General features: G+C 63.6%; 52 protein-coding genes, 1 pseudogene and 1 riboswitch (1 of these 54 running past the window's edge). Of the genes and pseudogenes, 27 read left to right on the top strand and 26 right to left on the bottom strand.

Going from position 1 to position 56,228, the window contains the following annotated elements; translation table 11 throughout:
* Positions 1-269, top strand: partial view of an adenylosuccinate synthase gene (locus NKH22_RS23735; RefSeq protein ID WP_023684197.1) — the final stretch only. It extends 1,030 nt beyond the left edge of the window; only the last 269 of its 1,299 coding nucleotides appear in the window; its start codon lies beyond the left edge, outside the window; its stop codon occupies positions 267-269.
* A gap of 76 nt (positions 270-345) precedes the next feature.
* Positions 346-2,007, top strand: coding sequence for a hypothetical protein (locus NKH22_RS23730; protein ID WP_352514810.1), 1,662 nt, complete (start codon positions 346-348; stop codon positions 2,005-2,007).
* Positions 2,008-2,033: 26 nt separating this feature from the next.
* Here the strand turns inward: NKH22_RS23730 and NKH22_RS23725 are convergent, their stop codons facing one another.
* From NKH22_RS23725 to NKH22_RS23710, 4 genes are read right to left on the bottom strand one after another with little or no spacing between them, the layout of a single operon-like run.
* Positions 2,034-2,333: a CcdB family protein gene (locus NKH22_RS23725; protein WP_352911215.1), complete on the bottom strand. Its 300-nt coding sequence runs from the start codon at positions 2,331-2,333 to the stop codon at positions 2,034-2,036.
* Positions 2,333-2,575, bottom strand: a complete 243-nt coding sequence (locus tag NKH22_RS23720) for a type II toxin-antitoxin system CcdA family antitoxin (RefSeq protein WP_023709715.1) — start codon at positions 2,573-2,575, stop codon at positions 2,333-2,335. The genes NKH22_RS23725 and NKH22_RS23720 overlap by 1 nt, the downstream gene beginning before the upstream one ends.
* Positions 2,576-2,629: 54 nt before the next feature.
* Complete coding sequence (locus NKH22_RS23715; RefSeq protein WP_352911213.1) at positions 2,630-4,450, bottom strand: ABC-F family ATP-binding cassette domain-containing protein; 1,821 nt, start codon at positions 4,448-4,450, stop codon at positions 2,630-2,632.
* 1 nt (position 4,451) lies between these two features.
* Positions 4,452-5,111 (bottom strand): thiamine diphosphokinase, encoded by a 660-nt coding sequence (locus tag NKH22_RS23710; protein WP_023822313.1) that lies wholly within the window; start codon positions 5,109-5,111, stop codon positions 4,452-4,454.
* 162 nt (positions 5,112-5,273) lie between these two features.
* Positions 5,274-5,388, top strand: a riboswitch (TPP riboswitch).
* Between the two features lie 43 nt (positions 5,389-5,431).
* On the opposite strand from NKH22_RS23710, the gene thiB reads away from it, so the two are divergent.
* From thiB to NKH22_RS23690, 4 genes are all read left to right on the top strand, one after another.
* Positions 5,432-6,439, top strand: a complete 1,008-nt coding sequence (thiB, locus tag NKH22_RS23705) for a thiamine ABC transporter substrate binding subunit (protein WP_023822312.1) — start codon at positions 5,432-5,434, stop codon at positions 6,437-6,439.
* Between the two features lie 220 nt (positions 6,440-6,659).
* A complete protein-coding gene (gene thiP / locus NKH22_RS23700; protein ID WP_023822311.1) occupies positions 6,660-8,258 on the top strand; it encodes a thiamine/thiamine pyrophosphate ABC transporter permease in 1,599 nt (532 codons plus the stop codon).
* Complete coding sequence (gene thiQ / locus NKH22_RS23695; protein ID WP_031198630.1) at positions 8,255-9,019, top strand: thiamine ABC transporter ATP-binding protein; 765 nt, start codon at positions 8,255-8,257, stop codon at positions 9,017-9,019. Before thiP ends, thiQ begins: the two co-directional genes overlap by 4 nt.
* 331 nt (positions 9,020-9,350) lie before the next feature.
* On the top strand, positions 9,351-10,757 hold the full coding sequence (locus tag NKH22_RS23690) for a M48 family metalloprotease (protein ID WP_245260137.1): 1,407 nt from the start codon (positions 9,351-9,353) through the stop codon (positions 10,755-10,757).
* Positions 10,758-10,849: 92 nt separating this feature from the next.
* Here the strand turns inward: NKH22_RS23690 and NKH22_RS23685 are convergent, their stop codons facing one another.
* Positions 10,850-11,707, bottom strand: coding sequence for an RNA polymerase factor sigma-32 (locus NKH22_RS23685; RefSeq protein WP_023685806.1), 858 nt, complete (start codon positions 11,705-11,707; stop codon positions 10,850-10,852).
* A gap of 397 nt (positions 11,708-12,104) precedes the next feature.
* Here NKH22_RS23685 and NKH22_RS23680 point away from each other — a divergent pair, with 397 nt between their 5' ends.
* The 3 genes from NKH22_RS23680 (at position 12,105) to NKH22_RS23670 (ending at position 14,460) form a co-directional block, all read left to right on the top strand.
* A complete protein-coding gene (locus tag NKH22_RS23680; RefSeq protein WP_023702802.1) occupies positions 12,105-12,878 on the top strand; it encodes an amino acid ABC transporter substrate-binding protein in 774 nt (257 codons plus the stop codon).
* A 137-nt stretch (positions 12,879-13,015) separates the two neighbouring features.
* Positions 13,016-13,696: an amino acid ABC transporter permease gene (locus tag NKH22_RS23675; protein WP_023693608.1), complete on the top strand. Its 681-nt coding sequence runs from the start codon at positions 13,016-13,018 to the stop codon at positions 13,694-13,696.
* Complete coding sequence (locus NKH22_RS23670) at positions 13,693-14,460, top strand: amino acid ABC transporter ATP-binding protein (RefSeq protein ID WP_023748300.1); 768 nt, start codon at positions 13,693-13,695, stop codon at positions 14,458-14,460. Before NKH22_RS23675 ends, NKH22_RS23670 begins: the two co-directional genes overlap by 4 nt.
* A gap of 191 nt (positions 14,461-14,651) precedes the next feature.
* Here NKH22_RS23670 and NKH22_RS23665 read toward each other — a convergent pair whose 3' ends face one another.
* The 4 genes from NKH22_RS23665 to NKH22_RS23650 all read right to left on the bottom strand — a co-directional run bounded on the left by NKH22_RS23665 (position 14,652) and on the right by NKH22_RS23650 (position 20,276).
* Positions 14,652-15,233, bottom strand: a complete 582-nt coding sequence (locus NKH22_RS23665) for a CarD family transcriptional regulator (protein WP_023673664.1) — start codon at positions 15,231-15,233, stop codon at positions 14,652-14,654.
* Between the two features lie 425 nt (positions 15,234-15,658).
* Entirely contained in the window at positions 15,659-15,997 is a 339-nt protein-coding gene (fdxA, locus tag NKH22_RS23660; RefSeq protein ID WP_013529180.1) for a ferredoxin FdxA, read from the bottom strand.
* A gap of 253 nt (positions 15,998-16,250) precedes the next feature.
* Complete coding sequence (locus NKH22_RS23655) at positions 16,251-16,637, bottom strand: RNA-binding S4 domain-containing protein (RefSeq protein WP_023707255.1); 387 nt, start codon at positions 16,635-16,637, stop codon at positions 16,251-16,253.
* Between the two features lie 75 nt (positions 16,638-16,712).
* On the bottom strand, positions 16,713-20,276 hold the full coding sequence (locus NKH22_RS23650; protein WP_352911308.1) for a helicase-related protein: 3,564 nt from the start codon (positions 20,274-20,276) through the stop codon (positions 16,713-16,715).
* A 565-nt stretch (positions 20,277-20,841) separates the two neighbouring features.
* On the opposite strand from NKH22_RS23650, the gene NKH22_RS23645 reads away from it, so the two are divergent.
* The 3 genes from NKH22_RS23645 (at position 20,842) to NKH22_RS23635 (ending at position 22,905) form a co-directional block, all read left to right on the top strand.
* Complete coding sequence (locus NKH22_RS23645; protein WP_352911207.1) at positions 20,842-21,795, top strand: IS1595 family transposase; 954 nt, start codon at positions 20,842-20,844, stop codon at positions 21,793-21,795.
* Between the two features lie 144 nt (positions 21,796-21,939).
* Positions 21,940-22,554 (top strand): hypothetical protein, encoded by a 615-nt coding sequence (locus NKH22_RS23640; protein ID WP_352911204.1) that lies wholly within the window; start codon positions 21,940-21,942, stop codon positions 22,552-22,554.
* Between the two features lie 177 nt (positions 22,555-22,731).
* Positions 22,732-22,905, top strand: a complete 174-nt coding sequence (locus NKH22_RS23635; RefSeq protein ID WP_352911201.1) for a hypothetical protein — start codon at positions 22,732-22,734, stop codon at positions 22,903-22,905.
* Here the strand turns inward: NKH22_RS23635 and NKH22_RS23630 are convergent.
* Complete coding sequence (locus NKH22_RS23630; RefSeq protein WP_352911198.1) at positions 22,902-23,564, bottom strand: DUF4760 domain-containing protein; 663 nt, start codon at positions 23,562-23,564, stop codon at positions 22,902-22,904. The two genes, NKH22_RS23635 and NKH22_RS23630, sit on opposite strands and share 4 nt — an antisense overlap.
* 700 nt (positions 23,565-24,264) lie before the next feature.
* Positions 24,265-24,846, bottom strand: coding sequence for a TetR/AcrR family transcriptional regulator (locus tag NKH22_RS23625; RefSeq protein ID WP_023693613.1), 582 nt, complete (start codon positions 24,844-24,846; stop codon positions 24,265-24,267).
* A gap of 82 nt (positions 24,847-24,928) precedes the next feature.
* On the opposite strand from NKH22_RS23625, the gene NKH22_RS23620 reads away from it, so the two are divergent.
* Positions 24,929-26,179 carry an FAD-dependent oxidoreductase gene (locus tag NKH22_RS23620; protein WP_352911195.1) on the top strand — a complete coding sequence of 417 codons (1,251 nt, stop codon included), beginning with the start codon at positions 24,929-24,931 and terminating at the stop codon, positions 26,177-26,179.
* Positions 26,180-26,228: 49 nt separating this feature from the next.
* Here NKH22_RS23620 and phbB read toward each other — a convergent pair whose 3' ends face one another.
* The gene (gene phbB / locus NKH22_RS23615; protein WP_023707257.1) at positions 26,229-26,954 is read right to left on the bottom strand and encodes an acetoacetyl-CoA reductase; all 726 of its coding nucleotides are present in this window, start codon (positions 26,952-26,954) and stop codon (positions 26,229-26,231) included.
* A gap of 129 nt (positions 26,955-27,083) precedes the next feature.
* Complete coding sequence (locus tag NKH22_RS23610) at positions 27,084-28,268, bottom strand: acetyl-CoA C-acetyltransferase (protein ID WP_023673832.1); 1,185 nt, start codon at positions 28,266-28,268, stop codon at positions 27,084-27,086.
* A 302-nt stretch (positions 28,269-28,570) separates the two neighbouring features.
* Between NKH22_RS23610 and phaR the strand changes: the two genes are divergently transcribed.
* Positions 28,571-29,185, top strand: coding sequence for a polyhydroxyalkanoate synthesis repressor PhaR (gene phaR, locus NKH22_RS23605; protein ID WP_023685813.1), 615 nt, complete (start codon positions 28,571-28,573; stop codon positions 29,183-29,185).
* A 49-nt stretch (positions 29,186-29,234) separates the two neighbouring features.
* On the opposite strand, the gene NKH22_RS23600 is transcribed toward phaR, so the two are convergent.
* Together NKH22_RS23600 and NKH22_RS23595 are read right to left on the bottom strand one after the other, a co-directional pair.
* Complete coding sequence (locus NKH22_RS23600) at positions 29,235-29,531, bottom strand: GNAT family N-acetyltransferase (RefSeq protein WP_280790676.1); 297 nt, start codon at positions 29,529-29,531, stop codon at positions 29,235-29,237.
* 226 nt (positions 29,532-29,757) lie between these two features.
* Positions 29,758-30,177, bottom strand: coding sequence for a rhodanese-like domain-containing protein (locus tag NKH22_RS23595; protein WP_023707263.1), 420 nt, complete (start codon positions 30,175-30,177; stop codon positions 29,758-29,760).
* Positions 30,178-30,266: 89 nt separating this feature from the next.
* Here NKH22_RS23595 and ftrA point away from each other — a divergent pair, with 89 nt between their 5' ends.
* Positions 30,267-31,259, top strand: coding sequence for a transcriptional regulator FtrA (gene ftrA / locus NKH22_RS23590; protein ID WP_023708560.1), 993 nt, complete (start codon positions 30,267-30,269; stop codon positions 31,257-31,259).
* Here the strand turns inward: ftrA and NKH22_RS23585 are convergent.
* On the bottom strand, positions 31,256-32,395 hold the full coding sequence (locus NKH22_RS23585) for a citrate synthase (protein WP_023708561.1): 1,140 nt from the start codon (positions 32,393-32,395) through the stop codon (positions 31,256-31,258). The genes ftrA and NKH22_RS23585 overlap by 4 nt on opposite strands.
* Positions 32,396-32,488: 93 nt before the next feature.
* Here NKH22_RS23585 and NKH22_RS23580 point away from each other — a divergent pair, with 93 nt between their 5' ends.
* The 9 genes from NKH22_RS23580 to NKH22_RS23540 all read left to right on the top strand — a co-directional run bounded on the left by NKH22_RS23580 (position 32,489) and on the right by NKH22_RS23540 (position 43,708).
* The gene (locus tag NKH22_RS23580; RefSeq protein ID WP_023708562.1) at positions 32,489-33,577 is read left to right on the top strand and encodes a citrate synthase/methylcitrate synthase; all 1,089 of its coding nucleotides are present in this window, start codon (positions 32,489-32,491) and stop codon (positions 33,575-33,577) included.
* A 370-nt stretch (positions 33,578-33,947) separates the two neighbouring features.
* Positions 33,948-35,078 carry a patatin-like phospholipase family protein gene (locus NKH22_RS23575; protein ID WP_023707268.1) on the top strand — a complete coding sequence of 377 codons (1,131 nt, stop codon included), beginning with the start codon at positions 33,948-33,950 and terminating at the stop codon, positions 35,076-35,078.
* An 817-nt stretch (positions 35,079-35,895) separates the two neighbouring features.
* On the top strand, positions 35,896-37,074 hold the full coding sequence (locus NKH22_RS23570) for an efflux RND transporter periplasmic adaptor subunit (protein ID WP_023822307.1): 1,179 nt from the start codon (positions 35,896-35,898) through the stop codon (positions 37,072-37,074).
* Between the two features lie 81 nt (positions 37,075-37,155).
* On the top strand, positions 37,156-40,320 hold the full coding sequence (locus NKH22_RS23565) for an efflux RND transporter permease subunit (RefSeq protein WP_352911189.1): 3,165 nt from the start codon (positions 37,156-37,158) through the stop codon (positions 40,318-40,320).
* A gap of 96 nt (positions 40,321-40,416) precedes the next feature.
* A complete protein-coding gene (locus tag NKH22_RS23560) occupies positions 40,417-40,575 on the top strand; it encodes a DUF3309 family protein (protein WP_023822305.1) in 159 nt (52 codons plus the stop codon).
* A gap of 349 nt (positions 40,576-40,924) precedes the next feature.
* Positions 40,925-41,341 carry a DOPA 4,5-dioxygenase family protein gene (locus tag NKH22_RS23555; protein ID WP_155921658.1) on the top strand — a complete coding sequence of 139 codons (417 nt, stop codon included), beginning with the start codon at positions 40,925-40,927 and terminating at the stop codon, positions 41,339-41,341.
* A 530-nt stretch (positions 41,342-41,871) separates the two neighbouring features.
* Complete coding sequence (locus tag NKH22_RS23550; RefSeq protein WP_023822303.1) at positions 41,872-42,480, top strand: hypothetical protein; 609 nt, start codon at positions 41,872-41,874, stop codon at positions 42,478-42,480.
* Positions 42,477-42,869: a phage holin family protein gene (locus NKH22_RS23545; protein ID WP_023693628.1), complete on the top strand. Its 393-nt coding sequence runs from the start codon at positions 42,477-42,479 to the stop codon at positions 42,867-42,869. The genes NKH22_RS23550 and NKH22_RS23545 overlap by 4 nt, the downstream gene beginning before the upstream one ends.
* Positions 42,866-43,708, top strand: a complete 843-nt coding sequence (locus NKH22_RS23540) for a hypothetical protein (RefSeq protein WP_352911185.1) — start codon at positions 42,866-42,868, stop codon at positions 43,706-43,708. The genes NKH22_RS23545 and NKH22_RS23540 overlap by 4 nt, the downstream gene beginning before the upstream one ends.
* A 276-nt stretch (positions 43,709-43,984) precedes the next feature.
* Here the strand turns inward: NKH22_RS23540 and NKH22_RS23535 are convergent, their stop codons facing one another.
* From NKH22_RS23535 to NKH22_RS23515, 5 genes are all read right to left on the bottom strand, one after another.
* Positions 43,985-44,230, bottom strand: coding sequence for a MoaD/ThiS family protein (locus NKH22_RS23535; RefSeq protein WP_023673128.1), 246 nt, complete (start codon positions 44,228-44,230; stop codon positions 43,985-43,987).
* 23 nt (positions 44,231-44,253) lie between these two features.
* Positions 44,254-46,518 carry a xanthine dehydrogenase family protein molybdopterin-binding subunit gene (locus tag NKH22_RS23530; RefSeq protein ID WP_352911182.1) on the bottom strand — a complete coding sequence of 755 codons (2,265 nt, stop codon included), beginning with the start codon at positions 46,516-46,518 and terminating at the stop codon, positions 44,254-44,256.
* Positions 46,515-46,997: a (2Fe-2S)-binding protein gene (locus NKH22_RS23525; RefSeq protein ID WP_023684040.1), complete on the bottom strand. Its 483-nt coding sequence runs from the start codon at positions 46,995-46,997 to the stop codon at positions 46,515-46,517. The genes NKH22_RS23530 and NKH22_RS23525 overlap by 4 nt, the downstream gene beginning before the upstream one ends.
* Positions 46,997-47,857 (bottom strand): FAD binding domain-containing protein, encoded by an 861-nt coding sequence (locus NKH22_RS23520; protein ID WP_023693632.1) that lies wholly within the window; start codon positions 47,855-47,857, stop codon positions 46,997-46,999. Before NKH22_RS23520 ends, NKH22_RS23525 begins: the two co-directional genes overlap by 1 nt.
* A 178-nt stretch (positions 47,858-48,035) precedes the next feature.
* Positions 48,036-48,992 carry an SDR family oxidoreductase gene (locus tag NKH22_RS23515; RefSeq protein WP_352805345.1) on the bottom strand — a complete coding sequence of 319 codons (957 nt, stop codon included), beginning with the start codon at positions 48,990-48,992 and terminating at the stop codon, positions 48,036-48,038.
* Positions 48,993-49,087: 95 nt separating this feature from the next.
* Between NKH22_RS23515 and NKH22_RS23510 the strand changes: the two genes are divergently transcribed.
* Entirely contained in the window at positions 49,088-49,996 is a 909-nt protein-coding gene (locus tag NKH22_RS23510; protein WP_352911179.1) for a LysR family transcriptional regulator, read from the top strand.
* Here NKH22_RS23510 and NKH22_RS23505 read toward each other — a convergent pair.
* The 3 genes from NKH22_RS23505 to NKH22_RS23495 form a co-directional block, all read right to left on the bottom strand.
* Positions 49,960-51,135 carry an MFS transporter gene (locus NKH22_RS23505; RefSeq protein ID WP_352805339.1) on the bottom strand — a complete coding sequence of 392 codons (1,176 nt, stop codon included), beginning with the start codon at positions 51,133-51,135 and terminating at the stop codon, positions 49,960-49,962. The genes NKH22_RS23510 and NKH22_RS23505 overlap by 37 nt on opposite strands.
* Before the next feature lie 155 nt (positions 51,136-51,290).
* Entirely contained in the window at positions 51,291-51,599 is a 309-nt protein-coding gene (locus NKH22_RS23500; protein ID WP_023690051.1) for a DUF1244 domain-containing protein, read from the bottom strand.
* Between the two features lie 12 nt (positions 51,600-51,611).
* Complete coding sequence (locus tag NKH22_RS23495) at positions 51,612-52,409, bottom strand: N-formylglutamate amidohydrolase (RefSeq protein ID WP_023690052.1); 798 nt, start codon at positions 52,407-52,409, stop codon at positions 51,612-51,614.
* Between the two features lie 246 nt (positions 52,410-52,655).
* Here NKH22_RS23495 and NKH22_RS23490 point away from each other — a divergent pair, with 246 nt between their 5' ends.
* Complete coding sequence (locus tag NKH22_RS23490) at positions 52,656-53,144, top strand: DUF1036 domain-containing protein (RefSeq protein ID WP_023673118.1); 489 nt, start codon at positions 52,656-52,658, stop codon at positions 53,142-53,144.
* Positions 53,141-54,586, top strand: coding sequence for a pyruvate kinase (gene pyk / locus NKH22_RS23485; protein ID WP_023690053.1), 1,446 nt, complete (start codon positions 53,141-53,143; stop codon positions 54,584-54,586). Before NKH22_RS23490 ends, pyk begins: the two co-directional genes overlap by 4 nt.
* Here the strand turns inward: pyk and NKH22_RS23480 are convergent.
* Both NKH22_RS23480 and NKH22_RS23475 read right to left on the bottom strand, forming a co-directional pair.
* Positions 54,544-55,049 (bottom strand): annotated as a pseudogene (locus tag NKH22_RS23480) (hypothetical protein). The gene pyk and the pseudogene NKH22_RS23480 overlap by 43 nt on opposite strands.
* Positions 55,050-55,054: 5 nt before the next feature.
* Positions 55,055-56,119: an alpha/beta fold hydrolase gene (locus tag NKH22_RS23475; protein WP_352911176.1), complete on the bottom strand. Its 1,065-nt coding sequence runs from the start codon at positions 56,117-56,119 to the stop codon at positions 55,055-55,057.
* Between the last annotated feature and the right edge of the window lie 109 nt (positions 56,120-56,228).

The following is a 56,228-nucleotide window of genomic DNA, read 5'->3' as shown; positions in this document are numbered from 1 at the left end:
AGGTCTGCACCGGCTACCGTCTCGATGGCGAAACGATCGACTATCTGCCGGCCAGCCAGGGCGCGCAGGCGCGTGTCGAGCCGGTCTACGAGACGCTCGAAGGCTGGAAAGGCACCACAGCCGGCGCACGCAGCTGGAACGACCTTCCGGCGCAGGCCGTCAAATATGTCCGTTACATCGAGGAGCTGATCGGGGCACCCGTCGCGCTCCTTTCCACCAGCCCGGAACGGGACGACACGATACTTGTGACCGATCCGTTTCAAGACTAGTTTTCTGAAGCCTTTCCGGGCATCGCGGCCGATTTGCGGGGGCCGGCGCGGAAACACAATACAGGTCGACTGAAGCATGGCAGATTTCGTTGCTATTCTGAAAAAGGCGCTCGACAAGCACGGCGACGAAACGCCCGAAAAGCGTACGCGGATCTATGAAAGCGTTCGTACCATGCTGGCGAAGAAGCTTGCGGAGTATTCGCCGCCGCTCGCCGCCGAAGCCATAAGCACGCAGAAGCGATCCCTGGAAGATGCCATCTCGAGCGTCGAGCGCGACTATGCCAGGGCACTGCCGGCATCCGACCCACTGGCGGAGCTGGAGCACATCTTCTCCTCCATCGACCGCAACAAGAACCAGTCCAGTCATGTAAAGCCTTCCGCCACGCCTGCGCCGGCCTGGCAGCCGGCGAAACCCGTGCAGCCGGCGCCGACCACCAGGACAGAGCCGAGCTGGCAGAGGCCCGCTCCGACACCGCCTCCGCCTGTGGCGCGTGCAGAAACCATCGACAAGCAAGCCGCGGAGCTGGACGCCGACGACGATAGCGCCGATGTCTTTGCCAATGACGAGCAGCCGGCGGCGGACACGTTCCAACGCCTGCGCCCCGCCGAGCGCAGGCGCAGCTATGGCGGGTTGATCGCGGCTGTCGTCGCGCTTCTGGTGGTCGCCGGCGGCGGCTATGGCATCTGGCTGAACAAGGATGCCTTTGGCTCGATGCTGGGCCTTGGCGGCGACACCAAGACGGTCTCGACCGAACCGCTGGTAAAGCCGGCGCCGGCCAAGCCCGCGGCCGATGCACCCGCACCGGCTCCTGCCGGCGAGGGAACGAAGTTCACCCAGCGCCTGTCGCCCGAAGGCGGTGAGACCGACCCCGGTCCCGCGGCCGGTCAAAGCGGCATCGGCGAGGGCGAGTCCGTCGCCGCGCTGACCACACCGCCACCCCCGGCTCCAGCACCGCCTGCGGCGGCGCCAGCGCCTGCGACCCCGCCGGCCGGCGACGCCGCAGCCACGGGCGCGCCCACCACGCCGGCGCCCGACGCTTCCGCCACGCCACCGGCAACGCCGCCCGCCGATGGCGCCGCTCCGCCGGCCAATGGGGCAGCACCGGCTGATGCCGCCGCCACGCCGCCCGCGGCCGGCACGCCGCCCGCTGCGCCGGCGGCCGCCGCTCCCGCGCCGACCGTTGCGGTCGGCCAGAAGGCGATCTTCTACGAGGAACGCACCTCGACCGCGCAAGGTTCGGCCGAACCCGGCAGCATCGTCTGGTCGCTGGTGCAGGAATCGCCCGGCGGCGACCTGCCGCCCGAGCCGGCGATCCGCGCCGAGGCGACCATTCCCGGCAAGGACATCCAGCTGCGCATGACCATCCGCCGCAATACCGACCAGACGCTGCCGGCCAGCCACATCATCGAGATGATCTTCCTGACGCCCGAGGGCTTTGACGGCGGTGGCGTCGACAACATCCTGCGCGTCGCCATGAAGAGTTCGGAACAGGATGCCGGCAGCCCGCTGATCGGCATTCCGGCCAAGATCGCCGACGGCTTCTTCCTGGTGGCGCTCAACGACACCAAGGCCGACGAGGACGCCAATATGACCTTGCTTCGAGGCCAGGACTGGATCGACGTGCCGGTGGTCTACAAGACCGGACGCCGGGCGCTGCTGACCATGGAAAAGGGCATTCCGGGCGAGAAGGTGTTCGACGAGGCGCTGAAGGCCTGGCAGGCCAAGACGGCAGGTTGACGGGCGGCAGTAGCGGCTGCCTTCGCTCAGAAGCCCTGGAACAGCATGTCGAGGGCGGCGACGATGTCGTCGTGATGTCTAGAAAGGTTTCCCTCTGGCATCCGCAATTCGGACGCGCTGAAGGCCGACACAAACTGTGTGACCATCACAAGATCTTTGCCGTTTATAGCGAAGGCCGGGTTCAGGCGGCGGCCAGGAAGCGGGGCAATCTCGGGCGGCATCAAAGGAACGACCACCGTCGTGCTCAGCCCTTCAAGCATATCTGACTGCACGTCGAGAAGATAACCGTCACTCTCGGTACTCCGATAGAAATCGTAACGCGCCATCAGAACGGCCGGTGTTTAGCCAATGGCAGTCCGTTCTTTCGGACATATTCGTTGGAGCTTTCGATGGCTTCCCTGTTTTCTTCTTGCCATCGACGCGTTTTCTCCGCCGCAATCGCTTTCGCGATCCCTGCTTCGGCAGCGCGGGAGATGTTGATGCCCAACGCTTTGGCGTCCTTGATCAACTGAGAGTCAATGGACGTGTTGACAGAGGCCCGCTGAGTTTTTGGCGTCGATTGAAGCACGGAGATGCCTCCTTTCATGCGCACAATATACGCGCATAAAGACCGCAGGCAATGCTACCCCTCCATCGCCTCACGCAGCATTTCCAGTTCCAGCCACTCTTCCTCGAGTGCGGCCAGCGTGGCGCGTTCCTTGTCGAGGGCGGCGATGGTCTTTTGGAACGAGGCCGGGTCGCGCTCGTAATAGGCGGGATCGGCGATGTTGTTTTCCAAACGCGAGATCGAGGCCATTACCGCCTCGATCTTCTTGGGCAGCGATTCCAGGGCGAATTTCTGCTTGAACGACAGTTTCTTCGACGGCCCTTTTGGCGCTGCCGGCTCGCTCTTGCCCGGCGCCGGCGCATCGCTGGCTTCGGCCTTGGCGCGCGCCTTGCGGTCGTCGAGCCGGGTGCCGCCGCGCTGCGCCAGCATGTCGGAATAGCCACCGGCATATTCGATCCAGCGGCCGCCTCCGTCCGGGGCGATGATGCTGGTGACGGTGCGGTCGAGGAAGTCGCGGTCGTGGCTGACCAGGATGACCGTGCCGGCAAAGCCGGCGACAAGTTCCTGCAACAGTTCCAGCGTCTCCATGTCGAGATCGTTGGTCGGCTCGTCGAGCACCAGAAGGTTGGCCGGCCGCGCCAGAACACGCGCCAGGAGCAGCCGCGCCCGTTCGCCGCCGGACAGCTCGCGCACCGGGGTGCGCGCCTGTTCCGGCTTGAACAGGAAATCCTTCATGTAGGACACGACATGGCGCTGCTCGCCATTGATGACGAGGTTTTCGCCGCGCCCGTCCGTGAGATACTGCGCCAGGGTCTCGGCCGGATCGACCGCCTCGCGCTTCTGGTCGAGCGTGGCGATTTCCAGATTGGTGCCGAGCCGCACCGAGCCGGCATCGGGCTTCATCTCGCCGGTAAGCATCTTCAACAGCGTCGTCTTGCCGGCGCCGTTCGGCCCGACAAGGCCGACGCGATCGCCGCGCTGAATGCGGGTCGAGAAGCCCTTGACCACGGTCAGGTCGCCAAAACTCTTCTCGATCTTCTTGGCCTCGATCACCAGCTTGCCGGATTCGGCGGCGTCGCTGGCCACCATGGTCGCCGAGCCCTCGGCGTCGCGATGGCCGCGAAAACGCTGGCGCATGGTCTGCAGTTCGCCCAGGCGGCGCATGTTGCGTTTGCGGCGAGCCGTCACGCCATAGCGCAGCCAATGCTCCTCGCGCACGATCTGGCGGCCGAGCTTGTGCTGTTCGCGCTCTTCCTCTTCCAGCACAAGGTCGCGCCATTCCTCGAAATGGCCAAAGCCCTTGTCGAGGCGGCGGGTCTGGCCACGGTCGAGCCAGACGGTGGCGCGCGAGACGCGTTCGAGGAAGCGTCGGTCGTGCGAGATGACGATCAGCGCCGAAGACGTCCGGACGAGCTCCTCTTCCAGCCATTCGATGACCGACAAATCGAGATGGTTGGTCGGCTCGTCAAGCAGCAGAATATCGGGTTCGGGCGCCATGACGCGGGCAATTGCTGCGCGGCGCGCCTCGCCACCGGAGAGATCGTTGGGGTTCTCCGTGCCGGCGAGGCCGAGATGCTCCATCAGATATGTGGCGCGGTAGGGATCGTCGGCAGGCCCAAGCCCGGCCTCGACATAGGCACGCACATTGGCAAAGCCGTCCATGTCGGGCATTTGCGGGAGATAGCGCACCGTTGCCGAAGGCTGGCGGAAGACCTCGCCGTCTTGCGGCTCGATCAGACCGGCGGCAATCTTCAGGAGCGTCGACTTGCCGGAGCCGTTGCGGCCGACGAGCGCGATCTTGTCACCGGCGGACGCCGTCAGTTCGGCGCCATCGAGCAGCGGCGTGCCGCCAAAGGTCAGTCTTATGCCGTCGAGGTTGAGAAGGGGCGGGGCCATGTCAGCTTTCAGGCAAGGGGTAGGGGTGGGCGAGCAGCAGCGCGCGGCCATGGCCGAGCTCAATTTCGAGGCCGCCCCCGGTCTTGTTGGACTTGACCTCGTTCGAGATGGTCAGCGACGAGCCGAACACGACCTCGACATGGTCGAGCGGCCACTTCGCGCCGGACACGGTGAGGCCCGAAAGATCGGAAAAGCCGAGCACCGAAAACAGCGTTCCGTCGGCATAGTCGAAGCCGGCCTTGCCGGGCAGCAAAGGGGCGCCTTCCTGCGCTCCGCTGGTCAACAGCACTTTTGTGCCTGTCTCTGCCAGTTGAAGGCTGAGCGCCAGATGCAGGAAGGCGTGGTCGGCGCGCTTGCCGCCGAAAGCGCCGGCCAGCACCAGGCTGGTGGCGCCGCGTTCCAATGCCGCCGCGATCGCCAGTTCGCCATCGGTCTTGTCCTTTTCGGGAGGAAACACCTCCCGCGGCACGGCGGCGAGATCGGCAGTCAGGTCCGCCGGCACAGAATCGAAATCGCCGACCCACAGCTCCGGCATCAGGCCGATCAGGCGGGCATGACCGATGCCGGCGTCGGCGGCGATGACGCGCGTGCCCGCGACCTGGCGGTCGAGCCGCGGCGTGCGGACGAGATCGCCGCCAAGCAAGATGGTGAATGTGCTCATATCCGCTGGCCCTTACCAGCCCCGCCGACGAAACGGAAGGCCGAGCGGCACCGTCACTCTTTGTTGGAGCATGATCTTTTTCCGGAAACGGATTCCACTTTCCGGGATCATGCTCGGGCAAACTTCCGCTTGCGTGGCACCTTGGCCGGGCCTATGTGTCGAAACGCTCTAACGGGGTGCCGGACGCGATCTTCGCGGACCGGCTGAGAGGCAGTCTCGCCAACCCGCTGAACCTGATCCGGTTTGTACCGGCGGAGGGATTAGACGCTTCGGACAGCCCGACGCCTCAATTCCTTTCAACACGAATGAAGGAGGCGCCGATGCGCATTTTTTTGTCCCGTCTTGTCCCAGCGCTGGGGCTTGCTGTTTCGCTACTGGCAAGCCCTGCGTGCGCGCAGGAAAAACTCACGATCTATACCTATGAGAGTTTCACTGCCGACTGGGGTCCAGGCCCCCAGGTGAAGAAGGAATTCGAGGCCGAGTGCGGCTGCAGCGTCGACTTCGTCTCGGTCGCCGACGGCGTCGCGCTGCTCAACCGCGTCAAGCTCGAAGGTGCCTCGACCAAAGCAGATATCGTGCTTGGCCTCGACACCAACCTCACCGCGGAAGCCAAGGCTTCCGGCCTGTTTGTCCGACATGGCGCGGTGGCTGAAAACAACGTGCCGGGCGGCTGGAGCGACGACACTTTCGTGCCCTATGATTATGGTTATTTCGCCGTCGTCTACGACACCGAAAAGCTGAAGAGCCCGCCGAAGAGCCTGAAGGAACTGGTCGAGGGCGATGCCGCCGACAAGATCGTCATCCAGGATCCGAGGACGTCGACGCCGGGCCTCGGCCTGCTGCTGTGGATCAAGTCGGTCTATGGCGACAAGGCGCCGGAAGCCTGGGCGAAACTCAAGGGCAAAGTGCTGACGGTGACGCCTGGCTGGAGCGAGGCCTATGGCCTGTTCACCAAGGGCGAGGCGCCGATGGTGCTTTCCTATACGACGTCGCCGGCCTACCACATGGTGGCCGAGAACACCGGGCGCTTCCAGGCGGCGTCGTTCGAGGAGGGCGAGTATCTGCAGGTCGAGGTCGCCGGCATCACCACCACGGGCGCGAAGAGCCCGCTGGCGGCGAAGTTCCTGGCCTTCATGACCGGGCCGAAATTCCAGGATGTCATTCCGGAGACCAACTGGATGTTCCCGGCCGGGAAAACCGACAAGCCGCTCAATCCGGCTTTTGATAGGCTGGTCAAGCCGGCGAAGACCTTGCTGTTCAGCCCGGAAGAGGTCGCGGCAAATCGCAAGGCCTGGGTGGATGAATGGCTGGCGGTGATGAGCAAGTAGCTTTGGCTGTATGATCGAAAGATGAGTGCCCTACGGCACCCCCCTCTGTCCTGCCGGACATCTCCCCCACGAGGGGGGAGATTGGCTATCGTCGGCGATTTCGCCAGTCGCCAAGGTTGCAGGAATAAGCGGGGCGCGGAAATAGCTGATCTCCCCCCTTGTGGGGGAGATGTCCGGCAGGACAGAGGGGGGCGCGAAGGAACGCGACGCCCGGTAAAGAGTGCAACGCTCTGACCCCCGCATCACGGCCGGCATTGTCGCGCTTGCGGCAATCGCGCTGCTGATCGGTGGCGCCTTCGCCGGCCTTATCCGCGAAGGCGCGCACGACCTTTCCGGCGCCGCGTCCGCCTTTGACCTCTATCTCCTGCGCGTTGTCCGCTTCACGCTCTGGCAGGCTGCGCTCTCGATGCTGCTTTCCGTCGTACCGGCGCTGTTCGTCGCCCGCGCGCTGTCGCGGCATCCGCGCTTCTTCGGACGCGGCTTCATCCTGCAGCTGTTTACTGTGCCCCTTGCCTTGCCGGCGATTGTCGCAGCGCTGGGCATACTGGCGCTCTATGGCCGCGCCGGTTATTTCGCCGCGATCGGTGGCCAGAGCTGGCCCGACATCTATGGGCTGCCGGGCATCCTCGTCGCCCACGTCTTCTTCAACCTGCCGCTGGCCACCCGGCTGTTCCTCGAAGCGCTGGGCACGGTGCCGGCCGATCAATGGCGGCTGGCGAGCCAGCTCGGCATGGGGGCGAGGCCAGCCTTCCGGCTGATCGAGTGGCCGGTGCTGCGCGCCGCGCTGCCGGGCGTCGCGGGGCTTGTCTTCATGCTTTGCATCACCTCCTTCACCATCGTCCTGATCCTCGGCGGCGGGCCGGCGGCGACGACGCTGGAAGTCGCCATCTATCAGGCACTGCGTTTCGACTTCGATCCGGCGCGGGCGGTGACGCTGACGGTGCTGCAGATCGCGCTGACTTTTGCCGTCATGCTGGCGCTGACGCGGCTCGGCGCCAATGTGACCGGCGACGCCAATTTGCCTGTCGCGCCGCGCCGCTATCACTTGGCCGGCAAAGCAGAAACAGCGTTCAACGCCGTCCTGATCGTGCTCGCCTTGCTGTTCGTCGCCGGACCAATGGCGGCCACCGTCGCGTCCGGCCTCGACGCCGATCTCGGCCGGCTGGCGGGCGAGAGTGCCGTGCGTCAGGCGACCCTGACCAGCGCCGGTCTCGCCCTCTCGGCGGCGCTACTTTCGGTGGCGCTGTCGCTGTCGCTGATCATGGCTCGGCGGGCACTGTCGCTGCGCCGCCGGTCCAGTGCCCGTTCATTGCTCGAACATGCCACCGACACCGGCGCCGGCTTCGTCCTCGTCGTGCCGCCCATTGTCATCGGCGCCGGCTGGTTTCTCCTGCTGCGCACGGTCAGCGATGTCTTTGCCATCGCGCCGGTCATGGTCGTCACCGTCAATGCGGTGATGGCGATGCCCTTTGCCATCCGCGCGATGCGCCCGGCCTATGATGCGGCGAGCGAGCGCCACGAAAAGCTGTGCGCGCAGCTCGGCATTGCGGGCTGGAACCGGCTGCTTCTGGTCGACTGGCCATCGCTCCGGCGGCCGCTGGCCACCGGCTTTGCCTTCGCCATGGCGCTGTCGCTCGGCGATCTCGGCGTCATCGCGCTGTTCGGCAGCGATTCGGTGCAGACCTTGCCCTATCTCCTGCTGGCGCGCATGGGCAGCTATCGCACGGCCGATGCTGCCGGGCTGGCTTTGCTGCTCGGGGCGGTCTGCCTTGCATTGGTGGTCGCGGCAGACTGGCTGGGACGGGGAGAGAGATCGTGACGTCCGCTGTGGAGAAAGGCACGACTGTCCGGCTGGACAAGGTCTCGTTCAGCTATGGCGAAACGTCATTCCTGTTCGATGTCGAATTCCATACATCTAAGATCACCGCCATCATGGGGGCAAGTGGTTCGGGCAAATCGACCTTGCTCAATCTGGTGGCTGGTTTCGAGACGCCGGAGTCCGGTCGCGTGCTGATCGGCGCCGCCGATGTCGGCGCCAAGCCGCCTTCGGCGCGGCCGGTGTCGATGGTATTCCAGGAAAACAATCTGTTTGCTCATCTCTCGGTGGAGAAGAATGTCGGGCTCGGCCGCTCGCCATCGCTCAACCTGACCGACGCCGATCGCGCCGCAATCGCCGAGGCGCTTGACCGCGTCGGCCTGGCCGGCAAGGAAATGCGCCTGCCGCGCGAACTCTCCGGCGGCGAAAGGCAGCGCGTGGCGCTCGCCCGCGTTCTGGTGCGCGACCGGCCGGTGCTGCTGCTCGACGAGCCGTTCGCTTCGCTCGGGCCAGCACTGCGCGACGACATGCTCGACCTGGTGGCCGGCGTTCATGCCGAGCGGGCGATGACGGTGCTGTTCGTCACGCATCAGCCGGAAGACGCTCGCCGTATCGGCGAGCAGATGGTTTTTCTGGACAATGGCAGGGTTGCCGCGACGGGACCTGCCGCCGATTTTTTCGACGGCACTGGCCCTGAAGCGTTTCGGCGCTATATCGGCGCAAGTTCGGGCGGATCACGCGATATTGCCCGGAAGCGGACATAATTTACGACCAAACCGGCTACAGGTGATGTGGCGCTTGCTTGCCATGGTCCAGCTGATGTGGCTAGGTCCGCTTAGTACTGGTCCGGCACGAGCCGTGATTTGCCCCCTACAGCGCCGCATCCGGCCGGATGCGTAAACGCTGTAGGTTTTTTGATGTGTGCAGGATTGCCAACGAAAACCGATTTTTCGCTGGCGCGGACCCCGGTCCAAATCATGCGCCGAGAGCTGAAGGAACGCCGTGCTGCCGACCGGCACTGACACTTTGAAACGCAGACCGCTGGTGCGCTTCCTCGCGCTGGCCGGCCTTGCCGTGGCGCTGGCCAGCTGCCAGATGTTCACGCCTCCCGAAGTGCAGGAATCCGGCTTCCAGCCTTCCGACAAGCCGATCACGGTCGACAATGTCGCCGCCAACAGCAAGCTTGCCGAACTGGCGAAGGCACAGCATCCGCGCATCCTTGCCACCTATGGCGGCGAATATTCCGATCCCAAGCTCGAGCGCATGGTGGCCAAGGTTGTCGGCAGCCTGACCGTGGTGTCGGCCAATCCGACCCAGACCTATCGCATCACCATCCTCAATTCGCCAAACGTCAACGCTTTCGCGCTGCCGGGCGGCTATCTCTACGTCACCCGCGGCCTGCTGGCGCTGGCCAATGATTCGGCCGAACTCGCCGCCGTCATCGCGCATGAGATGGGCCACGTCACCGCCAATCACGGTCTGCAGCGACAGCAGCTCGAGGCCGAGGAAGGCCTGGCGACCAAGGTGGTCTCCGATGTGCTGGGCGACAGCCCGACCGCCAAGCAGGCATTGATCCGCGGCAAGCTGAGGCTGGCGCAGTTCTCGCGCAACCAGGAGCTGGAGGCAGACGCCATCGGCATCAAGTCGATCGGCGAGGCGGGTTACGATCCCTATGCCGCCGGGCGTTTCCTGCAGTCGATGTCGGCCTACACCGATTTCCGCTCGATCAGCGGCGCCACCGACGCCAGCCTCGACTTCCTGGCCACGCACCCCAACACGCCGCAGCGAATTGATCTGGCGCAGCGCCACGCCCGCCAGTTCGGCGCGCCGGGCATCGGCACCCGCGACCGCGATTCCTTCCTGGCCGGGATAGACGGCCTGCTCTATGGCGACACGCCGGAAGAGGGCTATGTGCGCGGCCAGACCTTCCTGCATCCGGGCCTCGGCGTTTCGTTCACGGTGCCCGACGGCTTCATCATCGACAATTCGGCGGCGGCGGTGACGGCGACCGGTCCCGGCGACATGGCGATCCGCTTCGACGGTGTGTCGATCGACAAGGATCGTGCGCTGACCGACTACATCAGAAGCGGCTGGGTGGCCGGTCTCGACGAGACCAGTGTGCGCCAGGAGACGATCGACGGCAACCAGGCGGCGACCGCGCACGCCGGCGCCGATGGCTGGCAGTTCGACATTGCGGTGATCCGCGCCGGCGGTCAGGTCTACCGGCTTTTGACAGCGGCCCCCTCGGCCAGCACGACACTCGATCCGGTGGCACGCTCGGTCAGCGGTTCGTTCCGCGTGCTCAGCCCCGCCGAGAAGGCGGCACTGAAGCCGCTGCATATCCGCGTCGTCACGGTACAGGCCGGGCAGACGATGGGCACACTTTCGGCGCAGATGGTCGGCGTCGACCGCAAGCTCGATCTGTTCCGCGTGCTCAACGCGATGTCGCCGGGCGCCTCGGTTTCGGCCGGCGACAAGGTCAAGATCGTCACGGACAGATAGCGCCGGTCTTCGTCAGAAACCCCAGCCTTCGTAGTGCTTTTTTCTGAGATAACTTTTCTGAGATAACTCGGGGTACCCCGTTCCTGGCAATCTCAGGCCGCCATGAACTCCGGATTCTGCTTCACCAGCGCGAGCTTGAGCTTTTCCATGGCGCGGGCCTCGATCTGCCGGACACGCTCCTTGGAAATGCCGAGCGTCTCGCCAAGCGCCTCAAGCGTCGCACCTTCGTCGCTCAGCCGGCGCTCCTCGATGATCCTGAGTTCGCGGGCATTGAGCGCGCGGAGCGCCGTCTTCAGCCACATCAGGCGCCGTTCGACGTCGATGGTGTCGCCGGCGACCTCGTCAGGCAATGGATCGTCCGAAATCAGGAAGTCCATCCGCTCGGTGGTGCCAGCTTCGTCGGCGAGCGGTGCGTTGAGCGAAGAGTCAGGTGCTGAAAGCCTGGAATCCATCTTCGCGACATCGGCCTCGGAGACGCCTAGGGCTACCGAGACTTCGCGGTAGAGCGTGGCGTTGGAGATCGGCTCGGCGCCATTGGCAAGACGGGCGCGCAGGCGCCGCAGGTTGAAGAACAGCGCCTTTTGCGCCGAAGAGGTGCCGCCGCGAACGATCGACCAGTTGCGCAGGATATAGTCCTGCATCGAAGCGCGGATCCACCATGTCGCATAGGTCGAGAAGCGCACCTCGCGCTCCGGCTCGAAACGCGCGGCTGCTTCCAGCAGCCCGACATGGCCCTCCTGGACCAGATCGCCGAGCGGCAGGCCGTAATGTCGGAATTTCGAAGCCATGGAGATGACCAGCCGCATATGGGCGACGGTGATCTGATGCAGCGCCTGCTGATCCTGGTCTTCCTTCCAGCGCAAGGCGAGAACATGTTCCTCATCGCGCTCGAGGTAGGGGGCTTTCATTGCCGTGCGGACCATGGTCCGTCCTGCCGTGTCTTCGATCATGCCGCGCTCCTGCTCCCGGACATTTTCGGACGGCCTGGCGGCCGTTATCTCTGTTTGACGCAATTCCGAAGGAAACCGCTTTCCCACTTTCCTGGAATTGCTTCGGGCCTAGCGCAGCCAAGGGTTCTTGAAATGGAAACGCGGCGCCCTACAACAAGCCATGAACGTGCCATACCGGGGATTGGTTCCGCCGCCGAGGGCGGTTGTTTTGTGCGGTCCGACAGGGCGCATCGACACCGCAGATCGGGACTATTGGCACCGATCGGAGCTGCTTTGAGAATCTGATTTCTGGATCGCCGTTTTTTTGAAATCTGGTTCCTTATTTTGCTGCGCTGTATCTGTCAGTTTCCGGCTCTCACAAGCGCCGGACACCGGCCAAGGACGGGATCACATAGAAATGAAATGGCTCAATTCGCTCATCGTCGCCGGAACGCTGCAGGTTCTGGCTGTTACATCAGGCCATGCCGGCGCCAATCTTGACCAGATCAAGCAGGCCGGCACCCTCAAGGTCGGCACCGAAGGCACCTATGCACCCTTCACCTATCATGATGCTTCCGGCGCGCTGGTCGGCTTCGATGTCGAGATCGCCAAGGCGATCGGCGACAAGCTCGGCGTCAAGGTCGAGTTCCTCGAAGGCAAATGGGACGGGCTGATCGCCGGCCTCGACGCCAACCGCTACGACGCCGTGATCAACGAGGTCGGCATCACCGACGCGCGCAAGGCCAAGTACGATTTCTCCGATCCTTACATCGCCTCCAAGGCCGTGCTGATCGTGCGCGGCGACAATACCGACATCAAGACCTTCGCCGACCTCAAGGGCAAGAAGTCGGCACAGTCGTTGACATCGAATTTCGGCAAGCTCGCCGAGACCAACGGCGCCGAACTTGTCGGCACCGACGGCTTCGACCAGTCGATCCAGCTGCTGCTCACCGGCCGCGCCGACGCCACCATCAATGACAGCCTGTCTTTCCTCGACTTCAAGAAGCACAAGCCGGACGCCAATGTGAAGATCGCCGCGCAGGAAGAGAACGCCGACTATTCCGGCGTCATCGTGCGCAAGGGTGATCCGGAGCTGGTCGCGGCGATCAACAAGGCGCTGGCCGACATCAAGGCCGACGGCACCTACAAGAAGATCGCCGATACCTATTTCGGCCAGGATGTCTCGCAGTAAAGACCATCTCCCGGCGGTTTGCCGGCAATGACAAATAGCGGCGGGCCGTCTTTGACGGCTCGCCGTTATTCGCATGATATGAGAAGCACACAATCGCACTGCCGTCACCGCGGCGGTCTGTGAGGGAGGAGCCGTTCGTGCCGCACTGGCTACACCTGATGCTGGACTCGTTGCCGACACTGCTGTGGGCGGCGTTGATCTTCACCGTACCGCTGACATTGCTATCGTTCGCACTCGGCCTGTTCGTCGGCCTGGTTGTCGCCCTGGTGCGGCTGTTCGGTCCCAAGCCTCTGGTTGCCGTGGTCCGCTTCTATGTCTGGATCTTTCGCGGCACGCCGCTTCTGGTGCAGCTGTTCCTGATCTTTTACGGCCTGCCTTCCGTCGGCATATTGCTGGACGCTTTTCCGGCGGCGCTGATTGGCTTCACCCTCAACATAGGCGCCTACAGTTCGGAAATTATCCGCGCCGTGATCGGCTCGGTGCCGAAGGGCCAGTGGGAGGCGGCCTATTCGATCGGCATGACCTGGAGCCAGGCGATGCGGCGCACCATCCTGCCGCAAGCCGGCCGCGTCGCCGTGCCGCCGCTGTCCAACACCTTCATCTCGCTGGTCAAGGATACGTCGCTGGCCGCCGCCATCACCGTGCCGGAGATGTTCCAGGCGGCGCAGCGCATCGTCGCCACCACCTATGAACCGCTGATCCTCTATGTCGAGGCGGCGATCCTTTATCTGGCGATGAGCTCGGTGCTTTCGGCCTTGCAGACGCGGCTGGAGGAGCGGCTCAACCGCTATGGCGGCTTCCTGGAGGCGCGCTCATGATCGGCCTCACCGACATCGAAAAGCGCTTCGGCGACAATCTGGTGCTGAAGGGTGTGACGGTCACCATTGCCGAAGGCAGCGTCACCGCGCTCGTCGGCCCCTCCGGCGGCGGCAAGAGCACACTGCTGCGCTGCATCAACCTGTTGGAGATCCCGACTTCGGGCATGGTGCGCATCGGCGACGAGACGCTGGAATTCCGTCCCGGCGTCAAGATCCCCAGCCGAGACATCCAGCGCCTGCGGCTGCAGACCGGCATGGTGTTCCAGAATTTCCAGCTGTTCCCGCATCGCACCGCGATCGAGAACGTCATGGAAGGCCTGGTGACGGTGCTGAAATGGCCGACGGCAAAGGCGCGCGAGCGGGCACTGGCGCTGCTCGAGAAGGTCGGCATGGCGCACAAGGCGGATGATTGGCCGGCAACGCTGTCGGGCGGCCAGCAGCAGCGTGTGGCCATCGCCCGCGCCCTGGCGCCGTCGCCCAAGGTTCTGCTCTGCGACGAGCCGACCTCGGCGCTCGATCCGGAACTGGCGCAGGAAGTGGTCGACGTGCTCGGAAAACTGGCCAGCGAAGGCACCACCATGGTGATGGCCACGCACGACCTTCGCCTTGCCTCCAAGATCGCGCAGGAGGTGGTGTTCCTCGACGCCGGCGTCATCGTCGAGAAGGGGCCGTCCACCGTGGTGTTCAGCAATCCGGAGCGGGAACGGACCAAGCGTTTTATTGCGACGCTGAAGCAGGAGGCGGAGAAGGAAGCCGGCGGCTGAGCCTTCTACCTCCCTCTTGTGGGGAGGTCGGACGGAAGGTCCGGGTCGGGGTCTGGTGCCGTCTCCCATCTTCGCAGCGACCTGCCTGGGCGAGCCACGGGTCTCGCCCGTCCTTGGAACCCCACAAGGGGAGGGTAAAAACAAAAACCCGGCACAAGGCCGGGTTTTCATGAATTCGACGGTGAAAGCGATCAGGCAGCTTCTTCCTGCTCGGCTTCCTCATTGTCGGCTTTGGCGCCGCGCTTCGGGCCCTTATTGAGGTTGACCTCGATCAGGCGCACGGCTTCGGTTTCCGACATGCGGTTGACTGCCGCGATCTCGCGGGCCATGCGGTCGAGTGCCGCCTCATAGAGCTGACGTTCGGAATAGGACTGTTCCGGCTGGTTGTCGGCACGGTAGAGGTCGCGCACGACTTCCGAGATCGAGATCAGGTCGCCCGAATTGATCTTGGCATCATATTCCTGCGCACGGCGCGACCACATGGTGCGCTTGACGCGGGCGCGGCCCTGCACGACCTTCAGCGCGCGCTCGACATAATCCTCTTCCGACAGCTTGCGCATGCCGATGGAGGTCGCCTTGGCGACCGGAACCTTCAGGCGCATCTTGTCCTTCTGGAAGTCGATGACGAACAGTTCCAGCTTGTGGCCCGCAACTTCCTGCTCGTCGATCGAGACGATCTGGCCGACGCCGTGTGCCGGATAGACGATGTACTCGCCGGTCTTGAAACCGTGGCGTGCCGAGGTGGACTTCTTCTGCGGGGTGATCGTTGCCATTACGCCCTGAACTCCTTGTTGTGGCACCGGCGGCCTGCCGGTCCGAACGCATGCGACCGGGGACACCGATCGTTAGCCGCACAACAGATGAACCCATCGGAAAAAGCCGGGACCGGCAAACCGCATACATAGCGACTGCCTGGCCCAGATCGCTCTGGTCCGATTGGGGATTTCACCTTTCAGTGATTTGGGGCGCTTGCGCCATAAATCGACGTTGTGTCACCGGCATGTTTCAAGTGGTGTAGCACAAAAAGTCGGAAGAATCAAGGTTTTGCTGCAAACGCGAAGGTCGAGCGACATCGCCGCCTGTCAAGGCAGTTAATGTATGAGGCACGTTACGCAGCGTTATGACGATCCAATAGGCCGCACTTTTTTGCTTTGCGCATCACCCTTTCCGAATCGATTCCGATTTCAGCGTCATGTGCTCAGTCGCCTTCGCCGGGCTCGGCGGAGAAATATTTCTCGAACTTGCCGGCTTCGCCGTCGAAGCTCTTGGCATCTGCCGGAGGCTCCTTCTTGGCGGTGATGTTGGGCCATTTCTCGGCGTATTCGGTGTTGACCTGCAGCCATTTGTCGAGGCCCGGCTCGGTGTCGGGCTTGATTGCATCGGCCGGGCATTCCGGTTCGCAGACGCCGCAGTCGATGCACTCGTCGGGATGTATGACAAGCATGTTCTCGCCCTCGTAGAAGCAGTCGACCGGACAGACCTCGATGCAGTCCATGTACTTGCATTTGATGCAGTTGTCGGTCACGACATAGGTCATTGGTCGGCTCCGGGACGTCCCGTTCTTGCTAGAGCGACGTGCGTCCAATTGGACGCACAAAGTACGCTCTGACACTTTGAATCTGCGCATCGTGCCTTCCGAAAAATCGATTTCCGATTTTCGGGCCGATGCGGCGGGTTTTTTGGTGAGGTAACGCCTTTGCCTGCCGCTTGCAAGGGCAGCCATTGCCGGCGGGGCCCGCGTGTCCGGAATGAAATTCCAGACCGCCGGCATGGCGCAGACGGCCAAGGCTTCAGTCTTCGCCGAACAGCCGGTCGGTTTGCCTGCGCTCTTTCTTGGTCGGCCGGCCGCTGCCGGCGTCGCGCAGCGCCGGAATGGCATCGGCAACAGCCTCGCCTTTCGGCGCCGGCGGCGGGGACATGTCCTCGTAGAGCGTGCGCGCTTCCTCGGCCGGACCGCGCCGCACGCCGGTGCCAAGCACCTTCCAAATGAAAATGCGGCGCTCGTGCGTAATGGTCAAAACGTCGCCAGGCTTGACCAGATCGGAGGCCTGCGCTGCTTTGTCGCTGTTGATGCGGACGCGTCCGGCGACAACCAGCTTGGCCGCCAGCGAGCGCGATTTTATCGCGCGCGAAAAGAACAGCCACTTGTCGACGCGCTGACGACCTTCAGCAACCATCGCAGCGAGTTATCTCTTGTTGGAGCATGATCTTGTCCGAAAACCGGTTCCACTTTTCGGGATCATGCTCAGAGCCTACTTCTTCAGCTGGTCGCGCAAGGCGGCGAGCTTGGCGAAGGGCGAGTCCGGATCGAAGCGCGCCGGGCGTTCCTCGCGTGGCTTGACCTGGAAAGCCGGCTTGGCGCCTTGCGGTCCGCCTTTGCCTTCCGGCCTGCCGCCTTTCCAGTCAGGCCGGCCCTCGCGCGGACGCTCGCCTTGCGGCTTGCCGTCGCGGCGCTGTTCGCCCTCGGCCTGCGGCTTGGGCTTGAACTTCGAACGGTCGAAGCGTGGCTTGGCGGCACCGTCGCGCTGGTCGCGCCGGCCCTGATAGGCCGGCCGTTCGCCCGGTGCCGGCTGTCCGCCGGCAGCGTCGGCCGGCGCATCGGCGCGGCTAGCCTGGCCGTTACGCGGGCGATTGTCCCGGCCTTGCCGATGGCGCGGGCGCTGCTCGAAACGGCCCTGCCGCCACAACAAGATGGGCTTTGGCGCTTCGGCCTCGGGGACAGGCTCAGCGCTTCCACCCTCCCCCTCGTGGGGAGGGTCGGCGCGCAGCGCCGGGGTGGGGGCAGCGCCGGCGTCGGCGGTTGCGCCTGAAGTGTCTGGTGTGTCTGCACCTGCTTCGTTAACGCTGTCACCCCCACCCGCGTCGCTTCGCGCCGCGACCTCCCCCATCGAGGGGGAGGTAAGGGCGTCGGCGTTTTCGGCGACGGTGGCGTCGGCGCTTTCGGGGACGGTGTCGTCAGCTTCCGCAACAGCCGGAGCTTCTTCCGCGATTTCTATGGGAGCTTCGACCTGTTCTTCCGCGACGGGCTCTGCCGTTGCTTCCGCGATGGCTGGAGCTTCGGCGGTGGCTTCAACGGCCGCAGTTGGCTCCGAACCCTCGGGAGGTGCGCCCGGCTGAGCGTCCGCAGCAACAGCCTCCGCTGCGGCTTCGGCGACGGGCTGCTCAGCCGCAGGCTCAGCGGCGGCAACCGCATCCGGCTCCGATCCAACGGCCGGCGCTTCAGCGACGGCTTCACTTGCAGCGGCTTCCGCCGCCTTGGCCTGTTCAGCTTTTGCAGCCGCGTCCGCAGCCAGCTTGGCGGCAGCCGCTTCCCGCGCCGCGTTGTCCTGTGCTTCCAGCCGCGCCTTGACCTCTGCCGGCGGCTTCGGCTCGGCGCGATAGCCGAGACCTTTCAGGATCTCTTCCATGTCGTCGGCGGTGGCGCCGAGGATGGACATCATCGGCGGCGTCACCATGAAGGACTGGCCGTCATAGGCGCCGTCCGGGCGCTGTCCCAGACCGGGCTTCCAGTTGGTCGCAGGCCGGATCAGGTCGGCCAGCCGTTCCAGAATGTCGATGCGCACGGCGCGGCGGCCGAGATTGCGGTAGCCGGCAAGCTTGTAGAAGCTCTTGTCGAAAGCAGGATCGATGACCACCGAGGTGCGGCCGGAAGCCAGTGCGTGCACCACGTCGCCAAAGCCCGGCTTGTCCTTGCCGTCGTTCTTCAGCGCCCACAACAGCGTAATCAGTCCGGCGGGCGCCGGCTTGATCAGCGCCGGCACGAAGACGTGGTAGGCGCCGAAGCGCACACCGAGCCGGCGCAAGGCGGCGCGACCCTCCTGGTCGAGCGACTTCATTTCCTCGGCGATGTCGCGGCGGTTGATGAGGCCGAAATGCTCGACGAGCTGGAAGGCGATGCCACGGCCGATGCCGGCGATCTGCTCGGCATTCTTCAAGTCGACCAGCGGCTTCAGCAAGGATTCGATCTGGAAATTGACGAAACGCTCGGCGCGCGCGGCGACCTTGTCTCGGGCGGGGCCGGTCAACTGCTCGTCGGCCAAAAGCACCAGGCGCGGCTTCAGCGCGTCCTCGCCGGCAACCAGCGTGCCGATCGGCGCGCCGATCCAGCGCAGCGTGCCGTCGGAGCCGAGCGCAAGGTCGCCATTGGCGCAGGCGCCGAAGCGTTCGGCACGCGCCTCGAACTCGGCGGCCAGCGCTTTTTGCGCTGCCGTACGCACGGCCTTGGCGTCTTCGCCGCCGGCGCTCTGGTCGGCGGTGAAGCGGAACCCTTGCAACTCGCCGACATGATGGCCTTCGACAAGGACGGTTCCGGTAGGACTGATTTCGGCTTCAGGCATTGTATTTTCTCTAAGGCGCCGCATGAGGACGGAAGTCCTGCGGTCTACAAACCGTTTCGTCAACCGCTCATGCAGCGCATCCGACAATCTGTCTTCGATTTCGCGCGTCTTTTCCCGCCAGTGTGCCTGATCGGCCAGCCAGCCCGGCCGGTTGGACACGAATGTCCAGGTGCGGATCTGCGCAATGCGGTGCGACAGCGTGTCGATGTCCCCCTCGGTCGTATCGGCGCGGCGCACCTGCTCGGCCATGTAGTTCTCGTCGACATGGCCGTGTTTGGCGAGGTCGGTGTAGATAGAAGCGATCAGGTCGGAGTGCTGGGCCGGCGCGATCTTGCGGTAGTCCGGCAACGCGCAGGCTTCCCACAGCAGCGCGACGCGCTTGGCATTGGTAGCCAGCGCGCGGATGTCCTCGTCGCGGGAGAGATGTTCGAGCGCCTGGGCATCGACCGCCGGCAGCGCCCGCGTCAGGCCTTCGACCGGCGCGTTGGTTTCGATCGAGCGCTTCAGCGCGTCGAGGCTGGCGAAGTCGAAATGCGCGGTGCGCCATTGCAGCACCTTCACCGGATCGAACTCGTGCCCCTCGATGCGCTTGACCAACTCCTCGTCCAGCGGATCGACCTGGCCGGTGACGCCGAAGGTGCCGTCGCGCAGATGGCGGCCGGCGCGGCCGGCGATCTGGCCGAGCTCGGCCGCCGTGAGATTGCGGTACTGATAGCCGTCGAATTTGCGGTTCTGGGCGAAGGCGACATGATCGAGATCAAGGTTGAGCCCCATGCCGATGGCGTCGGTGGCGACGAGATAGTCGACGTCGCCTGCCTGGAACATTGCCACCTGGGCATTGCGGGTGCGGGGCGACAGCGCGCCGAGCACGACCGCCGCTCCTCCTTGCTGGCGGCGGATCAGCTCAGCGATGGCATAGACCTCGTCGGCGGAGAAAGCGACGATCGCCGTACGCCGCGGCAGGCGGGTCAATTTCTTCGAGCCGGCATAGGCCAGGTGCGACAGGCGAGGGCGCGTCACCACCGAGACGCCTCTCAGCAGCTTTTGCAGGATGCCATGCATGGTGGCCGCGCCGAGCAGCAGCGTTTCCTGGCGGCCGCGCAGGTGCAGGATACGGTCGGTGAAGATGTGGCCGCGCTCGAGGTCGCCGGCGAGTTGCACCTCGTCGATGGCGACGAAGGCAACGTCGGTCTCGCGCGGCATGGCTTCGACGGTGCAGACCGAATATTTCGCGCCGGGCGGCTGGATTTTTTCCTCGCCGGTGATGAGCGCCACCTTGTGGGCGCCGACCTTTTCGCAGACGCGGGCATAGACCTCGCGCGCCAGAAGGCGGAGCGGCAGGCCGATAATGCCGCTCTCATGTGCCACCATGCGCTCGATGGCGAGATGGGTCTTGCCGGTGTTGGTCGGACCCAGCACGGCAGTCACGTCGCGGCCCGACAGGATCAGCGGCTCGGTGTGTTTCGGCTGGATGTTCATCGGCCTGGAGATGAGGCTTTCTGCATCGTGTTGTCGGGAGCGCGCCTCGCGTGGCGCGTATGACAGGCGACACATAGGGATTTCAGGCGCGAAGCGAAAGCGGAATGTTCCGGCCGGCAGTCCCACGGTTCGTCGTTGAGGTCTCAATTAACAGTTGGAACGAGTCTGGAACGAATCGGCGACGAATCAGTGACTCCGGCAGATTCAGCTTTTGTTCACGGCTACATGTGGATTTTGCGAGCCTGAGTCTCACCATATGCTGAATCGCGGAAACTGGCCCGATTCCTGCAAGGCGACCATTGGCGTTAACCTTTGCCGGCGGGGCATCGTCGTGATCCGATACGCCTCGGCCAACATTATGAAATTGTTGAATTTTCTTAATCGGCCTTAACCATTTGCCGGTGATTTTCGGCCTTGGTCGTTAACCGTTGCGCTCAAAGCCGGAACGAATCGGCGATGAATCAGCGATGGCGGGATTTTCCTGGTTTGTTCACCCCAACATGTGGCGATTATCCGGTTGACAAACCCAAACTGATTACGTAGGGTAAGGGCATAGGAGATTTCCATGTCCGTTCTGTCCCGCCCCGAGTTCCACGACGAAGCCAAGGCTTTCGAGCATGTGGAAGGCATCCTGTGGCCGAATGGTCCGGTTTGCCCCAAGTGCGGCTCTGTTGATCGCCACTACTCGTTGAAGGGCGTTCGCACCAAGCCGTCCAAGAAAAACCCCAACGGCGTCGAGCGTCACGGCCTGTACAAGTGCAGCGCTTGCCGTTCGCAGTTCACCGTCCGCATGGGTTCGATCTTTGAGGAAAGCCATATGCCGCTCACCAAGTGGCTTCAGGCTATCCACCTTATGTGTGCCTCTAAGAAGGGCATCAGCGCTCACCAGATGCACCGCATACTCGAATGCACCTATGAGGCCGCTTGGTTCCTGTGCCATCGCATTCGCCTTGCAATGGCGTCTGGCGCGCTTTCCCCTATGGGCGGCAATGGCAAGACCGTTGAAGTGGACGAAACCTACATCGGACGCCTTAAGGATACACCCGTTAAGCGTGGTGGTAGTGCGCACAAGAACACGGTCGTTACTCTGGTAGAGCGCGGCGGCCGGGCTCGTTCATTCCATATCGATACCGCCCGCGTTGGCACCATCATGCCAATCGTCCGCGCCAACGTAGCCAAGGAAAGCGCGTTGATGACGGATGAGGCCCAGATGTATCGCCGCGTTGGCCAGGAATTCGCGTCACATGATGCCGTCAACCACACCAAAGACGAATACGTTCGCTATGAAGGCGAAAAGACCATCCACACGAACACCGTGGAAGGCTTCTATTCGATCTTCAAGCGCGGCATGAAGGGCGTCTATCAGCATTGCGGCGAACACCATCTGCACCGCTATCTCGCTGAATTCGACTTCCGCTACAGCAACCGCATTGCCATGGGCGTTGATGATGGCACCCGCGCTTTCATCGCCTTGAAGGGTGCCGCTGGCAAGCGCCTCACCTATCGCGGGCCTAATTGAAGCGAAGGCGCTCCACTTCCGCAAGCCGGTCCAATTGGAGTTGCCGCTATGGCGGCAGAAGCCCCGCTGGCGACGTTTAAAGAGACCTTAACACCAACAGCTTGGCACAAACCCAATAGCCAACCACCTTTGGATTGACTCTGCTTGCCATTTGGCATCATAAAGGCTCCAGAAGTTGAGCCCGATTCGATGACTTTGGCGTTGGACATTCTGAAGAAGAAAAAGCAGGAGCTGCTGGCGCAGGCAGCAGAAATCCGGAAGGATATTCGCGAGCTCGACGCGGCTCTTGAATTGTTGGAGGACGCGGGCAAAGGAGCGGCTGGGGGCGGAACGTTCTTCCCGGCTACCGTGGCTGCTGGCCCAAGCCCGATCAATAACGCGATCATCGACGCCATTTCTCAGGGCAACACCACCCCCGCCACGATCTTCGATTTTATCACTGAGCATCGCCAAATCGACACCAGCAAGGCCTCCGTTAGCACTCGCCTGTCGAAGATGAAGCATGAAGGCTTGATTGATAACGACGGCCAAGGTTGGGCCTTGGTCGGAAAAGCAGAAGGCCCCGGCGCGGAAACGCCAGAGCCTTCTAATACAGAATTGGGGCCGGTTGGACGGGGTACACCCTACCCAGGTACACACCCCGAGGGTTCGACTCCCTCCGGCTCCACCGTTGTCCAGAACTTGAAAGCGGGATTGGCAAACGTCCAAGCGACGATGCCGTCTCGCTCGCGAGAGCTGGACGATGAGATTCCCTTTTAACCGCCGTTGCGAGGCACAGGAGAAAGGAGCATCCCATGTGGCAAACCCGCATAATAGTTGAATGAGGGCCGAAGCTCTGCATTGCATCTAAGGCTCGGGTTGCCCCGCTGGCGAGTTACCTCGCCAGCGGGCTTCTTATATATATGACTCCATCGAATCCGTCTAGAGTCAGGAACCATGACCAAGGAAAAAGAGCAGATCGATAAGTTCCGCGACGCGTCGCGCCGGTTAAAAATCGATCAATCAGACGCCACTTTCGAGGCCGTGGTGGATAAGACCGCCAAGGCCCCGAAGTTGACTAAGGAACAGATAAAGGAATTGGTGCGGCAGCGACGCCAAAAGCCCTGCTAGGCTATGCCGTCACTGGCATCCGCCTGCTTTTCATCCGTAATAGGCGGATAGGCTTCGTCGATAGGCGCAGGTGGCCCAATTGGCGCAGGAGAATAGTTTTCGTTGAGCATTATCGCTTCGTCACTCCACGCCTCAGCGACAGATTGAAAGTGGGTGAAGAGAGCGTGATAGTACTGCCACTCTCCTTTGGCGCTATCCCATTTCCACCGTTCCCGCTGGATAAATGGTGCTGCTGCATTCCAATCCCGCACAAACGGCCCACGCATCCAATTGCGGTAGATGTCAGCGTCTAAAATGTTTTGTAGGATCCCAATTGAAACAAGCTCGTAGTGATTGAGGTAATCTAAGACGTGATGGCGGTCTAATTTTAAAGGATCCGTAGCTGGATTGTGTAGATTGGCGAATGTTCCCTGCAACCTATTCGCCGAAAACACCTTCTGACGATCGCGATAGTGGGGGGTGGATTCAACCTTTTCGATCATGTCTAGGGTTGCGCGCTGTCTAGCCAGCGATCTAGCTGATGAGACACCACCCAATGCGACGAGAACGGAAATTAGGATAATTGCAGGTGATAAAAGCGACAGCCAACTAAACGACGAAGCGGCACAAACGTATATCGCTTGTGCCGCCCCAGTGTTAGCTAGTGATGTGCAATCCACGGGTTAGTCCCGCGCACCTTCCCTAACGAGCATCGTAACCTCCAATAGCTACAACCCTTGTAGTGTGTGATCGACACTGACCAAAAACGGGTTTCGTGTCAACAGAGTTCCAGAAAGGAGCCAACTTTCCGTTAATAAATATGTGGAGGATCACCATCACCTTTTCAAGCGCTGACGCTCAGATTTTTCGGCCATTCCCCTACGGCTGGGTAGCGCCCGGCTCCCGGCGGAGCTCTCTTCGTTCTTCAGGGAACAGCTTGGTGTGCTCGTCCCACTCAAGAGGGGTTGTCCCGTGCTCTTGAACGAACTTTCCAAACTCCTTGCGCAGGTCGGCAAGGTCCAAGTCCCAAAGATGCTCACCGCTATCGGGGTTCGACATCGCGTTCACCAATTCCGTCCGTTCTCCCGGAATCAAGTTGGCCTCGCGGTTGAGCCTTCAAGGTGGCATCGCCAGATATTTGCTCGGTTGTGCGAAACGGCAAAACGTTCAGTCTTTCCCGTGCCGGCCTGTCAGGCATATAATCCTATTTCACTTTGGGTTTGTCAACCGGATAATCGCCCAACATGTTGTGTTATCCACAGCTTGTCCATCGAGAATTCACAGCTTGCGAACCGGGTTTTGCACAGGGCGCCTGGAAATCGTTAATCTTTGCGTGCCGGAACGGGTCAATCGCCGCGACAGCACTCGGTGCCCGCCGGTTCAGGCCGCGTCGTGGCCTGTTGCATAACGTTGCAACACCGGTCCCACATTCCGGATGATTTCCTCATGCGACAGGGCGACGACGGGCTCAAGCCGCAACAGATATCGGCAGGTCGCCAGGCCCAGCAGCTGGCTGGCAACCAGCCCGGCGCGCCGTCCGGCGTCCGCTGGGTCGCCTATCGATGCAACCATCGGCCTCACCTGGTTGGCGAAGACGTCGCGGACCTTCTCGGCCGCGTGCTCGTTCGACGCAGCCGAGCGTAGCAGGATTATCATGCCTGGCCCGTTGGCCTGACCTTCCCAGTTTACCAGAAAGCGCCTGATCAGCGTTTCACCGATGGCGGTAGGGTCTATCCGCTGATCCGGCAGTTGGAGGTCCACGACGGCGGCCCTGGCGAACAGCTCGTCCTTGCTGTGGAAATAACGGATCACCATGGCCGGATCGATCGAGGCCTGCGCCGCAACGTCGCGGATTGAGGTGCCGTCATAGCCGTGCTCGGAGAAAAGCCGGCGTGCGGCTTCAAGGATTTGGGCTCGTGTTCGGTCCGACTTGGTCTGCTTGTTCGGCTGCTTCTCGTTCATCCAGATTCATATGCCAACAGCCGTTGACAAATGCAATCCAACTTACTAGAAGTCAACACGTGTTGATAAATGGAGACGGGGAATGCTGCCTGAGACAACGGAAGTCCTTATCATTGGCGCCGGCCCGACTGGTATGGCGCTATCAATCGCGCTGCATCAAGCTGGCGTCGATCACGTGCTGATCGACAGACTGACGCAGGGTCTGCAAACGTCGCGCGCTGGGGTCATCCATGCGCAAACGCTGGAATCACTGGAGCCGCTCGGCCTCACGCAGCGGCTGAGTGAGCTTTCCGTGAATCTCGACGATTTCGCCATCCGCGATCGGAGCCGGGTGCTGCTCAAGCTCGATTTCGGCAAGCTGCCGTCAAAGCATCCCTACCTGATGATGCTGCCGCAGAACGTGACCGAGCAGGTGTTCGCTGAACGGATCGCGGTCCTGGGTGGCGTCATTCATCGCGAGGTCGAGGCTGTGGCCGTTGCTCAAGACAGTGACGGCGCGCGCGTGACAGTGGTCGAGCAGGGCCACGAAAAACTCATCTCGGCGCGATACGTCGTCGGAGCCGACGGCATGCAGAGCCTGGTGCGCAAGTCGACCGGCATCGAGTTCGATGGCGAGGCCTATGATGGTTCGTTTGTGCTGGCCGACGTTCGCCTGGACTGGCCTGTAGGACCGGCCGAAGTGTCGCTGTTTTTCGCACCGGCGGGCCTGGTGGTGGTGGCGCCGCTGCCGGATGGCTCGTACCGCGTCGTCGCGACGATGAAGGATGCGCCGGAAAAGCCCGGCACCGCCGACATCCAGGCATTGCTCGATAGCCGCGGGCCAACCACGACAAGAGCCCGCGTGCTCGACCTGACGTGGAGTTCGCGCTTTCGCGTGCATCATCGTCTGGTCAGGGCCTATCGCAAGGACCGGCTGTTCCTGATGGGCGATGCCGCGCATGTACACAGTCCCGCGGGTGGGCAGGGCATGAATACCGGCATCATCGACGCGGTCGTGCTTGGCCAGTTGCTTGGCGATGTGGTGAACGGCATTCGCTCGGCGACGGAACTCGACCTATACGAAAAGCTGCGCCGCCCAGCGGCTCAGGAAGTGCTCGATCTTGCGGGGAAGATGACGGAGATGGCGCTTGCCCATAATCCGGCGAAGCGGTTCGTCCGCAACCTGTCGCTTTCCGTGGTGAATCTTCTGCCGTTCGTGAAGCGTCGCATTGCGCTGAAGCTGTCGGGTCTCAGTCGGGCCTCAAACGCCCGGCTGCCGGCGCCCGCAAAGGCGCCTGGCTTAATTGCCGCCAGCAAGCCTGAGGCCAAATCAGGGCTGAAGCTCGCCGCCTGACAGTTGCGACGTTCAGGCGAATCGGCGCGTTGCCGAGTGCGGCATGACGTCAGACGAAGTACTGGCCGCCATTGGCTGTAATGGTCGAACCGGTGATGAAGCCGGCGTCTTCGGAAGCGAGGAAGACGACGCAACGCGCGATCTCTTCCGGTTCGCCGAGGCGGCCGACCGGGATCTGCGGGATGATGCGTTCATTCAGCACCTTCTCGTCGATCGCCTTGACCATCTCGGTGGCGATGTAGCCGGGGCAGATGACATTGACGGTGATGCCCGCGCGCGCGCCCTCCTGCGCCAGCGCCTTCGAGAAGCCGATGTCGCCGGCCTTTGCGGCGGAATAGTTGACCTGGCCGGCCTGGCCTTTCTGGCCGTTGATGGAGGAGATGGTGATGACGCGGCCGAATTTGCGGTCGCGCATGCCGCCCCACAGCGGATGCGTCATGTTGAAGACGCCAGACAGATTGGTGTCGATGACTTCCTTCCACTGCTCGCGCGTCAGCTTGTGGAACATGGCGTCGCGGGTAATGCCGGCATTGTTGACCAGCACCGAGACCGGGCCGAGATCGGCCTCGACCTGTTTGATTCCGGCGGCACAGGCGTCGTAGTCGGCGACCGACCATTTGTAGGCCTTGATGCCGGTTTGTGCGCTGAACTTCCCCGCTGCCTCGTCATTGCCGGCATAGTTGGCGGCAACGGTGTAACCGGCATTCTTCAGGCCGATCGATATGGCGGCGCCGATGCCGCGCGATCCACCGGTGACGAGCGCTACTTTGGTCATTGAAAGTTCTTCCTCCCTTTGGTCGGAAGAAGGGAATAGGGAGTAGGGAATAGCGAGTAGGGATCGATATCCCGCCGCGCTGCTCCTTCTTCCCTATTCACTACTCCCTATTCACTACTCACTTCTTGTTCACAGCGCTTCCACGCACAGAGCGACGCCCATGCCGCCGCCGATGCACAGCGTGGCAAGGCCCTTCTTGGCGCCGCGGCGGCGCATCTCGAAAACCAGCGTGTTGAAGACGCGGGCGCCCGACGCGCCGATCGGATGGCCGATGGCGATGGCGCCGCCATTGACGTTGACGATCGACGTATCCCAGCCCATGCCCTTGTTGACGGCGCAGGCCTGCGCGGCGAAGGCTTCATTGGCCTCGACAAGGTCGAGGTCCTTGACCGACCAGCCGGCCTTCTCGAGCGCCCGCTTCGAGGCGGGAATAGGTCCGGTTCCCATGATCGCCGGATCGACGCCGGCCGTCGCCCAGGATGCGATGCGCACCAGCGGGGTGATGCCGCGCCTTGTGGCTTCAGCCTCGCTCATCAGCAGCGCGCCGGCGGCGCCGTCATTGATGCCCGACGCGTTCGCGGCGGTCACGGTGCCGTCCTTGTCGAAAGCCGGCTTCAGCTTGGACATGGCGTCGATGGTGGCGCCGTGGCGGATGTACTCGTCCTGGTCGACGACAGTGTCGCCCTTCCTGCCCTTGATCGTGAAGGCGACGATCTCGTCCTTGAACTTGCCGGCCTTCTGCGCGGCCTCGGCCTTGTTTTGCGAGGCCAGCGCAAACTGGTCCTGGTCGTCGCGGGTGATCTGGAACTGGCGGGCGACGTTCTCGGCGGTGTTGCCCATGTGGTAGCCATTGAAGGCGTCCCACAACCCGTCCTTGATCATGGTATCGATCATCTTGTAGTCGCCCATCTTGACGCCGGCGCGCAGGTGCTCGGCATGCGGCGACAGCGACATCGATTCCTGGCCGCCCGCGATGATCACCGTGGCGTCGCCGGCGGCGATCTGCTGCATGCCGAGCGCGATGGCGCGCAGGCCAGAGCCGCAAACCTGGTTGAGCCCCCAGGCGGTGGTCTCCTTGGGCAGGCCGGCATTGATCGACGCCTGGCGGGCGGGGTTCTGGCCCTGCGCGGCGGTCAGCACCTGGCCGAGAATGACCTCGTCGACTTCACCCGGCTCGACGCCGGCGCGCGCCAAAAGCTCCCTGATGACGACGGCGCCAAGTTCATGCGCCGGGGTGGCGGCGAAGGCGCCGTTGAAAGAGCCGACAGCCGTGCGTGCGGCGCTGGCAACGACGATTGAATTGGAAGCGGACATTTTTCTCTCCAGACTTCGAGGTGTCGTGTTCTTGGGGGCTTGTTGGGACTTTTCTTGCTCGTTCCACACCCCAAGTCAAACCGGAAATGGGCATGCCGGCCAAGCGCCGCAAGCAGGGCGTGAGCGGCCGGCGGGATCGCCCAACCTTTGCTGCGCAGCATAATTGGCCGGCCATGCAGCAATAAATGATGCCGCACTGCACAAAGCGCTTGGAATTATAGAGCTTTTGCGCATATCCTTAAAAATGGCGCAATCGTTACCGGCGGCTTACTCAGGCGCGCCGGTGTCCCGGGAGGATGCTGATGGCCGCGAAAGACGACCCTATCATTATCAAGAAATATGCCAATCGCCGGCTCTACAATACCGGCACCAGCACCTATGTGACGCTCGAGGATCTGGCCGAGATGGTCAAGAAGGGCGAGGAGTTCACCGTCCAGGACGCCAAGACCGGTGACGACATTACCCATCCGGTGCTGACGCAGATCATCTTCGAACTGGAGAACAAGGATGGGCAGAACATGCTGCCGATCCCGTTCCTGCGCCAGTTGATCGCTTTCTATGGCGACCAGATGCAGCAGATCGTGCCGAGCTTCCTCGAACAGTCGATGATGGCCTTCTCCAAGGAACAGGAGCGGTTCCGCGAGCAGATGAAGGGCGCGATCGGCAAGTCGCCGCTGGATGTAATGAAGATCGCCACTCCGATCAAGGCGCTGGAAGAGCAGACACGCCGCAACATGGAAATGTTCCAGAACGCGATGCGCCTGTTCACGCCCTTCCCGACCGCCGCCACAAATGCTGCGGCCGCGGCTGCACCCGAGCCGGCCCGCAAGGATGTCCCGGAAAAGAGCGGCGACGACCTTCAGGAACTGAAGCAACAGATCGCCGCCATGCAGCGCAAGCTTGACACCATGTCGTAGAGGCGGCCGGGCAATGGTCTGAACCGGCTCAACCCGGCTGGGCCTTGCCTCACGGGTCGATTTCAGTTGCCACGATTCCCAGATATTCGTCGGGCTGCCCGCCGAGTGAGCGGTAGAATGCCTTCGCCGGTATGTTGGATTTCAGCACCGTCCATTTGATGGCCGATGCGCCGATGCCGATGGCGTGTTGGCGAAGCTGTTCAACAAGCGCATGGCCGACCCCCATCCCGCGCGCCGCTTCAGTGACGTAGAGTTCCTTCAGCCAGACAACCGGCTTCAGGTCGTAGGTCCAGGGGATGAGGTAGTGGACGGCGATGCCGACGATCACGCCCTCGCGCTCCGCCACCAACACGCCGAACCGGGGCGATGGTCCCAGCCCGTGCTCGATGAGGTTCGCTTAGGTGACGCGAAGCTTGTCGTCATAACCCTCGAAGACGACTAGCGCCCGCATGAGGGCGAGCACCGCACCGACATCCTCGCGCACGAATGGACGAATTCTAACCATCGCCTTTGCATGCTTACTCCAGCCCGACCATATCGCGTGGACGCTGCCGCGCAGCCTGGCCTTGGCCTCACGCGTGCAAGACACCGGGCTCCTTGCCTGAAGCGAAAGGAAGGTCCTCGTCCTGCCAACCGGTTATGCCGCCGATCATGATCTTCACGGGACGACCGAGGCTGGCCAGCTTGAAGGCCGCCTGATCCGCGCCATTGCAATGCGGTCCCGCGCAATAGACGACGAACAGCGTCTTTTCGGGCCATTGCACCATCCGCTCGGCCGATATTTCGCGGTGGGGCAGATGCAGCGCGCCCGGCACATGGCGGCGTCCATAGGCTTCCGGCGAACCGACCACATGCAGGAGAACAAAGTCCGGCTCTCCGGCACGCAGTGCGGCGGCGACGTCGGAACAGTCGGTCTCGACGGAAAGCCGGCGCAGAAAATGGTCGCGGGCGATATCCGGCGATGCCGCCGGAATGTCTGTCACGTGGCTCATCCTCGTATCTCCATTGCTGATGCGACGGAGAGATAAGACAGGAAGCAGGGCGATTGCAGCTGGCAGCTTTGCCATATATCGTCAAGATCATGCCATCCTCTGCCAATCCGCGCCCTGCCAACCCTCTTGTCGTTGCCGTTGCCTATGACGGGCTGTGCACGTTCGAGTTTGGCGTGGCGGTTGAGATCTTCGCCTTGCCCCGGCCGGAAATGGGTGAGGATTGGTACCGTTTTGCGGTTGCCGGTATTGATACCGGTGAAATGCGCGCGCTGGGCGGCGTGCGTATTGTTGCCGACGGCGGGATCGATCTGATCGGCCAGGCCGGCACGGTGATCGTACCGGGATGGCGCGGAACGGAGGCTCCGGTGCCGCCGGCGCTGATCGAGGCGCTTCGAAAGGCACACGAGCGCGGCTCTCGCATTCTTTCGATCTGTTCGGGCGTGTTCGTGCTTGCCGCCGCCGGCCTGCTTGCGGGCAAAAGAGCGACCACGCATTGGCGCTACAGCGAGAAGCTGACGGAGATGTACCCCGACATCACCGTGATTCCGGACGTTTTGTACATCGATGAGGGCAATGTGCTGACATCGGCAGGCAGTGCCGCGGGCATCGACCTCTGCCTGCATCTGGTTCGGCGCGACTTCGGCACCAAGGCTGCAAACATGGTGGCGCGCCGTCTGGTCGTGCCGCCGCATCGCGACGGCGGCCAGGCGCAGTATGTCGAGAGTTCCGTTCCCGAGCCACATGAGCGCAGCCGGCTTGGACCGTTGATCGACAGGATGCGCGCCGATATTGCCGCCGACTATCCCGTCGCCATCTTGGCCGAGCTTGCCGGTATGAGCGAGCGGACGTTCCTGCGCCGGTTCGCGGCCGCAACCGGCGTCACGCCGGCGCGCTGGCTGCTGTCGGAACGGCTTTCGCGGGCGCGCACGCTGCTGGAAGACACCGCCATGCCGATCGAACGGATTGCCGAGACTGCCGGCTTTGGCGCGGCAGGCACGCTGCGGCATCATTTTCGTCAGCAGTTCGCCACGACGCCCGTCGCGTACCGTGCGCGGTTCGGGAACACGGCCAGGTCGGCTTAAGTCACGCGTCCCTCATAGCGGCCACGCGGCCTGATGATGCTGCCGCTAATGATCTGTTCGACCATATGCGCGGCCCAGCCGACACTGCGTCCGAGCGCAAACAGCTGGAACGGTGCATCGCGCGGCAAGCCAAGGCCGCGCGTTAGTGCGGCCAGGGCGAAGTCGATGTTGGGCTGGGCACCGGCCGCCGCCATGGCGGCTTTTTGCAGCTGTTGCAGCGTCTCGTCGACAGGGATGACTTCCAGAAGTGCGGTGGCACGGGGATCGCCGTCGGGATAGAGCGGATGGCCGAACGCCGGCAAGGTCCGATCATGGCCGAGCCAGCGCCGGATCGCCGCATCCGCGCCGTGGGCTGCTGCATCTTCAGCCAGTTGCATCACCGCTTCGCCGGCGCCACCGTGGCGCGGGCCGGACAGCGTTGCCAGGCCGGCCAGCAGGCATGCGGCAGGCGAGGCGCCTGTGGACGCTGCGACGCGGGCGGCGAAGGTCGATGCGTTGAGTTCATGATCGGCGAGCAGGACGAGGGCGCAGCGGATCGCTTCCGCGCCGGCATCATCCACCGACCAGCCCTGCGCCAGGCGCTTATGGACGGGCGCTGTGCCGGCTTCAGCGCCCAGCGACTGCGCCAGCGCTCCGACTGTGCGCGCGGCCTCGGTGCACAGCGAGGCGGCGCTGCGTCCTAGCGAAGGCCGCCCGTGGCCTGCAAGCATGGCAAGCTGCGCAAAGGCCGAGGCGCGGCCGACTGGATGAGGCGCTTCAGGTGACGGAGCTTTGAACGTCACCGGTTCGGCCGAGGCCCACAGCAGAGCGGCGGTTTCCTCCAGCGTCGCCGATTTGGCGAGCGCAACGGCGTCTTGCCCTCGGTAGATGAGGCTCCCGTGCAGAACGGTCGAAATTGCTGTTGCAATCGAGGGTTCGCCCCAGGCGATCGCACTCTCGGCGATGGCCGAGGGACTGCGGCCGCGCGCCCGGCGGGTCGCCAGTGCGGCGATGTCGTCGGCGCGGTACTGGCTGCGGCGCGGGTCGCTCTCATCCGGCCGCATGCCGATGCGGCCACGGCTGACATAGGCGTAAAGCGTCTGCGGCCGCACCTTGAGCCTTTCCAGCGCCTCTTCCCGCGACAGCCATTCGGACATTTTCAGCCCATACATTGATTATATTGATCAAGATTGATCGAGGCGCAGCCTAACCCTTATCTCCCATGCAGAAAAGCTGCAAGGAGATGAGATATGGCGAACGGGCTCGATGATGTGGTGGCGGCGGAGACCGTGCTCTCCGATGTCGATGGCCTTGGCGGCCGCCTGACGATCCGCGGTCATTCGCTGCCGGAATTGGCGGGACGCTGGCGCTATGCGCAAGTGGTTCGCCTGTTGCTCGACGGCTTCTTCGACGGCCTTCCCGGCGATGCCGAACTGGCAGCGAGGCTGGGCAAGGCTCGCGTCGAGGTGTTCGAGCGGCTTGCGCCCTCGCTGCCGCTGCTCGCACCGCTTGAGATCTATAGCGCCATGCGCGCCGGCATGGCGCTGCTGCCGGATGGCGAGACGCTGACGGACGCCTTGCGGCTGATCGCGGCGCCCGCTGTGCTGACGCCGGCTCTGCTGCGGCTGGCGCGTGGCGAGCAGCCGATCGCACCTGACGCGAAGGCCGATCATGCCGCCGACATGCTGAGGATGCTCGAGGGATCCATCCCGTCGCCGGCGCTGGCAAGGGCACTCGACACCTATCTGGTGACCGTCTGCGATCACGGCCTCAACGCCTCGACCTTCGCCACCCGCGTCGTGGCATCGACGCTGGCCGGGCTGACATCGTCGGTGCTGGCCGGGCTCGGCGCGCTCAAGGGGCCGCTGCACGGCGGCGCGCCCGGCCCGGTGATCGAGATGCTCGATGCAATCCAGGCGCATGGCGACGCGGCCGGTTGGCTGCGCGAGAAGGTCGCGCATGGCGAGCGCATCATGGGTTTCGGCCATCGTATCTACCGCGTGCGCGATCCGCGCGCCGATGTACTGAAAGCCGTCGTGCGGCAGCTCGGCAGCGAGGGCGAAGCCGGCCGCCGGCTGGCCTTCGCCGAACAGGTCGAGCAGACGGCGCTCGAAGTGCTGCGGATCGCCAAGCCGCAGCGCTCGTTGCAGACCAATGTCGAGTTCTACACAGCGCTTGTGCTTGAGGCGGCGGGCTTTCCGCCACAGGCGTTCAGCAATGTCTTTGCTGCCGGACGTGTCGCCGGCTGGATCGCGCATGCGCGCGAACAGCAGACGACAGGGCGGCTGATCCGTCCACAGTCGCGCTATGTCGGGCCGGTGCCGAAGCTTGTCGCTTGAGTTTTTTGCGAAGATGACCCCACCCTGGCTTGCCGAGGCGAGCCACGGGTCTCGCCCGTCCTTCGGACCCCCACAAGGGGAGGGAAGCTGCCGCGCGCCGCCGAAACGTCGGTGGTTTGCTGAGATCAGCGTCTACCAAGTCTCCCTCCCCCTTGTGGGGAGGGATCAAGGGTGGGGGTATTCGTAGGGCGAAGACCTGGGCGTGGAGGACCATTCCCCATGACCAAAATTTCATGTGATCACGCGACCGTGTTCGTGTTCTTGCCTTGGTCATCCCTTATATGCTGCACTGCAATATAAGTCCGCTGCCGTCGAACCGCCGATTTCCGGGCGGAATGAGGCAGCAGCGACCAAACCGAACAGGAACGCCATGACCAAAAACGGCAAGGCGGAGGAAACGAAGAAGATCAAGATCGCGCTGCAGGGCGGCGGCTCGCACGGGGCTTTCTCCTGGGGTGTACTCGACCGGCTGCTGGAGGATGGCAGGCTCGACATTTCAGCCGTGTCCGGCACCAGCGCCGGCGCGATGAATGCGGTGGCGCTGGCCGATGGGTTTGTGCGCGCCGGTGTCGAGGGTGCACGGCAAAAGCTCGACGATTTCTGGCGCGCGGTGGCGGCCAAGGGCCGCTTCAGCCCGGTGCAGCGCATGCCCTGGGACGTCGCCTGGGGCAACTGGTCGATCGAGAACACCCCCGGCTATTTCTTCTTCGACACCATGTCCCGAGTGTTTTCGCCCTATGTCGCCAATCCGCTGGGCTTGAACCCGCTGCGTGACGTGGTCGAGCAGGAGATCGATTTCAAAAATGTGCACGCCTGCAACTCGATGGAGCTGTTCATTTCGGCGACCAATGTCGAGACCGGCCAGCTGCGCGTCTTTTCCGACGGCGAGATCGACCTCGACACGGTGATGGCCTCGGCCTGCCTGCCGCAATTGTTCCGCGCCGTCGAGATCAAGGGCGTGCCCTATTGGGATGGCGGCTATGGCGGCAATCCGGCGCTGTTTCCGTTCTTCAAGACGGCGGCGACGGAGGATGTGCTTTTGGTGCAGATCAATCCTGTGGTGCGCGAAGGCACGCCGAAAAGCGCCAACGAAATCCAGAACCGCATCGACGAGATCACCTTCAATGCCGGGCTGCTGAACGAATTCCGCTCGATCGCCTTCGTCAAGGAGCTGATCGCCGCCGGCCGGCTGCCGCGTGGCGAATACCGCGACATCCGCATGCACCGCATCGATGCCGACGAGGCGTTCAAGGATCTGTCGGCGTCATCCAAGGTCAACGCCGAATGGGCCTTCCTGAGCTATCTCAGAGATCTCGGCCGCATAGCGGCCAGCGACTGGCTGGAGCAGAATTACGACGCCGTCGGCAAGCGGCCGACGCTCGATCTTTCCGGCGAACTCGATGACGGCTTCAAACCGGTGCGCGGGCCGGCACCGGGACGGCGGGTGAAGGAATTCCTCGCCGCCCGCAAGAAGCCGGAGGCGGAACGCCGGCGGGCCTGAGTTTTTCGGAGTAGCGCCGGCGGCTTTCCCGATGCGGCGCAACTTCTGCGTGTGACGGTATACAAAATCATACTGACGCCTACTGCCATTCAAGTCGTGACGACGCAGGGCACGCCCACATATGAATGCCGAAATCTAGTGCTGACGTGAGGGGAGATCGCCGCTCAAAACGCCTCCATTACAAGCGGCTCCAGCATTCTGGCGGCAAATGCCAGAAGCACTGGGATCTCTCTGCGCCGGGATATCCGTCACGGTTCGCCTCTGTGTGAGACCCGGGGCCAGCGCTTGGGCGCCGAAAGGACCGGGCATTGGCGGTGCGCATCCGAGCCACATGGGGTGGACGTTTTCCAAGCGATTCCAGTGCGTTGCTCAAACTGAACAATTACAGAAGCGCTGATCCTTCGCCACAGGAATGGATATGGTTCTCAGCCGAAGCCGGGATACGGATCAGCAATCCGGCGCGTAAACTGTTCGCGAAGGTTATGCGACGTCTTCCGGCGGCGAGAAGTGGCTCACCGCTCCGACCGCCAGGAAAAGATCATAAGCCGGCTGTGGTTCTGTCGCCTGATGGGGCGCTGACAAAACCGTTTCCCGTTGGCCACACTACATCGCCTGGCACAATGTTCCTGCAACTTTTCGACTGTATTGCGATGCAACTTTGATGTAGAAGCGCGGCTTCGCCGTTCACGGCAAATTGAACACGGCCTGGCGCGCACCCATATCGGCGACGCGCCCGAGTTGGAAGACACGGTAGCTGTTAGACGACGGACACCCTGTTGGATAACGACTTGGCCGAACCCCGCAGTGGAAAAAAATGATGCCGAAGATCAGGTTTCACAAGCTTGCCGCTATTGTTGTGCTCATCGGCTTCGCCGCCTGGATGGGAACAGGCGCGTTTTCGTCCGTCGGCAGCGCCGCTGTCGAAGGCGCAGCCAAGCCGGGCGACCAGGCCAAGCCGGGCGATCAGGCCAAGGCACCGGATGCAACCAAGACCGCCGAGGCCGAACCGAAGGCGCCGCTGCGCACCGTCGCCGTGGTGACGCCGCCGCGCAAGACCTATGCCCGCGCCATCCGCATTTCCGGGCTGACCGAGGCCGACAAGCGCGCCGTGCTGGCGACGCGTGTCGCCGGCGTCATCGAAAAGCTGCCGGTCAAGCAGGGCGATCACGTCAAGACCGGCGACCTGGTGCTGATGCTGGCGGCCGAAGAAAAGATCTCGATGGTCGACAGTGCCAAGCAGCTCGTCGCGCAGCGCCAGGCTGAACTCGACGCATCGCTGCGGCTCATGAAGACCGGCAATCTGCCCAAGCTGCAGCTCGACACGGCGCGTTCGAACCTGACCGCTGCGCAGTCGCAGCTGGAAACGGCGCAGGCCGAACTCGAGCGCAATCTGGTCAAGGCGCCCTTCGACGGCGTCATCGACCGGGTGCCGGTGGAGCTCGGCAGTTCCATCATGCAGGGCGGCGAGGTGGCAACCATCCTCAAGCTCGATCCGGTGATTGCGCGCGGCGAAGTCAGCGAACGCGACCTCGGCTATCTCAAGCTCGGCGACAAGGCTGCTGTGCGGCTGGTCAGCGGCCAGACCGTCGAAGGCACGGTGCGCTACATCAGCCGCGACGCCTCGTCGGCGACCCGCACCTTCCGCGTCGAGATTGCCGTGCCCAATGCCGATGGCTCCGTGCCGGCGGGCATGACGGCCGAGATTTCGCTCAGCGCGCAGCCGACCGATGCCGTCATGTTGCCGCGCTCCGTGGTGACGCTGGGCGACAAGGGCGACCTCGGCATCCGCGCCGTCGACAAGGACAACAAGGTGGTGTTCTTCCCGATCGACCTCGTTGACGACTCGCCGAAGGGCCTGGTGCTTGGCGGCATTCCAGCCGATGCCCGCGTCATCGTCGCCGGCCAGGAACTCGTCAAGGAAGGCGACGTAGTCAAGCCGGTCGAGGCCGACCAGGCGACCATCCAGAAGCTGTTGGGCGAAGCGACAACGCAGTAGCGCCGGAGCGGCCCCGGCCGGGGACAGCCGGGGCGGGGACAACCGGCGGCAATGCGGCTCCTGAAATCTTGAGAACAGGCCATGGATATCGTCAAACTCGCGATCAACAATGCCCGGCTGACCATTGCGGTGCTGGTGTTCCTGCTGCTGGCGGGCTGGGTCGCCTATCAGTCGACGCCGAAGGAAGCGGAACCCGACGTTCCGATTCCGATGATGTATGTCAGCCTGATCTATCAGGGCATTTCGCCTGAGGATTCCGAGCGCCTTCTGCTGCGGCCGATGGAAAGCAAGCTGAAGAGCCTCAAGGGCCTCAAGGAAATGCGCTCGGCCGCCTTCCAGGGCGGCGGCTATGTGCTGGTCGAGTTCCAGCCGCAGACCAACCTGGCGACAGCACTTCAGGACACGCGCTCCAAGGTGCAGGACGGCAAGGCCGACCTGCCGCAGGCGGCTGAAGAGCCCGTCGTCACCGAGGTCAACATCTCCGAATTCCCGGTGCTGGTGGTGACGCTGTCGGGCGAATTGCCCGAGCGCGTGCTGACGGCTGCCGCGCGCGAATTGCGCGACCGCATCGAAGAAGTGCCTGGCGTTCTCGAAGGCTCGCTGCAGGGCGCGCGCGACGATCTCGTCGAGGTCGTCATCGACCCGATGAAGCTGTCGTCCTACGGCCTGCAGCTCGACCAGCTGATCGGCGCCGTCGGCGCCTCCAACAGCCTGGTCGCAGCCGGTAACATCGAGGGGTCGGAAGGCAAATACGCGGTCAAGGTGCCGTCGCTGATCGAAACACCAGAGGATGTGGCGTCGCTGCCGGTGGTTGCCGGACCCAACGCCGTGGTGCAGGCCAAGGACATCGCCACGGTGCGTTCGACCTTCGCCGATGCCGAGACGATCACCCGCCTCAACGGCAAGCCGGCCATCGCCATCGAAGTCAAGAAGCGCATCGGCGCCAATCTGATCGACACGCTGGCCAAGGTGCGGGAAGTGTCCGACGCCTACGTCAAGACGATGCCGGAAGGCATGAACATCACCTACACGCAGGACAAGTCTGTCTTCGTCAACCAGCTGCTGGGCGACCTGCAGAACCACGTGATGATCGCCGTCATCCTGGTGTTCATCGTCATCCTCTATGCGCTGTCGGGCCGCGCCTCGCTGCTGATCGGGCTTGCCATTCCGTCATCGTTCCTGATCGGCATCCTGCTGCTTGCGATGATGGGCTACACGATCAACATGATCGTGCTGTTCAGCCTTATCCTGGCGGTCGGCATGCTGGTCGACGACGCCATCATCGTCACCGAATTCGCCGAGCGGCGCATGGGCGAAGGCATGCCGAAGGCGGAAGCCTTCACGCTGGCCGCCAAGCGCATGGCCGGCCCCGTCATCGCCGCGACGATGACGCGCATCGCGGCGTTTTCGCCGCTGCTGTTCTGGCCCGGCATCATCGGCGACTTCATGAAATACATGCCGATCACGCTGATCGTCACGCTGTCGGCCTCGATGCTTTATGCGCTGGTGTTCGCGCCGACGCTGGGCGCGCTCTTCGCCAAGGCGCCGGAGCATCACGAGGAACACAATCACGACGGCTGGTACATGGCGCTGGTCAAGCAGGCGGTGCGCTTCCCCATCACCGTGCTGGTGCTCACCGCCGTGCTGCTCACCGGCGTCGGCTTCGCCTATTCGAAATATGGCGCGGGCGTCGAGTTCTTCCCCAGCGTCGAGCCCGATTATGGCCTGCTCTATGTGCACGCCCGCGGCAATCTCTCGCTGGCCGAAATGGATACGGCAACCAGGATCGCCGAGAACCGGCTGCTCGGCTGGCCTGGCGTCAAATCGGTCTACACCCGCGTCGGCAAGACGCAGGGCGGCGGACAGGACGTGCCGGAGGACGTCGTCGGCGTCATCCAGTATGAGTTCATCGACTGGCGCGAGCGCAAATCGGCGAACAATATCCTGGATGAGCTGCGCACCGTCATGGCCGGCATTCCCGGCGTCGATGTCGAGGTGCGCGTGCCGGAGGCCGGTCCTCCCACGGGCAAGGCGGTGCAGCTGCGGCTTTCGGCCATCGATCCCAAGGGGCTCGACGACCAGGCCCGCGCCGTTGCGGCGCGCATTGCCAAGGTGCCCGGTGTCATCGACGTATCCGACGGCCTGCCGCCGCCCGGCGTGGACTGGGCGCTCGAGGTCGACCGCGCCAAGGCGGCGCAGTACGGCATCAGCCCGACCGCCGTCGGCACCGTGGTGCAATTGGTGACCAATGGGTTGAAGCTGTCCGAGTACCGGCCGGCCGGCGCCGACGATGCCGTCGATATCCGCCTGCGCCTGCCCGAAGACCGGCGCACGCTATCGACGCTCGACGAGCTCCGGGTGCAGACCGCGCAAGGCTCGGTGCCGATCTCGAACTTCGTCGTGCGCAAGCCGGAGCCGACCGTCGGCATCCTCAACCGCATCGACGGCGCCCGCACAGTGGTCGTCCAGGCCAACGTCGCCGCCGGTAACCAGGTTGCGGCGGTGCAGGCGGAGGTGACCAAGGCGGTCACCGACATGAAGCTCGACAGCGGCATACGCTGGAAGCTGGCGGGGTCGAACGAGGACAGCGCCGAAGCCAGCGCCTTCCTCGGCAAGGCCTTCGGCGCGGCGATCTTCCTGATCTTCCTGGTGCTGCTGATGCAGTTCAACAAGTTCACCAGCGTGCTTCTGGTGCTGTCCTGCGTGGTCATGGCGACGATCGGTGTGTTCCTGGGGCTGCTGCTGACCGGCGAAGCCTTCGGCATCGTCATGTCGGGCATCGGCGTCATCGCGCTGGCCGGCGTGGTGGTGAACAACAACATCGTCTTGATCGACACCTATGACCGGCTGCGCGAAGAGGGCTGGGACAAGATGGAGGCGGTGCTGCAGACCTGCCGCGAACGTGCCCGTCCGGTGGTGCTGACGGCGGTCTCGGCCATCCTTGGCGTGCTGCCAATCGCCTTTGGCCTCGGCCTTGAAATCTTCCATCACGAGACGACGATCAACGCGCCGTCGACGCAATGGTGGATTTCGCTGTCCTCGGCCATCGTCTTCGGCCTGTCCTTCGCCACGCTGCTGACGCTGGTGGTGACGCCGTCCATGCTGATGATCTTCACGCGCAGCAAGAACAGCCGCTTCTACGCGTTCTTCCGCCGGCTGTTCGGCCGCGACAAGAAACGGGATGCACCCGTGGGGCCCAGCCCGCTCGACGAACCGGCAATCGCCTTCCCGAAAGCCGCGGAATAGCTGCATTCGACCAGTCGGACAAAAGGCCGCCCGGAACAACCGGGCGGCCTTTTGCATTGTCCCCTCGTATCCGACCAGCAAGGCGAGGGACTCTTAATGACCGTCAGCACCATCCTCATCATTGTCTTGATCCTGATCCTGATCGGCGCCGTCCCGGCCTGGCCGCATTCGCGCTCCTGGGGCTATGGCCCCTCGGGCATCGTCGGCCTTGTGCTGGTGGTGCTGCTGATCCTGGTGCTGATGGGCAGGGTTTGATCGGAGCCTGAGATATCGGAGATTAGCGTTTCCTCGCCCCACGAAGTACCGGCAATAGGCATACGGCGGTGCCAGCCCCCACTCCGACCGCTTCGCGGCCACCTCTCCCCCATGTCGATGGGGGAGAGGAAATGCCAAGCTTTTCAAGGCAGCGACCTCGGCGATTAGCATTTCCTCTCCCCCACGAATGTGGGGGTAGAGGTGGCTGGGCGAAGCCGAGACGGAGTGGGGGAGCTCCCAATGCGATTGGCCCGAAATCGAGATGACGAGCACACGCTGTGCCCCCTTGGCCACCCCGCACCCTTGCGTATACGCTGCCGGCACGACAATCAGCGAGGGAGCCATCAAGGTGAACACCGCCAGCCCGCCCAGGCCGCTCGCCGAGATCGCCAGCTATCACGCCCACATCTACTATGACGGGCAAGCCGAACGGCAGCAGGCCGAATGGCTGCGTCTGCGCATCGGCGAACGCTTCCGCGTGCGACTGGGCAACTGGCGCGACGAGCCGGTCGGCCCGCACGAGCAGGCCATGTACCAGGTCTCCTTCGCCACCGAGATCTTCGCATCGCTGGTTCCCTGGCTGATGCTGAACCATGGCGGCCTCAGCATCCTCATCCACCCCAACACCACCAACCCCAAGCGCGACCATCTGGTCGATCCGATCTGGATCGGGCGGCCGCTGGGGGTTCATGGCGAGGTGCTGGGTGAAGAGGATGAAGCGGAAGAGGCGCTGGAGGTGAACACGGAGCCGACGCTGGGGGCGTAGGGAGGCGTTCTGCAAAGTAGAGACTTGGCCTTGGAGACGCGTTCGCCAGTAGCCTAGCTCAGGCATGCATGACAGGCCGCTTTGCGCCTCAAGCCGTATCCTATGCCTTCATCATTGCTTCGTCGAAGGTGCCGAACCAGCGCGGGGCCGTTGGAGCGATGGACCATCAATTGATGGCAAGGGAGAGTTCTCCTTGGTCGCCGGTACGCCGAGGCGGGGTCGCCGAATAGGCAAAGATTGCAATAGAGGAGGCAGCCGGCACTCGTTCCCGCAGGGTCGGGCGCGCCCGTTCGTACGGAGCAACTGGCGCTCCGCACGAGGGACAGGGCAACTCACTGGTGACTGGGTGCGTGCCTGACGAAGCTCTTCGTTTCGGCTGAGATAAATGCTCTCACTTACGGAACATCGCAGGTTCGTCGAAGTTGGAAAGCTACGGAGGACGTGCACATGAACAGTGTCATCTATCTTATCGGCCTTATCGTTGTCGTGCTCGCGGTCCTCTCCTTCCTCGGTTTTCACTAGGTGGCCTCATGCAGCATGAGAACGATCAGGGCGGACAGCCCACCGATTTCGACAAGGCGAAAAGCGACGTCTCCGACAGACTTCGCCAGGAAAATGAGCGTGCCAGCGAGTTGCTTCACGACGCGCGGGACGAGGTGACCCGTAAGGCTGGCGACTATGCATCTGAAGCCACGCAGGTCATCTCCGACAAGGCGGAGGAGGCGCAGCGCGACATCGGATCGAGCTTGGCGGCGTTGGGTGGTGCACTGCGAGCGGCCAGCGATCACCTTGCCAGCAACGATGAAAGGAACGCATCGAAATTCGCTTTGGATGCTGCCAGTGGCCTTGAGCGGCTTTCATCGTCCTTGAAACAGAAGCCCTTTAGCCAAGTCCTTGATGACGTGCAGTCCTTCGGCCGGCAAAATCCCGGTGTCCTGCTTGCGGGATCGGTGTTGGCCGGATTGGCTCTCGGGCGGTTCATCAAGGCTTCTCCGTCGGCAAGGCCCGATTCTGAGGCCGCTCCGGGAGGCCTCAGATCACACACCGATCAGCCACAGGGTTGGTCCGCTGATCGTCCACAAGATTTTGGCGTGGTCGGCGATGATGGCGCCACGCAGATCGCGGAGCAGGACAGATGAATAACCAGGACAATCCCAGCCTTGCCGGGCTAGTCACCGATTTGGCCCAGAATGTCACCACTCTGGTGCAAACCGAGGCGAGGCTGTTTCGGGCCGAGCTCTCTGAAAAGCTTACCAAAGCCGGAGCAGGTGCCGCGGAAGTGCTGGGCGGCGCGATTTGCCTGCTCGCCGCGCTCTTGGTGTTGCTGCAGGCGCTCATTATCGCACTGACGCGGGCAGGGCTTGGCGCGGGGTGGTCTTCCCTGCTGGTCGGTGTGGTCGTGGCGGTCCTCGGCGTCATCCTGCTGCGGACCGGGACGGCCAGCATGGCGCCTTCGGAACTTACCCCCGACCGGACCCAGGGACAGCTCAAGCGCGACGCGAGCGCGATTAAGGAACAGGTGAGATGAACGAGAAATCCGCAGCCGAACTTGAACGCGAGGCCGAGGCGGCTCGCGCTCGGGTGATGGAGACCGCCGAATCCATTCGAGGCAAGATGACGCCTGGACAATTGCTGGATGAGTTCACCGGGCTGTTCTCGGGAGGGGAGAGCGCGGCCATGCTCAGCAATCTCAGAACGCAGGTCCGAGACAATCCTTTGCCGGTCACCATGGTGGGCGCAGGTCTGGCCTGGCTGATGTTCGGCAGCGGTACCTCAAACACCACCCAACGTTCGGATGACTACCGATTGCCTTCAGCGCCGGGACAACATGATGTAGCAGGGGAGCGCGGCGGCTTGGGCGGCACGCTCTCCGATGCCGCGGAATCGCTCTCCTCGAGCGCTGCCAGCGCCGGCGACACCATATCGAGCACCGCAAGAGCCGCTGCGGCGAGTCTGACGGGAAGCGCTGCCAATGCAAGCTCGACGACTGGGGACATGGCGGCGAAAGCCAGCCGCTCCGCGCAAGATCTGTTGGAGGATCAACCCTTGGCCGTAGCGGCCGTCGGTCTCGCCATCGGCGCCGCTATAGGTGCAATGCTGCCCCATACCGCAACGGAGGACGAGCAACTAGGCGCCTATGGCGACAAGCTTCGCGATTCCGCCGAAACTTTGCTCGACAGGGGCCTCGATGAGGCCAAGCAGGTCGCCGCCGACGCCTATGAGACCATCAAGCAGGAAGCTGGCCGGCAAGATATGGAAGCAGACACGATAGCCGATCAGCTCGGCGAGATCGTGAAGTCCACAGCAGACAAGACCGAGCATGCCGTGCGCGAACGAATTTCCGATACGTCTCAGCGCCAAACCTAGCTTGATGATCCTGGATCAACGATAGCCGGCCTCTCCAGAAAGGGACCGGTGTTGTCCGTCAAACGGTGACCCGCTCGAGTCACTTCAGAGCCGTGTGCGGACTGATGTCCCTTGCCGATAGTAATCCAGCGGATCAGGTTCTCTGGATTGTTGGCCAACCCGCCGCCGATAAGACGCGGTCAGCAAAACTGGCATCTAGGCGAGGACCGACATTGCACTTGAAGTTCGCAGACCGAGGATGCCGGTCCGCTCTGGGACGTAGGGCGACACCCCCCGTCACCCCCCAGCCAGCCGCGGCAGCAGAAAAATCTCCGCCCCCGGCGGCAGTTCCTTCGACCACGTATCGCGATAGATGGTCCCGTCGATGGCCACCGCAATGCCCTTCTCGATCCACGGCTCGATGCCGGGATACTGTTCAGCCAGCTTCCTGAACAGCTCCCTTATGTCCTTGGCCTCGACCTCGATCTTGCTCTGGCCGCCGGCGAGCTGGCCCAGCGCGCCCCAGAGCGTGACCTCGACCATTAGGGCAAGAACCTCATTTGGCCTCAGCCTCCCCGTTCCGCCTCGATCGCGGCGAGAACCCGTGGCGGCGACATCGGGATGTGGGTCATGCGCACGCCGGCGGCGTTGGAGACGGCGTTGGCGATCGCCGCCAGCGGCGGCACGATCGAGGTTTCGCCGACGCCGCGCACGCCATAGGGGTGGTTGGGGTTGGGGATCTCGAGGATCTCGGTGTCGATCATCGGCAGGTCGGAGCAGACCGGGATGCGGTAGTCGAGGAAGCCGGCATTCTGGAGGCGCCCGTCCTTGCCGTAGATATACTCCTCGTTGAGCGCCCAGCCGATGCCTTGCGCGGCGCCGCCCTGGTACTGGCCCTCGACATAGGTGGGGTGCACCGCCTTGCCGGCATCCTGGATCACCGTGTAGCGGATCACCCTGGTCGAGCCGGTATCGGGGTCGACCTCGATGTCGCATATATGGGTGGCGAAGGAGACGCCGGCGCCGTCGGCGACGAGCTCGCTGTGGCCGGCGATCGGCCCGCCGGTCTTGCCGGAAGCGGCGGCGATCTCCTTCAGCGACAGGGCTGCAAGGTTGCCGTATTTCTCGCCCTTGGCGATGGCGTGGCCGTTTTCCCAGACCACGTCGTCGACGGGGATGTCCCACGTCTGGGCGGCGCGCTCACGCAGGATCTTGATCGCGTTGCGGGCGGCCGAGATGGTCGCCATCGAGGACGAGAAGGTGCCGCGGCTGCCGTCGGTCATGTCGTTGTAGCCGAGCGAGGACGTGTCGGCGACCACCGCCTTGAGCTGGGCATAGTCGATGCCCAGCTCCTCCGCCGCCACCAGCGACAGCGACGCGCGCGAACCACCGACATCCACCGTGCCGACGGCCAGCGACACCGAGCCGTCCATGCCGATGTTCAGGTCCACGCAGGTCTGGCCACCGAAGTTGAACCAGAAGCCGCAGGCCATGCCGCGGCCCTGGTTCTTGCCCAGCGGGGCCTTCATGTGCGGATGGTGCTTGGCCGCCTCCAGCGTCGGGCCGATGCCGATCGGGCCGTAGACCGGACCGTAGGAGGAGCGGGTGCCTTCCTGCGCGGCGTTCTTGATGCGGAACTCGACCGGGTCCATGCCGAGCTCCTTGGCCAACTCGTCGACTGCACTTTCCACCGCGAACGCCGCCATAGGGGCGGATGGCGCGCGATAGGCCGCGGTCTTCGGCCGGTTGACCAGCACTTCGAAGCCGACCGTCTGGACGTTGTCGAGCTTGTAGCAGGCGAAGGCTGTCATGGCGCCGATCTCGGCCCAGGCGCCGGCATAGGGGCCGCTGGTGTAGCGCAGTGTCGCTTCGGCGGCGGTGATGGTGCCGTCCTTGCGGGCGCCGATCTTGACGTCGATCGAGGTGGCGCTGGTCGGACCCGAGGCGCGGAACACCTCGTCGCGAGTCATGACGAGCTTCACCGGCCGACCGGCCTTGCGCGACAGCGCCAGCGCCACCGGTTCGGCCCAGACGTGGGTCTTGCCGCCGAAGCCGCCGCCGATTTCAGACGAGGTGACGCGCAGCTTGGAGGCTTCCAGCCCGAGCAGTTGCGCGCAATGCTGGCGGTAGACGAAATGGCCCTGCGTGCAGACCCATAGGTCGGCGGTGCCGTCGGACGAGACGCTCGCCACGCAGGCATGCGGCTCGATATAGCCCTGGTGCGTCTGCTCGGTCTTGAAGGAGCGCTCGACGATGACATCGGCGTGGCCAAAGCCTTGATGGACATCGCCATGGCCAAACTGGCTGCGCTTGGTGACGTTGGACGGCTTTGCCGGCTTTTCCTCGAGACCCTCGGTGAAGATCGTGTCGTTGATCAACGGCGCGGTGTGCTTCATCGCCTCGTCGACATCGGTGACATGCGGCAACAGCTCGTACTCGACCTCGATCAGCTTCAGCGCCTGCCTTGCCGTGCGGGCATCGACGGCCGCGACCGCGGCCACCGCGTGGCCGTCATAGAGCGCCTTGCCGCGCGCCATGCAATTGTCGAGGACGTCATACATGGCGGCATCGCCATCGGTGAGGTCGGGCAGGTCGGCGGCGGTGATCACCGCTTTCACGCCGGGGAGCTTTTCCGCCTTCGAGGTGTCGATCTTGAGGATTTTCGCGTGGGCGTGCGGGCTGCGCAGAACACGCCCGACCAGCTGTCCAGCCATGTTGAAGTCGGCGCCGTAGCGGGCGCGTCCGGTCACCTTGTCGACGCCGTCGGGACGGATAGGCCGCGTGCCGACGGATGAGAATTTGCGGCCCGAAAAGCGTGGATCGAAGTTCATGCGTGTGCTCCCTTCATCACGTTGGCCGCATCCTGCACCGCGCGCACGATCTTGTCGTAGCCGGTGCAGCGGCAGAGGTTTCCGGCGAGGCCGAAGCGGATTTCTTCCTCGGTCGGATCGGGGTTCTTGGCCAGGAGGTCCTTCGCCGCGATCAGGAAGCCCGGCGTGCAGATGCCGCATTGCAAGGCTGCGTGTTCGAGGAATTTCTGCTGCAGCGGATGCAACTGATCGCCATGCGCCATGCCTTCGACGGTCTCGATATGCCGGCCTTCGGCTTCAGCGCCAAGCACAAGGCAGGAGCAGACCAGCCGATTGTCGAGAATGATCGAGCAGGCGCCGCAGTCGCCCGTGCCGCAGCCTTCCTTGGCGCCGGTCAGGCCGAGCCGATCGCGCAGGACGTCGAGCAACGTCTCGTCGGGCTGGCAAAGGTATTCGACGTGATCGCCGTTGATTGTCGTTGAAACTGCTACACCGGCCATCATTTGCCTCCTGCGCGTGCGTAGGCGGTCGTCGCGGCCCGTCCGGCCAGCACGCCCGCAACTTTTCGTCTGAACTCGATGGTACCGCGCTTGTCGTCGATGGGGCGGCAGGCCCCAGCGCAGATCTTGGCGAGCCGCTCAAGTGCCGCCTCGTCCAGCTTCCTGCCGATGAGTGCCTCGGCTGCTTCTTCCACCAGAAGCACGGTCGGGGCCGCGGCGCCCAGCGCGACGCGGGCGGCTGTTATGACACCATGCTCGTCGAGCGTCAGGTTCACGCCGGCGCTCACCACCGCGATGTCCATCTCGGTGCGCGGAATGAATCTGAGATAGGCGTCGCCCGAACGCGGCGCGCGCTTGTCGAGCAGGATCGCCTCGACGATCTCACCCTTGGTGAGCGAGGTCTTGCCAGGCCCGATCGGCACAGCCTCGACCGGAATGGTGCGCTTGCCCGAGGGACCGGCAACCACGGCCTTTGCGGCGGCGGCCACCAAGGCCGGGACGCTGTCGGCGGCCGGCGAGGCGTTGCACAGATTGCCAACGATGGTGCAGCGGCCCTGGACCTGTTTCGAGCCGATCAGCTTCGACGCTTCGACGACACCGGGCCAGGCCTTCTTCAGAACCGAGCTCTCGCCCAGGACGGCGCAGGGGACGGTCGCGCCGATGCTGAAGCCGTCGGCCGTCTCCCTGATCTCGCTCAAGCCCTCGATCGCCTTGATGTCGACGATCAGGTCGGGATCGACAAACCCGCCCTTCATCCGAACGAGGAGGTCACTGCCTCCAGCGAGAATGGCTGATGTGCCGGAAGCGTCGGCCAGCAGGCCAACGGCGTCTTCGATTGAAAGCGGACGTATGTAACGCATCGTCTCCCCTTGGTGATGGTGATCTCGCCGACCGTTATAAACAGTCTCCTCATAATGACCATCCGGTTGCTGATTTCCAGCGATTGGGCCAGCACTGCGAGAGAGATTTTTGTCTAAAGTCTTTGTTTTGATGCATGTCGCTGTCCCAGAACCGCGCACACTTCTGGCCGACATGCATTCAAGCGGCGTCTTTTGCATTGTCGAGGCTGATGCCGATGTCCTTCAATGCCTCGGCCACGGCCTCGTCCAGCGGCGTGTGCGGGACTTCGCCGATGATGCCTTCCAGCCGGTCGGACACGAGCCGGTGCGGTTCGAAGCGCAGATAGGACATCGAGACGATCTCGCGCCACATCGCCACGAACGGGCTGCCGGCGCGCAGCACCCACCAAGGCATGAAGGTCAGCTTCAGCGGATGTCCCAACGCTTTCTCGGCCGCGGCCTTTATGTCCATGTCGGTGACGGCGTGGCCGGGGAAGTTGAGCGCCTCAAAGAAGCCGAGCTTGCCCTGATTACGCGCCAGGCCGACGAAGCCGATGGCGAAGTCCGGCAAATAGGCCCATTCATGCACGAGGTTGGCAGGGCCGGGCGCGGTGTAGACACCGTTGCTCATCTTGGCGGTGACGACGAGGTCGAACCATGATCCGCTGCCGGTGCCGCCGAAGAAATCGCCGGCGCGCAGGATGATGGTGCGGACGCGGCCGGCATCGGCCTCGCGGCGAAACAGCGCTTCCATGGCGCAGCGGATGCGGCCCTTCTCGGTCGTCGGGCGGAACGGCGTGTCTTCGGTGACGAGTTGAGGCATCGGCGAGCCGTAATTGTAGACAGTGCCGGGGAAGAGATGCAGCGCGCCATTGGCATGGCAGGCGGCCATGACGTTCTCCGCCATCGGCAGGCATTTGCTCCAATCGGTGTAGATCGGGTTGAGACCGTTGAAGATGATGTCGACACCCTGCGTGGCGCGGATCAGCGCCTCGCGGTCGAGCGCATCGCCGGCGACGGCGGTGGCGCCCTTGAGTTCGGCCGGGACCTTGCCGGTGCGGGTGACGGCGCGGACATCGAAGCCGGCGTCGATGAAGGCTTTGCCAACCACGCGGCCGAGCCGGCCATTGGCGCCTAGAATTGCGATCTTGGTCATTTTTCTTCTCCGTGTCTGTGTTTGCACGGTGAATATGATGCGTTCATACGCGAATGAAAATTGACTATGGATGCAGATTTGTTATTCATAAATGAATGAAAGACATCGACTGGAACCTGATCAAGAGTTTCGTCACCGTGGCGGAGACCGGCAGCCTGTCGGCCGCGGCGCGCAAACTGTCGGCCAGCCAACCGACGCTCGGGCGTCACATCGGTGAGCTCGAACAGGCGTTGGGCGTCACCTTGTTCCGGCGCGGGCGGCGCGGCTATGCGCTGACGGAAGCAGGCGCCACGCTGTTCGAACGCGGCAAGGCCGTGAGCGAGCAGGCGAGCGCGTTCTCACTATTGGCATTGGGCTCGGTCGAGGCGATCGAAGGCACGGTGCGCATTGCGGCCAGCGAGGTGGTGGCGGCCTATGTGCTGCCGAGGATGACGGCGCGGCTCGGCATCGAGGAGCCCGGCATCGAGGTCGAGATCGTCGCCTCGAACCAGGTCGAGAACCTGCTGCGAAGGGATGCCGATATCGCCATCCGCATGGTCAAGCCGGCGCAGAACGAGCTGACGGCGCGCAAGGTCTGCGATATCAAACTCTGCTGCTGCGCGGCGAAATCCTATCTCGACAGGCACGGCCGCCCGCTCAAGCCCGCCGACCTTCTCGACCATCCGCTGATCGGCTTCGACCGCAGCGACGAGATGATCCGGGGCTTTACCCAGGCCGGCATCCCCGTCACCCGGAGCAGCTTCCGCTTCAGGGCCGACAACCAGATCGTTCTGTGGGAAGCGCTGCGGGCGGGAAACGGCGTCGGTCTCGGCCAGGAGCCGCTGGCCGGCAGCGACCCGTTGCTGGAGAAACTCCTGCCCGGCCTGCCATTGCCCAGCCTGCCGGTGTGGCTGGCCATGCATCGCGACGTGCGCACCAGCGTGCGCATCCGCCGCGTCGCGGATTTCCTCTATGAGGAGCTGAAGCGCTATTCGGCGGGGGCGGCCGCGAATTCGGCGCGGTGAGCGAGCCCGGCCATCAACAGCACGACGATCAGCAGCGCCGACATGGCGACGAAGATCGGGCCGAAGCTCGAATGCTCGGCGACGAAGCCGATCGCCGACGGCGCCACCAATATACCGGAATAGCCCATGGTGGTGACCACGCTCATGCCGGTGCCCGACGACATGCCTTCCTGGTTGCCGCCGGCCGAGAAGATGATCGGCACCATATTGGCGATGCCGAAGCCGCAGAGGGCAAAAGCCGCGATGGCGATCCAGGGCGATGGCGACAGGCCGGCGACCAGCATGCCGGCGGCGGCGACGACGGCAGAGCCGCGCAGCGTGGCCACCGCGCCGAAGCGGTTGCGCACGCCGTCACCGAAAAAGCGCATGACAGCCATGACGCCGGAGAAGGCGGCGTAGGCAAGGCCGGCGATGGCGAGGTCGGCGCCGAGCTCCTGCCTGAGATAAAGCGCTGCCCAGTCGAGCACGGCGCCCTCGGAAATCATCGTCAGCAGCGCCATGAGCCCGACAAGATAGACCAGCGGGTTGGCCGGCAGCGCAAATTTGTGATGTTCGGCGGCATGCGGCTTGTGCTCGGCGATGAGGTAGCCGACCGCCACGGCAATGACGGCAAAAGCAATGACCGTGACTACAGCCGCATGGGCGAGGTGGCCGTAAGTCTGGATGGCGTAACCGCCCAGACCGCCGCCGGCGAAACCGCCGAGGCTCCAGAAGCCGTGCGACGACGACATGATGGCGCGGGAGAGCCGGCGCTCGACCACCACCGCATTGGCGTTCATGGCGACATCCATGCCGCCGATCGAGCCGCCGAAGATGATCATGGCGATCGCCGCCAGCGGGACGTTGGGCGCCAGCGCCACGACCAGCAGGCCGAGGCTGCCGCACAGGCCGAACCAGCGCAACACGGTGCGCGAGCCATGCCTGGAGATCAGATGGCCGCACCAGCTCATGGCCGCGACCGCGCCGACGCCGAACAGAAGGATCAGCAGACCGAGGGTGAATTTCGAGATGTCGAGCCGGGTCAGGAACACCGGAATCTGCGGCGCCCAGCTGCCGGTCAGGAAGCCGTTGGCGAGGAATATCGCTGCTACGGCCCATCGCCCGCGAATGGCTCTCTGCATGGTGTCTTGCGCGTTCATGGCCCGAATCCGGTCAAGGAATGGCTTTGCGCGGCAAATTAGATCGATTCAATTTCTCGTCAAGCGCTTGGCTGCGAAAAGCTTGTGGGCCACATCTAAGGGGAAACCGTTAGGCGCTGTCCCGCCGACGTCAATCCTGTGAACCGCGCGCTACTTCAGTGATCCCTCGGCCGTCTTGCCTCGAACTCCGCTTTCTTGGCGTCCGAAGCCTCGGTCTGGTTCAGCGCCTGCCATTGCGCATAGGGCATGCCGTAGACGATTTCGCGCGACTGATCCTTGCCGAGATCGACGCCCTCAGCCTCGGCCGCTTCGCGATACCAGTTCGACAGGCAGTTGCGGCAGAAGCCGGCGAGGTTCATCAGGTCGATGTTTTGCACATCGCTGCGCTCGCGCAGATGCTCGACCAGCCGGCGGAAGGCCGCGGCCTCGAAATCGCGTTTCTGGTCATCGCTGAGTTCGGTCATTGCCTTGGGTCCTCACAGCGGCCCGGTGCGCGAGCCGAACATCTTCACCTGATGTATATCGGGACGGCGGTCGATGGCGTCAACGATCGGCGCCAGCCGTTCCGCCCAGGCCAGCGCCCCCTTGCGGTCTGATATCAGGTCCTGGCGGATCTCGATCAGCGCATGGGCAAAGCCGTTGACGATGGCGTGCTTGAACATGGTGTCGCCGCGCAACGCGCCGTCATAGGGTTCATTGTCGCCAACGACGAGGTTTTTATCCTGCGCCAGCATGTCGATCAGCGGCCGCGCCACGCGGTCGTCGAGGTCCCACAATATGCCGACATGCCAAGGGCGGATGAAGCCCTGCATGACAGGGGTGAAGGAGTGTACGGAGAAGATGAGCGGCGCTTTGCCTGAGGCGTGCGCCACCGACGCGATCATGGCGCCGACCGCGTCCTGATAAGGCCGGTAGAAGCCGTCGAGCCGCCTTTCGCGTTCGGCCGGTGCCATAGGGTAGTTTCCCGGCACGACAGTGCCGTCATAGAGCTGGCGGATCAGCGTCGGGTCGTCCTCGCCGCGATTGGGATCGATCAGCAGCCGCGAAAAATTGGCGATCACCGCCGGCACGTCGAGCGCTGCGGCCAGTTCGCGCGTCACCGTCTCGACACCGATGTCGTAGGCGATATGGCGATCGAGTTCCGCCGCCGGCAAGCCGAGACTGCCATACTCCTCCGGCAGGTCGCGGCGGGCATGGTCGGCGACAAGCACGATGCCTCGCTTGCGGTCGCCTTCGACGATATCGAAAGGCGCGAAAACTGTGGATCGGGTCATTGGCTGGAAAGGTCTGTTCGCTGGCTTCCGGGGAGGGTGGTATCGTCATTCCCACGAAGAGGACTGTTGCGCAATGCCGTTGTTTGGCCACGGTTTCTGCGAAAATCCTGTGACGCGCGGCAGATCGCGTGTCGGGGGCCTTTCTAAATCGATTGGAATTGGACAGAACGGCGCGTTGACATGCGCCCGGACTTTTCCGAAAAGGGGCGCTGAGAGATGCAGATGACGTTATTGAGGGGTTTCGGGATGGGTTCCGCCGGCAGGCCGCGTGCGCGCACCGCCTTTGCCGTGCCGCTCCTGACCCTGACGCTAGGGCTCACCGCGCTGGTCGCGGCTTCGCCTGCCCGCGCCGATTTCCGCGTCTGCAACGCCACGCAGAACCTGGTCGGCGTCGGCATCGGCTACCGCGCCAAGGCAGGCTGGATCACCGAGGGGTGGTGGCACATCGAAGGATCGAGCTGCAAGACGCTGATCGAAGGTCCGCTGTCATCGAGGTTTTACTATCTTTATGCAGAAGACGCCGAGCGCGGCGGGCGCTGGGATGGCCCGATCAACATGTGCGTGGCCGAAAAAGAATTCAAGATTGCCGGCGTTACCGATTGCGTCGCCCGGGGCTTCCAGCGCGCCGGATTCCAGGAATATGACACGGGCGAGCAGGCAAGCTGGATGGTCCAGCTGACCGATGAGTCCACAACGGGAGGCGCTCCAGCCGCCCCGGGAACAAACAGTCAATGAGACGTAGCCGCAAGGTCAAGATCCTCGCCACCATCGGTCCTGCCTCCTCGTCCGAGGAGATGCTGCAGAAGCTGTTCGAAGCCGGCGCCGATGTCTTCCGCATCAATATGAGCCACACCGATCACGAGCTGATGCGCACGCTGGTCGGCCGCATCCGCGCGGTCGAGGAAAAGGTCGGCCGTCCGATCGGCATCCTGGCCGATTTGCAGGGACCGAAGCTGCGCGTCGGCAAGTTCGCCAACGGCAAGGAGGTGCTGACCCCGGGCCAGACCTTCACCCTCGACAACAATCCCGAGCCCGGCACGTCGACCCGCGTCTACCTGCCGCATCCCGAAATCCTGAGTTCGGTCGAGGCCGGCCACCGTCTGTTGATCGACGATGGCAAGCTGGAGCTCAGGGCGGTGAAGAGCGACGGCAAGTCGATCACCTGCGCGGTCGTCGCCGGCACCACCATTTCCGACAAGAAGGGCGTCAGCCTGCCCGACACCGACCTGCCGGTCGGTGCGCTGACCGAAAAGGACCGCAAGGACCTCGATGCGGTGCTGGCGGAAAGCGTCGACTGGGTGGCGCTGTCGTTCGTGCAGCGGCCGGAGGATTTGGCGGAAGCCCGCAAGATCGCGCGCGGCCGGGCGCTTATCATGGCCAAGATCGAAAAGCCGCAGGCGGTAGCCCGGCTGGCCGAAATCATCGAACTCTCCGACGCGCTGATGGTCGCCCGCGGCGATCTCGGTGTGGAAATGCCGCTGGAAGCGGTGCCCGGCATCCAGAAGCAGATCACGCGCGCCGCGCGCCGCGCCGGCAAGCCGGTGGTGGTCGCCACGCAAATGCTGGAATCGATGATCACCGCGCCGGTGCCGACCCGCGCCGAGGTCTCCGACGTGTCGATCGCCGTGTTCGAGGGCGCCGACGCCATCATGCTTTCAGCCGAATCCGCTGCCGGCGCCTATCCGGTCGAGGCGGTGGCGATGATGAACCGCATCGCCACCAAGGTCGAAACCGACCCGACCTATGCCGGCATCATCAACGCGCAGCGCTCGGAACCGGAAGCAACCGGCGCCGACGCCATTTCGCTCGCCGCCCGCGAGATTGCCGAGACGCTGAAACTGTCGGCGATCATCACCTATACGGCGTCGGGCACCACCGGCCTGCGCGCCGCGCGCGAGCGGCCGCAAGTGCCGATCATCGCGCTGTCGCCGATCCTCAACACGGCGCGGCGGCTGTCGCTTTTGTGGGGCACGCATTGCGTCGTCTCGCCCGACGCCAGCGACCTCGACGACATGGTCGATCGCGCCTGCCGCATCGCTTTCGAAGAGGGGTTCGGCCAGCCGGGCGACCGCGTCATCATCACGGCGGGCGTGCCGCTGAGGACGCCGGGTTCGACCAACATGCTGCGCATCGCCTATGTCGGATCGGACGTGCAGGCCACCCGCAACATAGGCTGAGACCTCGTCACAGTTCGCTGCGCTCTTGCCGCACCTTCGGCGTGATCGATGCGCCGAAGGAAGCGGCGAGCCCGGGGAACGGGGTGGTGCAGGTACTGGTCCGGACCCAGCATCTTTCGCCGGTTGAGTTCGACTGTGTCGAGCAGATCGAAATCGACCGTGGCGATCGTGCAGTGCCACCCGGGATTGCGCGACGCCCAGCCCCTCTTGTGGTGTTCCAAAAGCCGCTCGCGGGCGGAATAGCCGTGGTAGTCGAACGCGATCACGCCGTTGGTCGCGTAAATATGGTTCCCGGAAAGCCCTCGCCAGGAATGATCCGTTCGCCGTAGAATCCTTCCAGAGGAGCATGCTCGAGAAAGGCGCCAGCAAGAATGGCGCACGCGCCATAGCCGAAGAAGATGCGGTCCGGCAACGCCCATCGCTTCTCCGGGTTTCTCTTGACGCCGTGTTTCAGGACATACATTGCGATCAGGTCGGGGCCAGTTCCGCGTCGGGCACTGTGATGTCGGGGCATCGCCCCTCATTGTACGCATCGCCGGCGATGCGTGCTTCCACGGTTTTTGCCATTGCCTGCAGGTCGACGACCTTGCCGGCGACTTTCTCGATCGCGCCGACGACGAGGTCGGAGGCGATCCAATCCGGCTTGTGGCCGAGATTGTGGACCCAGATCAGTTCGGCGCCGGGGATGTCCCTGACCAGGCCGACCGAATGGATCGAGGCATAGACCACCTTGTCGCGATCGCCCGAGATGACGATCGTCGGCGCTGTGATGTCGCGGTAATGCGGCGCGGCCTTCAGCGTATAGTCGTAGAGGCCGGCGACATCGATGGCGTTGGCGCGGAAAGCGCCGGGACGCAGCACCAGCGGAATCGAGGCATTGCCGACATAGCCTTCCGGCACCTTGTTGGGAGAAAACACGCAGGCCGTGGCGCCGTCCATCTGCAGCGTGCCTGCCGGATAGGTCAATGTCTGCGAGAACAGCCAGCCGATGATGGGGGTGGCGGTCAGCTTGTAGTACCAGGCGGTCGCGCCGCCCGGCCAGGGGTGGCTGACCGGCGACAGAAAGACCAGCCCGAGCGTCTTCTCCGGGTGTTCGCGGCCAAAGGCGGCGGTGATCACGCCGCCAAACGAATGGCCGACCATGATCGCCTTGTGGATGCCGAGACGGTCCATCAGCCTGGCGATGGTGTCGGCCTGCCCCGACGGGCTCTCATTGCCGGGGCCGCGTGCCGACCAGCCGAAGCCCGGCCGGTCGAGGAAGACCATCTCGGCGCGGCCTTCGAGCAAAGGCCTGATCGGCAGCATCTGATCCCTGAGGTTGGCGCTGGCGCCATGGATGAAGACGATCGCCGGCAGCTCGGCATTTTGAGGCGCCGGCACGTGGACATAGTGGATGCGGGTGGCGTCGATGTCGGCAAATTCGCCGGCCGGCGGGTTCCGCCACTCGATCAGCCACGTGCCGGCGCGGGTGACACCGGCCAGGGCAAAGACGAGCGCGAGGAGCAAAGCACAGGCGGCGTAAATGAGGTTCATGCGCGGAGATACGGGGGTGGAGGGGGATAAGTTCTAGGGAGTAGGGAGTAGGGAGTAGGGAGTAGGGAGTAGGGAGTAGGGAGTAGGGAGTAGGGAGTAGGGAGTAGGG

The organism is Mesorhizobium sp. M1252 (genome assembly GCF_040318265.1).
Classification (GTDB): domain Bacteria; phylum Pseudomonadota; class Alphaproteobacteria; order Rhizobiales; family Rhizobiaceae; genus Mesorhizobium.
Note: the sequence above shows the minus strand (reverse complement) of the source record. Positions and strands in the feature narration are given on the sequence as shown.

Coding starts and splice junctions, on each gene's coding strand:
- NKH22_RS23730 (WP_352514810.1), top strand. CDS start 346: ATGGCAGATTTCGTTGCTATTCTGAAAAAGGCGCTCGACAAGCACGGC.
- NKH22_RS23725 (WP_352911215.1), bottom strand. CDS start 2,333: ATGGCGCGTTACGATTTCTATCGGAGTACCGAGAGTGACGGTTATCTT.
- NKH22_RS23715 (WP_352911213.1), bottom strand. CDS start 4,450: ATGGCCCCGCCCCTTCTCAACCTCGACGGCATAAGACTGACCTTTGGC.
- NKH22_RS23710 (WP_023822313.1), bottom strand. CDS start 5,111: ATGAGCACATTCACCATCTTGCTTGGCGGCGATCTCGTCCGCACGCCG.
- thiB (WP_023822312.1), top strand. CDS start 5,432: ATGCGCATTTTTTTGTCCCGTCTTGTCCCAGCGCTGGGGCTTGCTGTT.
- NKH22_RS23690 (WP_245260137.1), top strand. CDS start 9,351: ATGTTCACGCCTCCCGAAGTGCAGGAATCCGGCTTCCAGCCTTCCGAC.
- NKH22_RS23685 (WP_023685806.1), bottom strand. CDS start 11,707: ATGATCGAAGACACGGCAGGACGGACCATGGTCCGCACGGCAATGAAA.
- NKH22_RS23680 (WP_023702802.1), top strand. CDS start 12,105: ATGAAATGGCTCAATTCGCTCATCGTCGCCGGAACGCTGCAGGTTCTG.
- NKH22_RS23670 (WP_023748300.1), top strand. CDS start 13,693: ATGATCGGCCTCACCGACATCGAAAAGCGCTTCGGCGACAATCTGGTG.
- NKH22_RS23665 (WP_023673664.1), bottom strand. CDS start 15,233: ATGGCAACGATCACCCCGCAGAAGAAGTCCACCTCGGCACGCCACGGT.
- fdxA (WP_013529180.1), bottom strand. CDS start 15,997: ATGACCTATGTCGTGACCGACAACTGCATCAAATGCAAGTACATGGAC.
- NKH22_RS23655 (WP_023707255.1), bottom strand. CDS start 16,637: ATGGTTGCTGAAGGTCGTCAGCGCGTCGACAAGTGGCTGTTCTTTTCG.
- NKH22_RS23650 (WP_352911308.1), bottom strand. CDS start 20,276: ATGAACATCCAGCCGAAACACACCGAGCCGCTGATCCTGTCGGGCCGC.
- NKH22_RS23645 (WP_352911207.1), top strand. CDS start 20,842: ATGTCCGTTCTGTCCCGCCCCGAGTTCCACGACGAAGCCAAGGCTTTC.
- NKH22_RS23635 (WP_352911201.1), top strand. CDS start 22,732: ATGACCAAGGAAAAAGAGCAGATCGATAAGTTCCGCGACGCGTCGCGC.
- NKH22_RS23625 (WP_023693613.1), bottom strand. CDS start 24,846: ATGAACGAGAAGCAGCCGAACAAGCAGACCAAGTCGGACCGAACACGA.
- NKH22_RS23620 (WP_352911195.1), top strand. CDS start 24,929: ATGCTGCCTGAGACAACGGAAGTCCTTATCATTGGCGCCGGCCCGACT.
- phbB (WP_023707257.1), bottom strand. CDS start 26,954: ATGACCAAAGTAGCGCTCGTCACCGGTGGATCGCGCGGCATCGGCGCC.
- NKH22_RS23610 (WP_023673832.1), bottom strand. CDS start 28,268: ATGTCCGCTTCCAATTCAATCGTCGTTGCCAGCGCCGCACGCACGGCT.
- phaR (WP_023685813.1), top strand. CDS start 28,571: ATGGCCGCGAAAGACGACCCTATCATTATCAAGAAATATGCCAATCGC.
- NKH22_RS23595 (WP_023707263.1), bottom strand. CDS start 30,177: ATGAGCCACGTGACAGACATTCCGGCGGCATCGCCGGATATCGCCCGC.
- ftrA (WP_023708560.1), top strand. CDS start 30,267: ATGCCATCCTCTGCCAATCCGCGCCCTGCCAACCCTCTTGTCGTTGCC.
- NKH22_RS23585 (WP_023708561.1), bottom strand. CDS start 32,395: ATGTCCGAATGGCTGTCGCGGGAAGAGGCGCTGGAAAGGCTCAAGGTG.
- NKH22_RS23580 (WP_023708562.1), top strand. CDS start 32,489: ATGGCGAACGGGCTCGATGATGTGGTGGCGGCGGAGACCGTGCTCTCC.
- NKH22_RS23575 (WP_023707268.1), top strand. CDS start 33,948: ATGACCAAAAACGGCAAGGCGGAGGAAACGAAGAAGATCAAGATCGCG.
- NKH22_RS23570 (WP_023822307.1), top strand. CDS start 35,896: ATGCCGAAGATCAGGTTTCACAAGCTTGCCGCTATTGTTGTGCTCATC.
- NKH22_RS23565 (WP_352911189.1), top strand. CDS start 37,156: ATGGATATCGTCAAACTCGCGATCAACAATGCCCGGCTGACCATTGCG.
- NKH22_RS23560 (WP_023822305.1), top strand. CDS start 40,417: ATGACCGTCAGCACCATCCTCATCATTGTCTTGATCCTGATCCTGATC.
- NKH22_RS23550 (WP_023822303.1), top strand. CDS start 41,872: ATGCAGCATGAGAACGATCAGGGCGGACAGCCCACCGATTTCGACAAG.
- NKH22_RS23545 (WP_023693628.1), top strand. CDS start 42,477: ATGAATAACCAGGACAATCCCAGCCTTGCCGGGCTAGTCACCGATTTG.
- NKH22_RS23540 (WP_352911185.1), top strand. CDS start 42,866: ATGAACGAGAAATCCGCAGCCGAACTTGAACGCGAGGCCGAGGCGGCT.
- NKH22_RS23535 (WP_023673128.1), bottom strand. CDS start 44,230: ATGGTCGAGGTCACGCTCTGGGGCGCGCTGGGCCAGCTCGCCGGCGGC.
- NKH22_RS23530 (WP_352911182.1), bottom strand. CDS start 46,518: ATGAACTTCGATCCACGCTTTTCGGGCCGCAAATTCTCATCCGTCGGC.
- NKH22_RS23525 (WP_023684040.1), bottom strand. CDS start 46,997: ATGGCCGGTGTAGCAGTTTCAACGACAATCAACGGCGATCACGTCGAA.
- NKH22_RS23520 (WP_023693632.1), bottom strand. CDS start 47,857: ATGCGTTACATACGTCCGCTTTCAATCGAAGACGCCGTTGGCCTGCTG.
- NKH22_RS23515 (WP_352805345.1), bottom strand. CDS start 48,992: ATGACCAAGATCGCAATTCTAGGCGCCAATGGCCGGCTCGGCCGCGTG.
- NKH22_RS23510 (WP_352911179.1), top strand. CDS start 49,088: ATGAAAGACATCGACTGGAACCTGATCAAGAGTTTCGTCACCGTGGCG.
- NKH22_RS23505 (WP_352805339.1), bottom strand. CDS start 51,135: ATGAACGCGCAAGACACCATGCAGAGAGCCATTCGCGGGCGATGGGCC.
- NKH22_RS23500 (WP_023690051.1), bottom strand. CDS start 51,599: ATGACCGAACTCAGCGATGACCAGAAACGCGATTTCGAGGCCGCGGCC.
- NKH22_RS23495 (WP_023690052.1), bottom strand. CDS start 52,409: ATGACCCGATCCACAGTTTTCGCGCCTTTCGATATCGTCGAAGGCGAC.
- NKH22_RS23490 (WP_023673118.1), top strand. CDS start 52,656: ATGGGTTCCGCCGGCAGGCCGCGTGCGCGCACCGCCTTTGCCGTGCCG.
- pyk (WP_023690053.1), top strand. CDS start 53,141: ATGAGACGTAGCCGCAAGGTCAAGATCCTCGCCACCATCGGTCCTGCC.
- NKH22_RS23475 (WP_352911176.1), bottom strand. CDS start 56,119: ATGAACCTCATTTACGCCGCCTGTGCTTTGCTCCTCGCGCTCGTCTTT.